Annotated in this window: 62 protein-coding genes and 2 tRNA genes; 10 read left to right on the top strand and 54 right to left on the bottom strand. The window is 48.1% G+C overall.

Features of this window, described 5'->3' with window-relative positions:
* Window positions 1–47: 47 nt before the first annotated feature.
* From nadA to B3850_RS07535, 16 genes are all read right to left on the bottom strand, one after another.
* On the bottom strand, window positions 48–1,088 hold the full coding sequence (gene nadA / locus B3850_RS07610) for a quinolinate synthase NadA (protein ID WP_286871569.1): 1,041 nt from the start codon (window positions 1,086–1,088) through the stop codon (window positions 48–50).
* 96 nt (window positions 1,089–1,184) lie between these two features.
* Window positions 1,185–1,260 (bottom strand) — tRNA-Lys (locus B3850_RS07605).
* A gap of 29 nt (window positions 1,261–1,289) precedes the next feature.
* Window positions 1,290–1,365, bottom strand: a tRNA-Lys gene (locus B3850_RS07600).
* Between the two features lie 134 nt (window positions 1,366–1,499).
* Window positions 1,500–2,258 (bottom strand): tol-pal system protein YbgF, encoded by a 759-nt coding sequence (gene ybgF / locus B3850_RS07595; protein WP_058579478.1) that lies wholly within the window; start codon window positions 2,256–2,258, stop codon window positions 1,500–1,502.
* A 23-nt stretch (window positions 2,259–2,281) separates the two neighbouring features.
* The gene (pal, locus tag B3850_RS07590; protein ID WP_286871566.1) at window positions 2,282–2,818 is read right to left on the bottom strand and encodes a peptidoglycan-associated lipoprotein Pal; all 537 of its coding nucleotides are present in this window, start codon (window positions 2,816–2,818) and stop codon (window positions 2,282–2,284) included.
* Window positions 2,819–2,865: 47 nt separating this feature from the next.
* Window positions 2,866–4,215, bottom strand: a complete 1,350-nt coding sequence (gene tolB / locus B3850_RS07585) for a Tol-Pal system beta propeller repeat protein TolB (RefSeq protein WP_058579480.1) — start codon at window positions 4,213–4,215, stop codon at window positions 2,866–2,868.
* Between the two features lie 12 nt (window positions 4,216–4,227).
* Window positions 4,228–5,124, bottom strand: a complete 897-nt coding sequence (tolA, locus tag B3850_RS07580) for a cell envelope integrity protein TolA (RefSeq protein WP_273268193.1) — start codon at window positions 5,122–5,124, stop codon at window positions 4,228–4,230.
* 2 nt (window positions 5,125–5,126) lie between these two features.
* Window positions 5,127–5,555 (bottom strand): protein TolR, encoded by a 429-nt coding sequence (gene tolR / locus B3850_RS07575; protein WP_053952916.1) that lies wholly within the window; start codon window positions 5,553–5,555, stop codon window positions 5,127–5,129.
* Window positions 5,552–6,262: a protein TolQ gene (gene tolQ / locus B3850_RS07570; RefSeq protein ID WP_053952917.1), complete on the bottom strand. Its 711-nt coding sequence runs from the start codon at window positions 6,260–6,262 to the stop codon at window positions 5,552–5,554. Before tolQ ends, tolR begins: the two co-directional genes overlap by 4 nt.
* Before the next feature lie 3 nt (window positions 6,263–6,265).
* Window positions 6,266–6,676, bottom strand: a complete 411-nt coding sequence (gene ybgC / locus B3850_RS07565) for a tol-pal system-associated acyl-CoA thioesterase (protein WP_053952918.1) — start codon at window positions 6,674–6,676, stop codon at window positions 6,266–6,268.
* A 398-nt stretch (window positions 6,677–7,074) separates the two neighbouring features.
* A complete protein-coding gene (gene ruvB, locus B3850_RS07560; RefSeq protein ID WP_126752719.1) occupies window positions 7,075–8,094 on the bottom strand; it encodes a Holliday junction branch migration DNA helicase RuvB in 1,020 nt (339 codons plus the stop codon).
* A gap of 9 nt (window positions 8,095–8,103) precedes the next feature.
* Window positions 8,104–8,721 (bottom strand): Holliday junction branch migration protein RuvA, encoded by a 618-nt coding sequence (gene ruvA / locus B3850_RS07555; RefSeq protein ID WP_286871551.1) that lies wholly within the window; start codon window positions 8,719–8,721, stop codon window positions 8,104–8,106.
* Window positions 8,722–8,742: 21 nt separating this feature from the next.
* A complete protein-coding gene (gene ruvC, locus B3850_RS07550) occupies window positions 8,743–9,279 on the bottom strand; it encodes a crossover junction endodeoxyribonuclease RuvC (protein WP_053952921.1) in 537 nt (178 codons plus the stop codon).
* A 6-nt stretch (window positions 9,280–9,285) separates the two neighbouring features.
* Complete coding sequence (locus B3850_RS07545) at window positions 9,286–10,035, bottom strand: YebC/PmpR family DNA-binding transcriptional regulator (protein ID WP_286871547.1); 750 nt, start codon at window positions 10,033–10,035, stop codon at window positions 9,286–9,288.
* A 34-nt stretch (window positions 10,036–10,069) separates the two neighbouring features.
* The gene (gene aspS / locus B3850_RS07540; protein ID WP_286871545.1) at window positions 10,070–11,839 is read right to left on the bottom strand and encodes an aspartate--tRNA ligase; all 1,770 of its coding nucleotides are present in this window, start codon (window positions 11,837–11,839) and stop codon (window positions 10,070–10,072) included.
* A gap of 69 nt (window positions 11,840–11,908) precedes the next feature.
* The gene (locus B3850_RS07535; RefSeq protein WP_286911595.1) at window positions 11,909–13,306 is read right to left on the bottom strand and encodes a diguanylate cyclase domain-containing protein; all 1,398 of its coding nucleotides are present in this window, start codon (window positions 13,304–13,306) and stop codon (window positions 11,909–11,911) included.
* A 166-nt stretch (window positions 13,307–13,472) separates the two neighbouring features.
* On the opposite strand from B3850_RS07535, the gene cmoA reads away from it, so the two are divergent.
* Window positions 13,473–14,204 carry a carboxy-S-adenosyl-L-methionine synthase CmoA gene (gene cmoA / locus B3850_RS07530; protein WP_286871539.1) on the top strand — a complete coding sequence of 244 codons (732 nt, stop codon included), beginning with the start codon at window positions 13,473–13,475 and terminating at the stop codon, window positions 14,202–14,204.
* Window positions 14,205–14,221: 17 nt separating this feature from the next.
* The gene (gene cmoB / locus B3850_RS07525; protein ID WP_286871536.1) at window positions 14,222–15,193 is read left to right on the top strand and encodes a tRNA 5-methoxyuridine(34)/uridine 5-oxyacetic acid(34) synthase CmoB; all 972 of its coding nucleotides are present in this window, start codon (window positions 14,222–14,224) and stop codon (window positions 15,191–15,193) included.
* Window positions 15,194–15,206: 13 nt separating this feature from the next.
* Here the strand turns inward: cmoB and galU are convergent, their stop codons facing one another.
* On the bottom strand, window positions 15,207–16,097 hold the full coding sequence (galU, locus tag B3850_RS07520) for a UTP--glucose-1-phosphate uridylyltransferase GalU (RefSeq protein ID WP_286871533.1): 891 nt from the start codon (window positions 16,095–16,097) through the stop codon (window positions 15,207–15,209).
* A 68-nt stretch (window positions 16,098–16,165) separates the two neighbouring features.
* Between galU and B3850_RS07515 the strand changes: the two genes are divergently transcribed.
* A complete protein-coding gene (locus B3850_RS07515; RefSeq protein WP_286871531.1) occupies window positions 16,166–16,513 on the top strand; it encodes a DUF6170 family protein in 348 nt (115 codons plus the stop codon).
* Here B3850_RS07515 and B3850_RS07510 read toward each other — a convergent pair.
* From B3850_RS07510 to ccmA, 11 genes are read right to left on the bottom strand one after another with little or no spacing between them, the layout of a single operon-like run.
* Window positions 16,482–17,471, bottom strand: a complete 990-nt coding sequence (locus B3850_RS07510) for a response regulator (RefSeq protein ID WP_286871528.1) — start codon at window positions 17,469–17,471, stop codon at window positions 16,482–16,484. The genes B3850_RS07515 and B3850_RS07510 overlap by 32 nt on opposite strands.
* Window positions 17,472–17,526: 55 nt before the next feature.
* Entirely contained in the window at window positions 17,527–18,276 is a 750-nt protein-coding gene (locus B3850_RS07505) for an MlaA family lipoprotein (RefSeq protein ID WP_273268180.1), read from the bottom strand.
* Window positions 18,273–19,481, bottom strand: a complete 1,209-nt coding sequence (ccmI, locus tag B3850_RS07500) for a c-type cytochrome biogenesis protein CcmI (protein WP_286871523.1) — start codon at window positions 19,479–19,481, stop codon at window positions 18,273–18,275. The genes B3850_RS07505 and ccmI overlap by 4 nt, the downstream gene beginning before the upstream one ends.
* Window positions 19,474–19,932: a cytochrome c-type biogenesis protein gene (locus tag B3850_RS07495; RefSeq protein WP_286871521.1), complete on the bottom strand. Its 459-nt coding sequence runs from the start codon at window positions 19,930–19,932 to the stop codon at window positions 19,474–19,476. The genes ccmI and B3850_RS07495 overlap by 8 nt, the downstream gene beginning before the upstream one ends.
* A complete protein-coding gene (locus B3850_RS07490; RefSeq protein WP_286871519.1) occupies window positions 19,929–20,480 on the bottom strand; it encodes a DsbE family thiol:disulfide interchange protein in 552 nt (183 codons plus the stop codon). The genes B3850_RS07495 and B3850_RS07490 overlap by 4 nt, the downstream gene beginning before the upstream one ends.
* Window positions 20,473–22,425: a heme lyase CcmF/NrfE family subunit gene (locus B3850_RS07485; protein WP_286911594.1), complete on the bottom strand. Its 1,953-nt coding sequence runs from the start codon at window positions 22,423–22,425 to the stop codon at window positions 20,473–20,475. Before B3850_RS07485 ends, B3850_RS07490 begins: the two co-directional genes overlap by 8 nt.
* Window positions 22,422–22,904, bottom strand: a complete 483-nt coding sequence (ccmE, locus tag B3850_RS07480; RefSeq protein ID WP_058579494.1) for a cytochrome c maturation protein CcmE — start codon at window positions 22,902–22,904, stop codon at window positions 22,422–22,424. Before ccmE ends, B3850_RS07485 begins: the two co-directional genes overlap by 4 nt.
* Before the next feature lie 9 nt (window positions 22,905–22,913).
* On the bottom strand, window positions 22,914–23,117 hold the full coding sequence (ccmD, locus tag B3850_RS07475; protein WP_058579495.1) for a heme exporter protein CcmD: 204 nt from the start codon (window positions 23,115–23,117) through the stop codon (window positions 22,914–22,916).
* Window positions 23,117–23,854: a heme ABC transporter permease gene (locus B3850_RS07470; RefSeq protein WP_286874519.1), complete on the bottom strand. Its 738-nt coding sequence runs from the start codon at window positions 23,852–23,854 to the stop codon at window positions 23,117–23,119. The genes ccmD and B3850_RS07470 overlap by 1 nt, the downstream gene beginning before the upstream one ends.
* Before the next feature lies 1 nt (window position 23,855).
* Window positions 23,856–24,539, bottom strand: a complete 684-nt coding sequence (ccmB, locus tag B3850_RS07465) for a heme exporter protein CcmB (RefSeq protein WP_053952935.1) — start codon at window positions 24,537–24,539, stop codon at window positions 23,856–23,858.
* The gene (gene ccmA / locus B3850_RS07460) at window positions 24,532–25,206 is read right to left on the bottom strand and encodes a cytochrome c biogenesis heme-transporting ATPase CcmA (protein ID WP_286874517.1); all 675 of its coding nucleotides are present in this window, start codon (window positions 25,204–25,206) and stop codon (window positions 24,532–24,534) included. Before ccmA ends, ccmB begins: the two co-directional genes overlap by 8 nt.
* 78 nt (window positions 25,207–25,284) lie before the next feature.
* Between ccmA and B3850_RS07455 the strand changes: the two genes are divergently transcribed.
* Together B3850_RS07455 and B3850_RS07450 are read left to right on the top strand one after the other, a co-directional pair.
* A complete protein-coding gene (locus tag B3850_RS07455) occupies window positions 25,285–27,063 on the top strand; it encodes a flagellar hook-length control protein FliK (protein WP_286874515.1) in 1,779 nt (592 codons plus the stop codon).
* The gene (locus B3850_RS07450; protein ID WP_058579500.1) at window positions 27,060–27,341 is read left to right on the top strand and encodes an EscU/YscU/HrcU family type III secretion system export apparatus switch protein; all 282 of its coding nucleotides are present in this window, start codon (window positions 27,060–27,062) and stop codon (window positions 27,339–27,341) included. Before B3850_RS07455 ends, B3850_RS07450 begins: the two co-directional genes overlap by 4 nt.
* Here B3850_RS07450 and B3850_RS07445 read toward each other — a convergent pair.
* The 12 genes from B3850_RS07445 to flhA are packed head-to-tail and all read right to left on the bottom strand — an operon-like array spanning window position 27,338 to window position 39,699.
* Entirely contained in the window at window positions 27,338–27,775 is a 438-nt protein-coding gene (locus tag B3850_RS07445; RefSeq protein ID WP_286874513.1) for a DUF2802 domain-containing protein, read from the bottom strand. The genes B3850_RS07450 and B3850_RS07445 overlap by 4 nt on opposite strands.
* A gap of 21 nt (window positions 27,776–27,796) precedes the next feature.
* Window positions 27,797–28,300: a chemotaxis protein CheW gene (locus B3850_RS07440; RefSeq protein ID WP_053952940.1), complete on the bottom strand. Its 504-nt coding sequence runs from the start codon at window positions 28,298–28,300 to the stop codon at window positions 27,797–27,799.
* A gap of 22 nt (window positions 28,301–28,322) precedes the next feature.
* The gene (locus tag B3850_RS07435; RefSeq protein ID WP_286874511.1) at window positions 28,323–29,195 is read right to left on the bottom strand and encodes a chemotaxis protein CheW; all 873 of its coding nucleotides are present in this window, start codon (window positions 29,193–29,195) and stop codon (window positions 28,323–28,325) included.
* Between the two features lie 3 nt (window positions 29,196–29,198).
* Complete coding sequence (locus tag B3850_RS07430; protein WP_286874509.1) at window positions 29,199–29,975, bottom strand: ParA family protein; 777 nt, start codon at window positions 29,973–29,975, stop codon at window positions 29,199–29,201.
* Window positions 29,976–29,987: 12 nt separating this feature from the next.
* Complete coding sequence (locus B3850_RS07425; RefSeq protein ID WP_286911593.1) at window positions 29,988–31,154, bottom strand: protein-glutamate methylesterase/protein-glutamine glutaminase; 1,167 nt, start codon at window positions 31,152–31,154, stop codon at window positions 29,988–29,990.
* A 15-nt stretch (window positions 31,155–31,169) separates the two neighbouring features.
* Window positions 31,170–33,341, bottom strand: coding sequence for a chemotaxis protein CheA (locus B3850_RS07420; protein ID WP_286874505.1), 2,172 nt, complete (start codon window positions 33,339–33,341; stop codon window positions 31,170–31,172).
* Window positions 33,342–33,354: 13 nt separating this feature from the next.
* The gene (locus B3850_RS07415; RefSeq protein WP_286874503.1) at window positions 33,355–34,104 is read right to left on the bottom strand and encodes a protein phosphatase CheZ; all 750 of its coding nucleotides are present in this window, start codon (window positions 34,102–34,104) and stop codon (window positions 33,355–33,357) included.
* 13 nt (window positions 34,105–34,117) lie between these two features.
* The gene (gene cheY / locus B3850_RS07410; RefSeq protein WP_053953012.1) at window positions 34,118–34,501 is read right to left on the bottom strand and encodes a chemotaxis response regulator CheY; all 384 of its coding nucleotides are present in this window, start codon (window positions 34,499–34,501) and stop codon (window positions 34,118–34,120) included.
* Window positions 34,502–34,537: 36 nt separating this feature from the next.
* The gene (locus B3850_RS07405) at window positions 34,538–35,263 is read right to left on the bottom strand and encodes an RNA polymerase sigma factor FliA (protein WP_053952946.1); all 726 of its coding nucleotides are present in this window, start codon (window positions 35,261–35,263) and stop codon (window positions 34,538–34,540) included.
* The gene (locus B3850_RS07400; protein ID WP_286911592.1) at window positions 35,256–36,128 is read right to left on the bottom strand and encodes a MinD/ParA family protein; all 873 of its coding nucleotides are present in this window, start codon (window positions 36,126–36,128) and stop codon (window positions 35,256–35,258) included. Before B3850_RS07400 ends, B3850_RS07405 begins: the two co-directional genes overlap by 8 nt.
* Before the next feature lie 56 nt (window positions 36,129–36,184).
* The gene (gene flhF / locus B3850_RS07395; RefSeq protein WP_286911591.1) at window positions 36,185–37,534 is read right to left on the bottom strand and encodes a flagellar biosynthesis protein FlhF; all 1,350 of its coding nucleotides are present in this window, start codon (window positions 37,532–37,534) and stop codon (window positions 36,185–36,187) included.
* Between the two features lie 17 nt (window positions 37,535–37,551).
* Window positions 37,552–39,699 (bottom strand): flagellar biosynthesis protein FlhA, encoded by a 2,148-nt coding sequence (gene flhA, locus B3850_RS07390; RefSeq protein ID WP_126752699.1) that lies wholly within the window; start codon window positions 39,697–39,699, stop codon window positions 37,552–37,554.
* Between the two features lie 157 nt (window positions 39,700–39,856).
* Here flhA and B3850_RS07385 point away from each other — a divergent pair, with 157 nt between their 5' ends.
* From B3850_RS07385 to B3850_RS07370, 4 genes are read left to right on the top strand one after another with little or no spacing between them, the layout of a single operon-like run.
* The gene (locus B3850_RS07385; RefSeq protein WP_286875071.1) at window positions 39,857–40,273 is read left to right on the top strand and encodes a prepilin-type N-terminal cleavage/methylation domain-containing protein; all 417 of its coding nucleotides are present in this window, start codon (window positions 39,857–39,859) and stop codon (window positions 40,271–40,273) included.
* Window positions 40,267–40,791, top strand: coding sequence for a PulJ/GspJ family protein (locus B3850_RS07380; protein ID WP_286875069.1), 525 nt, complete (start codon window positions 40,267–40,269; stop codon window positions 40,789–40,791). Before B3850_RS07385 ends, B3850_RS07380 begins: the two co-directional genes overlap by 7 nt.
* 18 nt (window positions 40,792–40,809) lie before the next feature.
* Entirely contained in the window at window positions 40,810–41,004 is a 195-nt protein-coding gene (locus B3850_RS07375) for a Type II secretion pathway-like protein (protein WP_286875066.1), read from the top strand.
* Complete coding sequence (locus B3850_RS07370; RefSeq protein ID WP_286875064.1) at window positions 40,985–41,329, top strand: PulJ/GspJ family protein; 345 nt, start codon at window positions 40,985–40,987, stop codon at window positions 41,327–41,329. Before B3850_RS07375 ends, B3850_RS07370 begins: the two co-directional genes overlap by 20 nt.
* A 1-nt stretch (window position 41,330) precedes the next feature.
* Here B3850_RS07370 and ispH read toward each other — a convergent pair whose 3' ends face one another.
* From ispH to murJ, 6 genes are all read right to left on the bottom strand, one after another.
* Window positions 41,331–42,275, bottom strand: coding sequence for a 4-hydroxy-3-methylbut-2-enyl diphosphate reductase (gene ispH / locus B3850_RS07365; RefSeq protein WP_286875061.1), 945 nt, complete (start codon window positions 42,273–42,275; stop codon window positions 41,331–41,333).
* Between the two features lie 31 nt (window positions 42,276–42,306).
* On the bottom strand, window positions 42,307–42,747 hold the full coding sequence (gene fkpB / locus B3850_RS07360) for an FKBP-type peptidyl-prolyl cis-trans isomerase (RefSeq protein ID WP_286875059.1): 441 nt from the start codon (window positions 42,745–42,747) through the stop codon (window positions 42,307–42,309).
* Between the two features lie 9 nt (window positions 42,748–42,756).
* Entirely contained in the window at window positions 42,757–43,281 is a 525-nt protein-coding gene (lspA, locus tag B3850_RS07355; protein ID WP_286875057.1) for a signal peptidase II, read from the bottom strand.
* Window positions 43,274–46,108 carry an isoleucine--tRNA ligase gene (gene ileS / locus B3850_RS07350; RefSeq protein WP_286911590.1) on the bottom strand — a complete coding sequence of 945 codons (2,835 nt, stop codon included), beginning with the start codon at window positions 46,106–46,108 and terminating at the stop codon, window positions 43,274–43,276. The genes lspA and ileS overlap by 8 nt, the downstream gene beginning before the upstream one ends.
* A 26-nt stretch (window positions 46,109–46,134) precedes the next feature.
* On the bottom strand, window positions 46,135–47,073 hold the full coding sequence (gene ribF, locus B3850_RS07345; RefSeq protein ID WP_286875049.1) for a bifunctional riboflavin kinase/FAD synthetase: 939 nt from the start codon (window positions 47,071–47,073) through the stop codon (window positions 46,135–46,137).
* A gap of 61 nt (window positions 47,074–47,134) precedes the next feature.
* Complete coding sequence (gene murJ, locus B3850_RS07340; RefSeq protein ID WP_414654237.1) at window positions 47,135–48,655, bottom strand: murein biosynthesis integral membrane protein MurJ; 1,521 nt, start codon at window positions 48,653–48,655, stop codon at window positions 47,135–47,137.
* A 233-nt stretch (window positions 48,656–48,888) separates the two neighbouring features.
* Here murJ and rpsT point away from each other — a divergent pair, with 233 nt between their 5' ends.
* Complete coding sequence (gene rpsT / locus B3850_RS07335; protein WP_053952959.1) at window positions 48,889–49,149, top strand: 30S ribosomal protein S20; 261 nt, start codon at window positions 48,889–48,891, stop codon at window positions 49,147–49,149.
* A gap of 79 nt (window positions 49,150–49,228) precedes the next feature.
* On the opposite strand, the gene B3850_RS07330 is transcribed toward rpsT, so the two are convergent.
* The 8 genes from B3850_RS07330 to B3850_RS07295 all read right to left on the bottom strand — a co-directional run.
* Window positions 49,229–49,765, bottom strand: coding sequence for a helix-turn-helix transcriptional regulator (locus B3850_RS07330; protein ID WP_286875043.1), 537 nt, complete (start codon window positions 49,763–49,765; stop codon window positions 49,229–49,231).
* Window positions 49,762–49,995, bottom strand: a complete 234-nt coding sequence (locus B3850_RS07325; RefSeq protein ID WP_286911589.1) for a hypothetical protein — start codon at window positions 49,993–49,995, stop codon at window positions 49,762–49,764. The genes B3850_RS07330 and B3850_RS07325 overlap by 4 nt, the downstream gene beginning before the upstream one ends.
* Before the next feature lie 105 nt (window positions 49,996–50,100).
* Window positions 50,101–50,397 carry a hypothetical protein gene (locus tag B3850_RS07320; RefSeq protein ID WP_286875041.1) on the bottom strand — a complete coding sequence of 99 codons (297 nt, stop codon included), beginning with the start codon at window positions 50,395–50,397 and terminating at the stop codon, window positions 50,101–50,103.
* Window position 50,398: 1 nt separating this feature from the next.
* Window positions 50,399–50,821 (bottom strand): flagellar export chaperone FliS, encoded by a 423-nt coding sequence (fliS, locus tag B3850_RS07315; protein WP_286911588.1) that lies wholly within the window; start codon window positions 50,819–50,821, stop codon window positions 50,399–50,401.
* Between the two features lie 16 nt (window positions 50,822–50,837).
* On the bottom strand, window positions 50,838–52,226 hold the full coding sequence (gene fliD / locus B3850_RS07310) for a flagellar filament capping protein FliD (protein ID WP_286875036.1): 1,389 nt from the start codon (window positions 52,224–52,226) through the stop codon (window positions 50,838–50,840).
* 13 nt (window positions 52,227–52,239) lie between these two features.
* Window positions 52,240–52,641, bottom strand: coding sequence for a flagellar protein FlaG (locus B3850_RS07305; RefSeq protein ID WP_286875033.1), 402 nt, complete (start codon window positions 52,639–52,641; stop codon window positions 52,240–52,242).
* Between the two features lie 207 nt (window positions 52,642–52,848).
* Window positions 52,849–54,285: a flagellin gene (locus B3850_RS07300; RefSeq protein ID WP_286911587.1), complete on the bottom strand. Its 1,437-nt coding sequence runs from the start codon at window positions 54,283–54,285 to the stop codon at window positions 52,849–52,851.
* A gap of 487 nt (window positions 54,286–54,772) precedes the next feature.
* A partial coding sequence (locus tag B3850_RS07295; protein WP_286911586.1) for an IS110 family transposase occupies window positions 54,773–55,394 on the bottom strand: 622 nt, incomplete at its 5' end.

The raw sequence follows: 55,394 nt of genomic DNA, 5'->3' as shown, positions 1-55,394 counted from the left end.
GCTTCGCTGGGCAAACAAAAAAAGGCCTCGGATTGAGGCCTTTGGGGTTATTTCAGCGTGGTGGCAAAGGCCAGCATTCTATCAAGAGGCACCATAGCTTGCTTACCGAGTTCCGGGTCAACATGAATTTCATGCTCTTTGCCACCGGTTTCTAGCGCTTGCTCTATGGCTTTAAGGCCGTTCATTGCCATCCAGGGACAATGTGCGCAGCTTCGACAGGTTGCACCATTACCAGCGGTAGGTGCTTCAATAAACGTCTTATTCGGCTGCAACTGCTGCATTTTATAAAAAATGCCTTTGTCGGTAGCCACAATAAAGGTGTCGTTCGGAAGCTCCTGGCTGGCTTTTATGAGCTGCGAGGTTGAACCGACAGCATCGGCCATTGCAACAATGTTTTCAGGCGACTCTGGGTGAACCAGAATGGCTGCGTCAGGGTGTAACGCTTTCATGTCGTTTAGAGCTTTCGCTTTAAACTCGTCGTGTACAACACAAGCGCCCTGCCATAACAGCATGTCTGCACCTGTTTCACGGGCAATATAACCGCCTAAATGTTTATCGGGTGCCCATAGTATTTTTTCGCCTTTCGCATCGAGATGATCAACCAGCTCTAGTGCCATACTGGATGTTACTACCCAGTCAGCACGTGCTTTAACCGCTGCTGAGGTATTTGCATAAACCACAACGGTCCGGTCAGGGTGTTGGTCACAAAACTCCGCAAACTTATCTGGAGGACAACCTAAATCCAAAGAGCATTCGGCATCGAGGGTCGGCATTAACACCTGTTTATTAGGCGTGAGTATTTTTGCTGTCTCTCCCATGAAGCGAACACCGGCAACAATTAGCTTCTTCGCCGGATGGTCACGACCAAAGCGCGCCATTTCCAAAGAGTCAGCAACACAGCCGCCTGTTTCTTCAGCCAGAGCCTGAATGTCAGGGTCAGTATAGTAGTGAGCCACTAACACTGCGTCTTTCTCTTTTAAGAGCTCTTTTATACGCGCGACAGTTTCCTGCTTTTCTTCAGGCGTCAAAGGCTTAGGTTTTGGCGGAAACCGGTAATCAAGGGTATCCAGCGTTTGAATCTCAGTCATGGTATTACAGCTTATGTCCAAGTGTTCTGTATAACGTGGCGGCTAGTATAATCGAATTCAAGAGGGGGTTGTAGTTAAGTTATCAGAAAGAGGAAATGGTGGGTTGTGCAGGATTCGAACCTGCGACCAATTGATTAAAAGTCAACTGCTCTACCAACTGAGCTAACAACCCATATTTCTGATTTTCTTAGCGTTAGCGAGTGGTGGGTTGTGCAGGATTCGAACCTGCGACCAATTGATTAAAAGTCAACTGCTCTACCAACTGAGCTAACAACCCAACGCTAACTATTCGTTACCAGTTCTGCTTGGCAACGGCGGCATAGTTTACTGAAATAACGCGCTTATGCAACTTAAAATTGAAAAAAACTGTCTGACTGATTAATTCACGAACACATGTTGCGCTCGTGTTAGTTAATTCAGTCTCTGCTTGGCTAAATTTGCTTCAGTACTGTCTGGATACTCGCTAATAACTTTTTCGTAATAGCGCTTAGCATCAGCAGTATTACCTTGGTCATTTGCGATAGCACCAAGCTTCAATAAACAGTCGCCACGCTTATTACTATCCGGATAGTCTTCAACTACCGTCATGAACTGCTGTTCGGCCTTATCATACTCTTGCTGAGCAAAATAAAGCTGTCCCAGCCAGTAATGGGCGTTTGGCACGTAAGTAGAGTTAGGAAAGCTCTCCAGGAAGGACTGGAAAGCCGGAATGGCAGCGTCATAACGCTTGTCTTCCAAAACCAAAGCAATGGCTTTGTCATAGGCGTCATTTTCGCTCAAGCTCGCTGAATAACTGCTGCTATCAGTTTGCGTTGGTACCTGCTGCATATCGGAATAACCCGAGCCAGCATTATTACTCTGGCTATTGTTGTCCTTTAGCTGGCTAAAGCGACGATCAATTTCCTGATACAGCTCGCGCTGGCGTTGTAAAAGTTGTTCCAATTGGTAGGCGTGCTCTTCAGTTATACCTCTTAATTCTGCAACGTCTTGTTGCACAGAATTAAGTTGATCCATCATGTTAAGTTGCGCACTAGAACGAGCTTCGAGCATACGCTCAATTTGTTCTAGGCGTTTCTCAACATCACCTGAAGAAGACAAACCTGAAACAGGCGCCTGGGCTAATGCAAGCCCAGGCACTAACAAACTGACAGCTAACAGCGTTTTTTTCATGAACTACCCGTTTAAGTCTGGGATTAGTACACTAAAACCGCACGACGGTTCTTCGCGTATGCACTTTCAGTTGACGCATCAACTAAAGGCTTCTCTTCACCGTAAGATACGGTAGAAGTCTGAGAGTCCTGAACACCTAAGTTGTGCAGGTAGTCTTCAACCGCTTGTGCACGGCGCTCGCCAAGTGCAATGTTGTATTCAGGTGTACCGCGCTCATCAGCATGGCCTTCGATAACAACCTTCACTGACGGGTTTTTAACTAAGTAATCAGCATGTGCTGCTAATAGCTCAGCGTACTCAGATTGTACGTTTGATTTATCGAAAGCAAAGTAAACAATGTGTTCTTTGCGCAATGCTTCCATTTTTTCTTGACGCTGTTCTTCAAGAGTTTTTTGACGCTCTGCTGCACCAACCTCAACACCAGAGTCTTGCTCTGCTTGTTGATTCGTTTCCTGACCTGCGCCCGCACCTGAATCGGTTTCCTGGTTTGAGCTACAAGCGGCCAGAGTTGCCATTGGTACAACGATTGCCAGAGCTTTAAAAAGTTTATTAAGCTGCATCCTTTTCGTCCTTATCGTTTAATCGAACATTCAACCATTCAGGCTATTTACATAAATGGCGACCAAGAGGGAGATTTCACTTCCCCATCAGAAGCCGGTAACCTTGCTTTAAAACGTCCATCGGTAGAGACCAATGCCAGTACTTGCTTGTTATTATGCGTTGTACTGTATATCACCATACTGCCATTCGGCGCGATACTTGGTGACTCATCCAAAGACGTTTTTGTTAAAACCTGCATTGTTCCTCGTGGGAACTCCTGCTTAGCTATATGATAGTTCCCTCTGGTACGGTTTACCAGAATCATGTTTTCACCAGACGGTGCTACCGTACCACCTAAGTTCTGTTCACCTTCGAACGTTAAACGCCGAACCTGACCAGAAGACAGCTCTACACTGTAAAGCTGAGGTCTGCCACCACGTTCAGACGTAAATACTAGCGACTTTCCGTCTGGTGTCCAACTCGGTTCTGTATCAATCGTACGATTCCGCGTAACTCGTTGCAAGCTTTTCGTTTTTATATCGAAAACATAGAGTTCCGGGTTGCCATCTTTTGAGAGCACCATCGCTAATTTTGAACCATCCGGTGAAAACACCGGGTTACCATTTATGCCCGGGAATGACGTTAGCTTTTCACGGCGCGTCGTATAAATATCCTGCATGAAGATCTCTGCAGTTTTATTTTCAAAACTCACGTAAGCCAACTTGTTACCGTCTGGTGACCAAGACGGAGACATCAGCGGCTCAGGACTGCGCAGCAAGATCTTTTCATTAGCGCCGTCGTAATCAGCTACGGCAAGTTTATAGGGGTAACGGTCGTCATGGTTCACCGTCACATAAGCAATCTTGGTCATGAACGCGCCTTTTTCACCGGTCAGTGCTTCATAAACAACATCGGAGATACGGTGAGAGTAGCTACGGAACTGATCCCCATCTATGACACTTGAACGTGAATCCAGTACGTGGTCATTACTCTGCACTAATTCACCATCGCGCAACATTTGAGCGTTACCACCGGTAATTTGCCCGCGCAATACATCAACCAACTCAAACTTAACCATATAACGGTCAACAGAGTACGGTTCTACGGACCCGACCAACACCGCTTCAACGCCCATCTTCGCCCAGGCAGAGTAGTCAATATCGCCGTCTTTAGTCGGACGTTGGGGCATTGCTGTTGTCGGAATCGGGTTAAATCGGCCGCTTCGTCTTAAGTCGGCAGCAATAACCTCAGTTAAATTTCCTGGTGGCTGCCCTTCTCCTTTCCACTCAAAAGGAACCACAGCAATAGGTCGTGCGGTATCGATACCTTCGGTAATGACAATTTCTAACACACCTGCACGGGCAGAGCTCATCACAACAAATAGCAGAGCCAGGGCTTGAAATACGATTTTTCTCATTGGTCACCTTAATTACAACTGTGGCTTAACAGTCAATTTGATTGTACTCATCTGCTGGTAAATTTCCGGATCTTCCGACACCGGTAGCGTATTTGCTTTTAAAACAGCATTACGCGCTGAGCGACACACACTGGCATCACCGTTACCGGTATCTACCGATTTAACAAATCCACTTGGCGCAACGCTAATGGTTAACTCACATGACTTTCCTTGCATGGAGTCGTCAACTGTCCAGTTACGTTGAATGGTCTGCCGTATTAATGCCTGATACTTTTCAACTTCACTCAACACTTGTTGACGTCTTGCTGCCTGACGGCGAGCTCGCTCTTCTTCCATTTCTTTTTTCAATTGTGCTTCTCGCTCAGCTGCCCGGCGCTCAGCTTCTTCGCGTTTACGTCTCTCTTCTGCGGCTCTGCGTTCAGCTTCTTCCGCTTCTTTCTTGCGACGCTCAGCCTCTTTAGCCGCCGCTTCAGCCTTAGCTCTCTCTTCGGCTAAACGCTGCGCTTCTTTCTTTGCCTGCTCAGCTTCTTTACGCGCTTGAGCCGCTTCCTGGCGTTCAATTTCTTGCTGACGTTCAATCTCTTTTTGACGTTGCTCTTCGCGCTCTCGAGCTTTACGTGCTTCCTCAGCTCGGCGCTCTAAACGTTCAATTCGGCGCTGCTCAGCAGCCTCTGCTTCGGCTTTTTGTCGCTTCATTCTATCGACTTGTTCCTGCACCTTAGCTTTATCAACGGAAACTGCACTGACAATTTCTTCCGCAGGTTCAATGTCGCTTTGGTTCAAGTTAACTTCCATCGCTTCTGGTGTTGATGGCGTAAACTCAAAACTAATAAGCAATACACCCGCTATAACAGCGTGTATTGCTATAGAATATATGAGCGGTAACGTTAAGCTCTCCGATTTATCCACAACTACTCTTCCGACGAATCTGTCATTAACCCAACCGATGGTACACCAGCTCTTTGCAATAGCACCATCAATTGAACAATTTGGTTATAAGATACCGCACCATCACCGTTCACCATAACGGGCGTATCAGGCTCGACTTGCAAATGCGCCGCCACTAAAGTCGCAAGCTCATCCGCCTGCATTGGCGTGTCTTGGCTATCACCCTGGTTCAGGTAATAGCGGCCTTCGGCATCAACAGAGGCAACCAACGGGGGCTTACTGTCTTCAGACAATGGCTCTGCCGTCGCTTTTGGTAAGTCTACCTTTACCCCTTGAGTAATTAATGGCGCCGTTACCATAAAAATAATAAGAAGAACGAGCATCACATCGATGTATGGCACCACGTTTATCTCAGCAACCGGCTTACGCCGTTTGCGCGGCATGACCATCATAGTGACTCACCTTCCACTTTTTCTTTAGATGACTTCGCCAGTGCCTGACGCTGTAAGATAGAAGTAAATTCGTCAATAAAGTTCATGTATTGACCATCAATTTTCTCCGCGCGGGTCGTAAAACGGTTAAACGCAATAACCGCCGGTATCGCAGCAAATAAGCCCAGCGCGGTTGCGATAAGTGCTTCGGCGATACCCGGAGCGACCATCGCCAGTGTCGCCTGCTGCACGGCCCCTAACGCGATAAACGCATTCATAATACCCCATACGGTACCGAAAAGGCCGATATAAGGGCTAATAGAACCAATGGTTGCCAGCGTACCCAAATGGCTATCTAGCTTCTCCATTTCACGGGCGTGAGCAACACGCATCGCACGGAACGCCCCTTCAAGCATTGATTGGTTGCTCCCGGCGGACTGGTTACGAAGCCTTGCAAACTCTTTAAATCCAGCATGAAACATTAACTCCATGCCACGAGCATTTTTTGCACGCGCAGATATCTCCTGATAAAGACGGGCTAAATCCACACCCGACCAAAAGCGATCTTCAAACTTTAACGCGTCTTTTTGCGCTTGGTTAAGTACTTTCCGACGTTGGAATATCAGTACCCAGCCCCAAACAGACATAGCGAGAAGGATGATCATAACCAGCTTTACCAATAAGCTGGCCTGCAAAAATAAATCAATAAACGATAGCTCTGCTTGCACGCTCTAAACCTCTGTCTCAATACGCGATAAAATAGATGCCGGAATAGCAACAGGTTTCATTACTGAGTTATCAACACATGCAGCAGTAACAACTGCCGAGCAATGAACACTGCCATCTTTTCCCAAAACATTCTGTTCAAACATTAACGACGCCTTTTTCTTTTTTATAACGTCGACAGTTACTGTTAGCTCTTCGTTGAATCGGGCTGCCTTTTTTAAATCAAGCTCAACCTTACGTACAACAAAGGCTATATTGTGAGCCAACCAAGTGTCCTGTTCAATCCCTAATGAGCGTAACCACTCCGTCCTGGCCCGCTCAAGGAATTTGAGATAATTGGCGTAATAAACAATACCACCTGCATCTGTATCCTCGTAGTACACGCGGATAGGCCATTCAAACTGATAGTGAGACATTAGCACCTCGGGTAAAGTTCTGAAAAGTTACCGTAATGTAATAATTTGTAAAGAGACCGCCAAAAGTATCGCTGGTTAAATTATCAGCAGAGTTTTTTTTATGACAGAACTGAAACATAAAAACAAAAACTCTTTGTTTTAATTGCTCTTTTTGTTTTTGTTATAATTTTGTTGAGCTTTTTTTGAACAACTTCACCTTATAACGGATTAGTTTTTCTTATGCGAGAAAGCAATTTTTCTTGTTTGATCAAGCGCATATTATACTTATAATACCCCACATATCAGAGACGAAGAGATTGGTTGTCACTTCTTCTTAGATTGTTTGAAGATTGTTCCCTGGATTTAACTTCCTTCTTGTTGTTCTATTTGCCCGTACTTTTGTGCGGGCTTTTTTTTGCCTATTTCTCAGGTTTTAATCCAAAGTGCTGATACGCTCTTGGAGTGGCTAAACGGCCTCTCGGTGTTCTTTGCAAAAAGCCCTGCTGAATAAGGTAAGGCTCAAGCACATCTTCAATGGTGTCTTTTTCTTCGCCAATAGCCGCTGCAAGGTTATCAAGCCCCACAGGACCGCCCATAAACTTCTCCATAATGGCTAATAAAAGCTTACGGTCCATGTAGTCAAAGCCGGCATGATCAACATCGACCATAGTTAATGCTGCATTTGCGGTTTCCTGATCGATTTCGCCGTTACCTTTAACTTCTGCATAGTCTCTTACCCGACGTAACAAGCGATTTGCAATACGCGGCGTTCCTCGCGAGCGTCGTGCAATTTCTTTGGCGCCGCCCTCTTTCATTGTCACGTTCATAAAATGAGCGGAACGCGACACAATATCGGTTAACTCTTCTACATCATAAAATTCTAGTCTTTGCACAATGCCAAAACGGTCACGCAATGGAGAGGTTAAGGCTCCGGCGCGGGTGGTTGCCCCAACTAAAGTGAAAGGCGGTAAGTCCAGCTTTATTGAACGCGCAGCCGGCCCTTCTCCTATCATGATATCCAACTGGTAGTCTTCCATGGCCGGATACAAAATCTCTTCAACAACTGGGCTCAAACGATGAATTTCGTCAATAAACAAAACATCGTGCTCATCTAAGTTCGTTAATAGTGCGGCTAAGTCGCCCGCTTTTTCCAGAACCGGCCCTGAAGTGGTTTTAATATTGACGTCCAGCTCATTAGCTACAATATTTGCCAGGGTGGTTTTACCAAGACCCGGAGGACCAAAAATCAGCAGATGATCGAGCGCTTCCTGTCTTTTTCGTGCCGCCTCAATGAAAATCGCCATTTGCTCAACAACATGCTTCTGCCCGGTATACTCATCGAGCTTCTTCGGGCGAATAGCACGATCTATGGCTTCATCGTCGCCCTGCACATCGGCTTCAACAATTCGGTCAGTTGGAATGTGGTCGGCTTCTATCATTGTTTTACCTTAAGACAGCTCTTTTAGCGCTAGTCGTATCAGAACTTCACTGCTATGTTCTGCAGAGTACACTTTCTGAATGGCTTTTTCAGCCTGATTTTCTTTGTACCCAAGTGCAACCAGAGCACTAACGGCATCAGAGCGAGTATCAGCGGGGTGGATACGAGCATCACCGCCTTTATTATCCACCGGCATAGCATCAGTAAACGGCGCTGCTGAGTTCCAGTCTTTCAGTCGGTCGCGCATTTCAATGACTAAACGCTCCGCAGTTTTCTTGCCAACACCTGGCAGTTTCACTAAGCGGCTCACGTCATTCTGATTCACTGCAAACACGAACTCGTCCGCAGACATGCCCGATAAAATACCCAGCGCCAGCTTTGGTCCCACACCTTGAGTTTTAATTAATAATCGGAACAGTGAGCGCTCCGACAATGAGTTAAAGCCATACAAGAGTTGTGCATCTTCACGGACAACAAAGTGCGTTACCAGAGTTACGGGCTGTCCTGTCGCAGGCAAGTCGTAAAAGCAGGTCATGGGTAATTGCACCTCATACCCGACGCCATTCACATCGACCAATACTTCCGGTGGCTGTTTGGCTAACAATGTGCCTTGAATTTGTCCTATCACAACGGCTTTCTCCCTATTAAATTAACGTAGCCTACCGCGAACGGTTTTCCTCGCTGCCCCTGACATTTTCAGCAGGCTTTCTGCGCTTTGCGCGTGGCATAGTGCTACCGCCAACGCGTCAGCTGCATCGGCTTGCGGTGTCTTTTGTAAATTAAGCAGCGCGACGACCATATGTTGTACCTGTTCTTTTTCTGCACCGCCGTTACCGACAACGGCTTGTTTTATCTGGCGCGCCGAATACTCAGCCACTGGCAGCCCGGCTCTTGCCGCAGCTACTATGGCAGCGCCTCGCGCTTGCCCCAGCTTCAAGGCTGAGTCAGGGTTTTTCGCCATAAACACTTGTTCAATAGCAAATTCGGTAGGGCTAAACTGAGTGATTAACTCGCTGACACTGTCATGAATCAGCCGTAGTTTTTCGGCGAGCGACAGTGGTTTTGCCGACGTTCCTGTCGCGCGAATGCAACCACTGCCTAAATAGTGAAATTTACGGCCATGTTTTTGAATAACGCCATATCCGGTTAACCGTGAGCCCGGGTCAATACCTAATATGACGCTCATAATTCCTTAATCGTCCAACTTCGCCAATACGTCATCAGAGATATCAGCATTATGGTAAACGTTCTGAACGTCGTCTAAGTCTTCCAGTGCGTCCAGCAATTTCAAAAATGAACGCGCACTGTCTTCGTCCAAGTCAACTTTGGTGTCTGGCACCTGAGTCACTTCCGCGTTGGACGCTTCCAGTCCTTTGGCGTCTAGGGCATCTTTCACAGGACCAAAGTTTTCCGGTGACGTCATAACATCCAGACCGCTTCCCGGATACTTCACGATGTCCTCAGCACCCGCTTCAAGTGCTGGCTCCATAACGTCTTCTTCGGTAACGTCCGTTCCGTAGCTAATGACACCCATTTTATTGAATAAGTAAGCCACCGAACCATCTGTACCTAAGTTTCCGCCGTGCTTACTGAAGGCATAACGCACTTCAGACACTGTCCGGTTTTTGTTGTCCGTCATGCATTCTAAAAGAATGGCCACGCCATTAGGACCATAACCCTCGTAGGTCAGCTCTTCAACGTTGTCTCCTTCCATCTCACCGGTGCCGCGCTTTATTGCGGTATCGATGGTGTCTCGCTTCATGTTATTGGACAGCGCTTTGTCGATAGCTGCGCGCAGACGCGGATTCGTTTCAGGATCGCCACCGCCTTCACGGGCGGCGACGTTAATTTCGCGAATCAATTTTGTGAAAATTTTGCCGCGCTTAGCATCCTGCGCGGCCTTTCGGTGCTTTATGTTCGACCACTTCGAGTGACCTGCCATGTTTCACCCCACAAAGTTTAATCGTTGAATGTGTTTACTCTTTGTCTTCGACGGTGCTCTTAACGCCAAGTTCATTAAGCGCTTCGGGGTTGGCTAACCCTGGAGCGTCCGTTAGCACGCAAGCTGCGGTGGTGGTTTTCGGGAATGCAATAACGTCACGAATTGAGTTCGCTCCCACCATCAACATCACCAGTCGGTCCAAGCCGAAAGCCAAACCTGCGTGCGGAGGAGTACCGTACTTGAGCGCCTCAAGCAAGAAACCAAACTTCTCTTGTGCTTCTTCTTTACCAATGCCCAGAACTTCAAATACGGCTTGCTGCATTTCGTTTTCGAAAATACGTGTTGAACCACCGCCGACTTCAACACCGTTTAAAACCATATCGTAAGCATTAGACAGTGCCTGAGCCGGGTTAGCGCGTAACTCGTCCGGTGTTACATTAACGGGTGCTGTAAACGGGTGGTGCAAGGCCGCTAGCGAGCCGTCATCGTCTTCTTCGAACATTGGGAAGTCGACAACCCACAACGGTTTCCACTCGTCACTGACAAGACCAAAATCCTCACCCAACTTAAGCCGCAGTGCGCCCATAGCTTCAGCAACAGTGTTGGCTTTGTCTGAGCCAAAGAACAAAATGTCACCAGTAGCGGCTTCTGTACGTTCAAGAATTGCGTTCAATGCATCGTCTGGCAGGAATTTCAAAATTGGCGACTGCAAGCCATCGCGGCCTTGAGCCAAATCGTTCACTTTTATCCAGGCAAGGCCTTTCGCGCCGTAAATACCCACAAAATTGGTGTATTCATCAATCATTTTACGCGACACATTTTCCGCCCGGCCTGGCAGACGAATCACAGCTACACGCCCTTTTTCATCATTCGCCGGACCTGAGAACACTTTAAACTCAACGTCTTTTAATAAGTCCGCGACGTCTACTAACTCTAATGGGTTACGTAAATCTGGCTTGTCTGAACCATAACGCTTCATGGCTTCATGCCAGGTCATGCTCGGGAACTCTCCCAGCTCAATTCCCAGTAACTTGTCGAACAACTCACGAGTCATATTTTCAGTCACTTCCATAACTTGTTCAGCGGTCATGAAAGAGGTTTCGATATCGATTTGAGTAAATTCAGGCTGGCGGTCAGCACGTAAGTCTTCGTCGCGGAAGCATTTTACAATTTGGTAGTAACGGTCAAAACCCGACATCATCAGCAGTTGCTTAAACAATTGCGGGCTTTGTGGTAACGCGAAAAAACGACCTTTATGTGTACGGCTTGGCACTAAATAATCACGCGCTCCTTCCGGAGTGGCACGCGTTAACATTGGAGTTTCTATATCCAGGAAACCGTTGTCGTCCAGAAAGCGTCTTACTGCACTAGTAACTTTAGCGCGGAATTGAAGCTTTTCGTTCATTTGCGGACGGCGCAGGTCCAGATAGCGATAACGCAAACGCGCTTCTTCACTGACCTGGCTGTTAAAGTCGATAGGCAGCGGCTCAGAGCGGCTTAAAATATTAAGTTCAGAAGCCAGCAGCTCAACTTCTCCCGTCTTCATGCTGGCGTTTACCTGGCTTTCAGGGCGACGGTTTACTGTGCCGGTAATTTGTACACAGAATTCCTGACGTAACTTCTCAGCCTGCTCGAACAACGCTTTTTGGTCTGGGTCAAAAACAACCTGAATAAGACCTTCTCTGTCGCGTAAATCGATGAAAATCAGGCCGCCTAAGTCACGACGTTTATTAACCCAGCCACATAAAGTAACTTGTTGCTCTGCGAGTTCTGCGTTTACTTGTCCACAATAATGCGTGCGCATGTACTTTTCCTACTACCGACGAATTCGTTAAAAGTGAAGCGCTACATTATAGCTAACTAGGGCTGAATGTCATCCGTCGGTACTGGCTAAGCGCACATCATTTTTACCCGCTGCTTTAGCGGCGTACATGGCCTTATCGGCGGAGCGCAATAACTTTTGTACATCGGTGCCATGAGCAGGGTACATAGCGACACCAATAGATACGCTCACTTCCAGTTGCTGTTTTTTGACTTTGTAGGGCTTGGCTAGCTGCACTACCAACTTACGGGCTACCGCAAGTGCTGACCCCACGGCCACGGCGGTTGGTAGTATCACCACAAACTCGTCGCCACCGTGACGGCAGACGGTATCGGAGCGGCGCAATAGCGTTTTCATGCGCTGAGACGCTTGAACAAGTAACTCGTCGCCATAATTATGGCCAAAATCGTCATTGATTTGCTTAAAACCATCAAGATCTAAAAACAGTACTGAAAATGGTTTTTGCGTTCTTTCGCTCTGGCGTAACGACTGTTCGAGACGATCCTGCATTAGGTTTCTATTCGGCAACCCCGTCAGTTCGTCGTGGGTGGCAATATGACGAATATGGCGCTCAGCCGCTTTACGGGCTTTAATTTCTTTACGAAGACGGCTGTTCCATATACCAAAGCTAAGAATAACTAAAAGCACAACCGAGCCTATTTTCATTCCCAACTCAAGCAGCTCTTCGTCACTCCACCCCTGCTCTAGTTTATACCCATACCATTTGCGTTTTAACGCGTCTCGCTGCTGTGGTGTTAGTGAATTAATACCTCGGTTCAGTATAGTCACCAGCGGTTGCCAGTCATCGCGCACCGCAAGATATAGGGCGTTACCCTGAGTCGAATCCAGCACCGACAGCTTCGAACCAGGTAACGGATATTCCTGAAGTTCATCCACTAAAATAGGCAGGCTATCGACATAAGAATCGACCATGCGGTTGCGCAACCGGTCAATACCTTCATCAATATCGGACACACTAACCACTTCAATGCGCCCGGTATCAACCAGCTGAGACTCTATGCTGTACCCTTTAACAACAGCAACCCGCTGACCGTGTAGCTCGCTCGTTCTCAAACTACTGCCAGCACGCATGGTAGAGTCCATAGTCAGCGCAGCCCAGGGCATAGACCAGTAACTTTGAGTAAAGTCCATGCTCAGGTTACGCTCAACGGAATAAGAGACACTGGTTAAAACATCAATGTCTTTATTGGAGATAGCGTCTAAACACTCTTGCCACTGTCCGCACGGCTTCCAGACTAACTCGACGTCCATCGTCGCGGTAAATTGCTTAAGTAAGTCGACATCGAGCCCGGCGGCACCGTTTTCTGTCTCGTAAATCAGTGGTTGTAATTGGTTCGGCACACCCACGCGAATGGTTGAATGTTGCTCTAACCATTCGTCTGGAGCATAGGCATAAGTCGGCGCCGGCAATAATGTCAAAAGCGACATAGCCAGACTCATTACCGAACAAAAATACAATGTTTTAGGCCAAATACTTACCAACAACAGGTTCCTCCCAATAAGACGGCGATATATTAATCAAAACGCGGCTGTCCGTCAGCACTAATTATCGGTAAAATACACAATATGTTTACTTTAATTTGTAAGTTGACCCATGAGCCAACACGACACTATTTTTTCTAAACCTCTGCCGAGTGTGTCTGACTTCTGCTTTGACCAGCAAGTTGTTGAAGTGTTTCCCGATATGATTAATCGCTCGGTGCCCGGTTACTCGAGTATTCTGCAAACCTTGCCCCAGTTGGTAAGTCGTTATGCGCAGAATAATACCCAGTTGTTCGACTTAGGGTGTTCGTTAGGTGCTGCGACACTGGCTATGCGCAAGGGCTGCGAAAACTCTGACGGTTGTAAAATTGTCGCGGTTGATAACTCAGAGCCTATGATTGAGCGTGCAGGTTTGCATTTAGGCGGCTTTAAAAGTCAGGTTCCCGTGGAGCTGCGTTGTGAGGACATTACCGACACTGTCATTGAAAACGCATCGGTGGTGGTTTTGAACTTTACCTTACAATTTGTGCCACCAGAAAAACGCGAAGCCATGATTCAGCGTATTTACGACGGATTAACTGACGGTGGAGTGTTGCTCATTGCCGAGAAGTTTCGCCATGCAGATGAAACTATGAACAACATGCTGGTCGATTTACATCACGACTTTAAACGCGCTAACGGTTACAGCGAACTTGAGATTAGCCAAAAGCGCGCAGCTATCGAAAACGTCATGAAAATTGATACCTTAGAGGCACACGAGCAGCGTTTTCAAAAAGTCGGTTTTAAGCATCAGACTGTATGGTTCCAGTGTTTTAATTTCGCAGCCATGCTAGCGGTTAAATAAAGGATTATAACTCAACAATGATTGACTTTAGCAACGACCTGAAAGCGCTAATCGACAGTCCGCACGAACAATGGCTGGATACGTTAGCGCCGCAGCTGACGGCCTTTAACAACAACCCTCACGGCAATTTAAAACGCTGGCAACGGGTAATTGAGCAGTTACCCCACATTCCGACCGAAAACTGCCAGTTGGGCGACACCGTCACCGTAGGCTCTCCGGAAGAAGCATCCGATTCAGATCGCGCTCGCATTACCGGCCTGCTTCAGCAGTTACAGCCCTGGCGTAAAGGGCCGTTTGACCTATTTGGAGTGTTTATTGATACCGAATGGCGCTCAGACTGGAAATGGCAACGTGTAAAACCTCATATCGATGATTTAAAAGGTAAACAGGTGTTAGATGTCGGCTGCGGCAGTGGGTATCATTTATGGCGCATGCTGGAAGCGGGTGCCGAGAGAGTCTGGGGCATAGACCCAGGCGAACTGTTTTTCATGCAATTCCAGGCTATTCGCAACATGATGCCGGCAAAATACCAAAACAAAGCACACTTTTTCCCAGTCGGCATTGAACACATGCCGGAGTTAAAGAGCTTTGATACTGTATTCAGCATGGGCGTTTTGTATCATCGTCGCTCGCCTCTGGCGTTTTTGCAGGAGCTTAAATCGCTCATAAAGCCGGGGGGCCAGCTCGTATTAGAAACCATTGTCGTTGAAGGCGACGAAACAACAGTTATGCTGCCCGGAGAGCGTTATGCTCAAATGCGAAACGTTTGGTTTTTACCTAGTGCAAAGGCCTTGTCGGTATGGCTGGAGCGGTTAGGCTTTAAAGACATTGCAATTGTTGACCACAACACGACATCGCTTGAAGAGCAAAGGCGCACAGACTGGATGACGGGTGAGTCTTTAGCCGACTTTTTAGATGCTAAGAATCCGGAACTAACCGTGGAAGGTTATAAAGCGCCAATTCGGGCCGTATTAACAGCCCGAGTTTAGCGCTTTTTGCAATTTAAGCGCTTTTTAACGACTTAATATACTGCTTCATGTCGCTGCCCAGCTCCGGGTGGCGCATTGCGTGTTCAATAAAGGCTTGTGCATAGCCAAGCTTATTACCACAGTCATGGCTTTTGCCTTTCATGTAGTAAGCATTTACCGACTGCTTTTCAAGCAACATGGCCATTGCATCAGTTAATTGTATTTCATTACCCGCACCAACCGGTGTTTTTTCCAGCAATGGCCATAGGTCAGCCGAGAATACATAACGACCGACTACAGCCAAGTCAGATGGCGCTTCTTCTTTGGACGGTTTCTCAACCAACTGGGTAATTGGAGATTGCTCGCCCGGCTTCAACTCTTCGCCACCAATATCCGCAATACCGTATTTGCTGACATCTTCCTGAGGCACTTTCTCAACCATTACCTGAGAGTGACCCGTTTCATCAAAGTTTCTAACCATTTCCGCTAAGTTGTCACGGTTTAAATTGCAGCTTGCTTCATCCACTAGAACGTCTGGCAATACTACGGCAAACGGCTCGTTACCAACGAGTGGCTGTGCGCACAACACAGCGTGACCCAGACCTTTAGCCTGACCCTGACGCACATGCATAATAGTGGTATTTTCCGGACAAATAGCCTGAACTTCCGCTAGCAATTGTCGCTTAACACGCTGCTCAAGCGTGGTTTCGAGTTCGAAGCTGGTATCAAAATGGTTTTCAATTGAGTTCTTACTCGAATGCGTTACCAAAATAACATCGGTAAGGCCAGCTGCCGCACACTCTTCGACAATGTATTGAATAAGCGGTCTGTCGACCAGTGGTAACATTTCCTTTGGAATGGCTTTGGTTGCCGGTAGCATCCGGGTGCCGAGTCCTGCGACCGGTATTACAACTTTTTTGACCATAGCAGCTGTCCTTACAATAAATTCATTCGAATAAAGAGGGCAAGTTTATACCCGCTAAGCGTGTTACAATGCAAGCCATTGTACAAAATTCAATAAAAAAAATTATGGCGTTATATTTTTCTTCCCGCAAAATACCACAGCTTAACTCATACAGTTTTACTGAGCGTGCGATGATTCTATCAATCGCCCAGGAGAAAATGCCAGTCCCCCGCCGACTTATTTGTAACTTGGCGAAGCTGGTTCCTATCTGCGTTATCTTTTTTTTGGTGGTGGAAGCTGAAGGTTGGTGGAAATTACTCGCGCTACTGGCGGCAGGTATTGGCTATCCGTTATTCACTCAGCCCATTAATATCAATATGTCGATGCCCTATATCGACAAAGCCATTAAGCAATTTGAGGCTCAGCGCTCACAATAAGTTCTTTGCCATAGCAGCGACAGTGCAGGCGGTGCAAGGACTCTAGTTGATGCGTACGATAATTCGCATGTTTCCAAATACCCAGCGCTAAGTCCGGTTTCGCACTGGGTGAAGGCTCTAATTTATCGCCCGCCTGCGCCCATTGCCACTGTCCAGTTTCTGTATCCAGCACACCCGCCAGAATATCGAAGGCAGTTCTAACCTGAGAGTGGCACAGCTCAATATTCAAATGCTCTAATAACGACCCCGGCAGCACCAGCGTGTTATCCATACCGGATAAATACTGTCGTATCACGGGGTCAACCAAGGTTTTAAGCACTAATAATGGCACCAGGCTTTGCTCCGTTGCGTTTTGCGCCGCCGCCATAACCACCAGTGCTTTGCCGTTTCCTAAAGAGCGATAGTCAACCCAGGTAGGCGTTGTATCAGCAGAGTCTGTAACGCAGGAAAAGCTATACGTACCAACCCTGAGAGGGCTTCTGGGCAAAAGCTCCTCTGTCAGCTTACCGGCTATCATATCGTCCTGATAAATGACATCAATATGAGCATCTAGCTCCCAAATATCGTGTAAATAAGAGGTTTCGAGCTCATGACGCTCGAGGCAATGACCTATGGCACTGTCTAATACATCGAGACTTTGTAGGGGTTTAACGAGGTAATCCCAGGCACCGAGGCGCACCGCTTCACGGATATCTGACATTTTTTCAGATGCTGAAATCACAATGATAGGCAGGTGAGCACAGACTTTTAATAGCTTTTCAATGACTTCCAAACCATTAATATCAGGTAGGTTTAAGTCACAAAGAACCACATCGGGGCACTGTTGCTCGCACAGTTCCAGGCCTTGCTTCCCAGCGCCGGCACAGCGCACATCATAGCCATGCTGACTGAGATACTCATTCAGCATGGACTGGAATACTAAGTCATCTTCAATAACCGCAACGTGCGCTTTCGACATGGTTTCATTCTCTTCGCTCACCATGTTTTAAGCATTGTTCAGGAATAGAGATCCGTCAACGTGACTCGTCGTCAAAATCCTCAAAATCATCGTCGAAGTCATCAAAGTCTTCAAAATCGTCTTCTGGTAATGGTGGGTTGCCGTCGTAGACTTGATCTTGCCAACGCTGATAATAAACATCTTTGACGAAAGAGTAAGGGTCCAGGGAGTTTTCCAGAACCTGTTCCTGGTCGCGCAAACGTATGCGCATCTCCAAACCTTTAACGGTATAACGAAGTATATCGACTGGCCAGGTCAATGACGGATACGGAAAATATTGTCTGTCAGCGTAGTCGCCACCGCGATCAACAATCACCGTTGGTCCCAGTAACGGCAGCATTACGTAAGGCCCTTCAGGAACGCCCCAAACAGCTAAAGTCTGCCCAAAGCTTTCTTCCTTTTTTTCAAGACCTATTGGCGTGGCCACATCAAAAAGACCGACAAGCCCAACTGTTGAGTTAATTAAAAAGCGTCCTAACGATATACCGGCATCTCCTAACTTCCACTGCAGGATATTGTTCACAAAAGACGACGGCTCTTCTAAGTTCTCAACAGCATTATACAGTGACGTACGAATTGGCTTTGGTACGTCATCATAAACATTCGCTGCGGGTTGAATAACGACTTCATCCACATCGCGATTAAACTCCCACATGCCGCGGTTAAAATCCTCAAACGGGTCGCGGGGGTCGGCATAAGGGTCTTCCGGAGTCGATGAGCATCCTACTAACAATACTGAGAAAAGTAACAATCCGTATTTTTTCATTCTTGAATCCGTGTTGATAAAGTCACTGTCGCTGTTTGATTCGCCTTAGCTTTAATAGTCACTGTTGGCGCTTCCAGATCACCGGGTTCCGCTTCAATGTTCTCGTCTTGCGAAACACGAGCGCGCACCGTCCACTCACCCAAGTCAGACAGTTTGTGGTCCGGTAACATGGCGTTAGCATTAGATAAGGTATAAGTCACAGGAAAGCCTTCGACCGGCTCACGGATCACCGCTGCTGGCATAGGCGCCTCATTTCCGGTGACATAAACAAATAACGTTGCACCTTCGGGCAAAAATTCCTGAACCGCGTTATCGATGTTCACCGTAACGGTTAATGTCATACCAGCGTTAGTCTGTTGCTGCTTCGCGTCTGCTAACGCATTCTGAACAGCCACGTAGCGCTCCGAGCCTGGCGATAATTGCTCTTGCAACAATGTCCACGCCTGAATCGCTTGCTCCCAGTCCTGTTGTTCATAAGCCACAAAGCCCAGTAGCGAAAGTGCCTCTATATTGGCTGGGTTTAGCTTCAATGCCCGGGCTAACAAATTCGCAGCTTTCGCTTTATTTTGAGCTGAGCCTGACATTAATAAGAAACGACTGTAACTGACCAGAGTGTTAAGCCGCTCAGGCTCTAAATCCAGTGATTTCTGAAAAGCCTCGTCCGCTTCTTCCGGTGCGCCAATATCCACCATTAGCCCCGCATATATCCACCATGCAATGGCATCATTAGGGTCGCTCATAAGCTTCTGGCGAAGCCCCAAAGCGAACAGGTTAAGCTCTTCCGGATCGGCAGCCTGAGTTTGCTCGCTCAGTAACTTTTTGCCAAGTTCTGGTAAACGTTCACGAGCATCTGCCGCTTGCTCCTGCAATTGCCAGCTACCAAAGCTCCAGTACAAAGCAACCGATATAATCACAACAATGACAGCCGGTAATACGACGGGCGCCGGGCGCCATTCTATAGTTTCTTCAATGTCCTTACTGTCATTAACAAAGGTTTTATCGAGCTCCTGCTTTGAATACTCGTATTCTTCATCAGACAACCCGTGCAAAGAGCGCTCTTCTTCTAGCTCCGTTAAACGTTGCTCGTACCAGCGCTTATTTTCATCCTGTCTTTTTAGAATGCGTCGCTGTTTTCCTGTCGCTAACAGAATAAAAACGACAGCAACTAACAGCATCAACAACATTACGATGATTAAACTAGTCATTGTCGTTTTTCCTTAGCTGCTCTAACTGAGCGCGCTCTTCAGGGGTCAAAGCTGTTTGCTCTTTTTTCTTGCGTGTCAGCAAAACAGCAACACCAATACCGATAATCAAAATAACCACAGGACCGAACCACAGTACTGCTGTCGCGGCGGTAAACGGTGGTTTGTAATGCACAAAATTACCGTAACGTTCGACCATAAAGTCGATAATTTCCTGCTTCGACTTACCCGCCTTAAGCATCTCGTAACTTTTATCTCGCATATCTTCCGCAAGCGGGGCATTAGAGTCGGCTATATTTTGATTTTGGCACTTGGGGCAGCGCAATTCTTTAATTAATTGTTGATACGTTTCGCGCTGTTGCTCATTTTCAAACGAACGCGACACCGCCTCTTCCGCTGCGGCACAAAACACAAAAGTACTCAGCAAAAAAAGTAGGGAAATGAACCGGCTCATTGCGCCTCCTGCTTGAGCTGCTCATAAATGGGTTTTAATGTGCTCTGCCAATTACGTGCGTTCACGTCACCAACATGGCGATAACGTATAACACCCTGTTCATCAATAAAGTAAGTTTCCGGGGCTCCGTAAACACCAAACTCAAAGGCAACTTCGCCTTCTGGATCAAACAAGTTAATCGTGTATGGATCACCTAGCGTATTTAGCCAGTTAACCGCTTTCCCACGCGAGTCATCTTTATAATTTAAGCCAACAATAGGGATACCCTCTGACGCTAACTGGTTCAGAAACTCATGTTCTGCACGGCACGTCGGGCACCAAGTTGCCCAGACATTTAGCAGTATAGGTTTGCCTTTTAACACCGATTCGTCATAAACGATACTGGTGTCATAAAGATCGGCAGCCTCAAAGTTTGGTACCGGCTCATTAATTAACGCCGAATCCAGTTTCGTCGGGTCGCTTCCTAGCCCCTTCAACAAAAACACTGCTAGTAGCAGGAATAAAACCAATGGCGCAAATAAAACAAGCCAACGTAGGTTCTTATTCATTTGCCCCTCCGCTTTTCAACTTACGGTAACGTTTATCCGCCATTGCGAACACACCACCTACGGCCATAATAATAGCGCCAAGCCATATCCAGCGAACAAATGGTTTAACATAGAAACGGATTGCCCATGCGCCATCTTCCAGAGGTTCGCCCATGGCAATGTAGATATCTCTTAATAGGCTTGCATCGAGACCGACTTCCGTCATACTGGTTCGCTGCACTCGGTAAAAGCGCTTTTCACTGGTCACCTCAGTAACAAGTTCACCATTTTTTGTGACGGTGAACTCCCCCGCATCGGAATCGTAGTTAGGCCCTTCGCGGTGGTCTAAGGAATCAAAGCTGACGTTGTAGCCGATAATGTCAACTGACTGTCCCGGCGCCAAGGCAATGTCTCTTTCCTGTTCATAATGTGACACCAGAGTGATGCCAATTAAGGTTACTGCAAAGCCTATATGACCCAGCACCATGCCCCAGTGGCTACCCGACAGGCGGGTAATACCATGCCAGCCTTGTTTACGCTGTTTCACTGTCTGCTGTACTTCGGTTACTGTTGCCAGACCAACCCAGAACGCTAAGAACAAGCCTATAACCACCATTGCCGGCAATTCGTCGGCCCAAATTTTTGGTAGCGTATTAGCCAGTACCACGGCAAGGCTAAGTGCCAACGCAATAGGCTTCAGTAGAGGCTTAATTGCCTGTCGACGCCAGCGCAATAGAGGTCCCAGGCCAACCATCAGTGCGAATGGAATGACCAACCAACTGTAGACGCTGTTGAAGAAGGGTTCACCGACTGAAATGCTGCCCAAGCCAATTTCTTTATGCACTAATGGCAGCATAGTACCAAGGAAGACCACAACCATCGCAGCCATCAGCAAGACGTTGTTACCCAGCAGCATGACTTCGCGGGAAAATAGCTCGTATCGGCTGTAGCTCTGCATTTGTCCGGCACGCATGCCGTACAGTATTAAAGACCCACCAATAACCAATGCGAGTAAGACCAAAATAAATAAACCACGGGTTGGGTCTGACGCAAAGGCATGCACCGACACCAAAACCCCCGACCGAACCAGGAAAGTCCCCAATAGGCTCAAACTAAAGGCTGCTATTGCCAGTAATACTGTCCAGGATTTGAAACTGCCCCGCTTTTCAGTAACCGCTAACGAGTGCAGCAAAGCCGTTCCAACCAGCCATGGCATAAAGCTAGCATTTTCGACCGGATCCCAGAACCACCAGCCACCCCAGCCAAGTTCGTAATAGGCCCACCAACTGCCGATTGCGATACCCAGAGTCAGGAAGATCCAGGCCGCTAATGTCCACGGTCGTGACCACCGTGCCCAGGCCGCATCTAGCTTACCCGACATAAGCGCAGCAATGGCAAACGCAAAGGCTACCGAGAACCCGACATACCCCATATACAATAACGGTGGATGGATGATCATGCCCGGGTCTTGTAACAGTGGATTTAAGTCACGCCCGTCGACAGGAATTAACGGTAACGCGCGGTCGAACGGGTTGGACACCGTTAACATAAATAAGTAGAAGCCAATACTGATTAAACCAAGAATGGCTAAAACCCGCGCCACCATGGGCAAAGGCATAGAACGTGAAAACAGCGCAACCGCGGCTATCCAGCCTGCCTGCATCAACATCCATAAAAGAAAAGAACCTTCATGGGAGCCCCATACCGCTGTTACCCGATAGGCAACCGGTAAGTCTGAGTTAGAGTTTGCAGCAACATAGGCAATACTAAAGTCATTACTGACGAATCCCCAAACCAATAGTCCAAAAGCCACAGCGGTGAAGAAAAACTGGCCTAGGGCAAAAGGCCTTGCCAGTGACATCATGCCACCATGGCCTTTGGCTGCGCCCCAAAGGGGGTAGAACGCCAACAAACAAGAGAATGCCAGCGCTATGGCTATAGCGAGGTGGCCTGCTTCAGCAATCATTGATCACCATCCTCATAGGATTTGTTGGGGTTTACGTGCTTAATGCCTTTCATTTTTTCGGCTAACTCCGGCGGCATATATTCTTCGTCGTGTTTAGCCAGCACTTCCGTTGCTTTCAAAACGGTAGGCTCTACCAACTCACCCTGAGCAACAATGCCCTGACCTTCGCGGAATAAGTCCGGCAAAATACCTTGATAAAGCACCGTGATTTCAGGGCCTGTGTCGGTAATATTAAAAGACACTTCCAGGGTTTTCGGGTCGCGTTTAACCGAGCCTTCAACGACCATGCCGCCAACACGCATACGCTGACCAACCTGTGGCTTTTGCTTGTCTTCGCCCTTGCCTTCTACCAACTCGCTAGGTGTATAAAACAAGTCGATACTTTGACTCAATGCGTACAACATTAGTCCTGTCGCTACAGACACGCCGAACACTAAAATAAGCACCCAGGTAAGTCTTTGTTTACGTCTCGGATTCATACTTCTCTCCTACTGCGACACTGACCGTTGTCGCTTGGCTAAGCGCTGCTGACGATTCTGCAACTGCTGGCTTTTCTTCCGCAAGGACTTACGAGCGATAGCCGTTTCCAGCGCAACTAACGCAATAACGACAAAGCTCAAGAAAAAAGACAACCAAACATATAAGCCATAGCCGCCCATAATGATAAAGTCCTGAAAACTGTCGAATGGCATCAGTTTTTCTCCAGTTCCTGCTGCGCCCACGGGCGACCTAATTCATGTCGTAGTATCTCATTTTTTAACCGCATCATCACCAGTAAAATGGTTAAAAATAGGAAGCCTGCCAGGCATATTAATAATGGAATAAGCATACTGGTTGCTATCGACGGTCTCTCAAATTTGGTAATAGTCGCCCCCTGATGCAGGGTGTTCCACCACTCAACGGAGTAATGAATAATAGGCAGGTTAATAACCCCCACAAGCGAGAGTATGGCAGCGGCTTTAGCGCCTGTTCTGGCGTCATCGAAAGCAAAATAAAGCGCCATAACACCAATGTATAAGAATAAAAGAATAAGCTCGGAAGTAAGGCGTGCATCCCAAACCCACCAAGTGCCCCACATGGGCTTACCCCAAATGGCCCCGGTCAACAAGGCGACAACCGTCAACGCAGCTCCGACAGGGGCTATGGCCGGTATCGACCACTCCGCTGTTTTGATTTGCCAAATAAGTGCTATGCCACCCATTATTGCCATACCGGCATACGCGCCCATTGAAAAAATAGCCGCCGGTACATGCAAGAATATAATTCGGTAACTGTCGCCCTGTTGGTAGTCTGCCGGCGCGAATGCCAGCCCCCAAACCACACCGACGGCCAACGAAATAAAGGTTAATGCCGCAAACCACGGAAGTAACTTTTCGACAAGTCGATAGGTTGCTTCAGGCTTCGCGTAAGGGTGTAACCATCGCCACATATTAATTCACACTCATTTTTATGCCCGCAGCTATCGCCAGCGGAGACAATGTTATGGTCAAAACAGAAATAGCCGCAAGAATAGCCAATTGTCCGTGCACTGCAAGCCCCATAGAGGCATTTTCAACAGCGGCGGTGGCAAAAATCAGCAGCGGAATAAACAAAGGAATAAGGATAAGGCTAATTAGCGAGCTGCCGCGCTGAACCTGGAGGGTTAGCGCCGCTCCAATAGCGCCGAGTGCACTCAAAGCTGGTGTGCCAAGCAGCAAACTGAGCGCTAACGCCCACCAACCTTGCATCGGCAAGCTTAGCAGTAGCGCCAGCAGCGGCGACAATATGACTAAGGGCAGCCCCGTTAACAGCCAGTGAGCCATCACTTTGGCGGTTGTAGTGAACGCCAGCGGCTGTGGCAGTAAGCACAACTGCTCCAGCGTGCCGTCCTGAAAGTCATCTTTAAATAAACGCTCGAGTCCTAGCAGGCTGGCTAAAAGAGCAGCCACCCAAATAATGCCGGGTGCTATACGCGCAAGAATATCAGGCCCCGGACCGACGCCCAATGGGAATAGCGTGACCACCATCAGTAAAAACAATAGTGGGTTTAAGGCATCACTGCGTCGACGCGCGGCAATGCGTAAGTCACGTTTCAGTACTGCCAGCCAAACTTGTCGCATGGAAGCGTTAATCATAAGCCGCCTCACAATGAACCTGGACAGCCTGACTTAAATCGATAAGTTTGGGCGATAACTCGGACAAGGTCAGCGACTGATGCGAAGTAAAAATAATACAACCTTCGTCGGCTAAGTGTTCAGCAAAGCGCTTTTGTAGCAGAGCAACCCCTTGCACATCTAACGAAGTAAAGGGTTCATCCAGAATCCACAGCTTTGCCTTATTCGCCCACAACCGGGTTAAAGCGACACGTCGCTGTTGGCCAGCTGATAGGCGGCCTGTGAGCTCATCTTCTAACCCCAGTAAACCGAGCTTTTCCAATAAGTCCCAGCCATCGGTATTAGGGCTTGCGGTAAGCTGCTGTTGCCAATAGAAGTTTTCTAATGCAGTAAGTTCGCCTTTTACAGCGGCTTTATGACCAATAAACAGCAGCTGCTGACAGTAGCTTTGCCAGTTGTCGTGCAAGCTTGTGCCGTTAAACTGAATACGCCCTTCATTAGGCTCTAAAAGCCCGGCCAGCATTCTCAGCAACGTCGACTTGCCCGCCCCATTAGGACCGGTTACCTGCCATAACTCACCAGGGTGTAACTGGAAGCTCAGCTCATCAAACAGTACTCGACCACCACGCGTTGAGCTAAGCTGCTCGGCGTGCAATAGTGGCACTTTGGCGGTAGTTTCTTGTGTCATGCGGATTTTACAACTGAGCCCTTACTGGTAAGCTGACGCAAATGCCACCGAGTCTACCATAAAATTTGAGTAAAGCGCATGGCTGATATCACGCAACTGCTACAACAAATGCTGAACGCTCCAGAGCGCTCTATGGCTCGTATTGATAAGCAAAACGTAGCAACCCTTGCGCGCATTTTAACCAGCCCAAATACCGGTGCTGGAAATACTCCTTCCGGGCCGCGTCAGCCAACGTTACAAATTCCGGCCGCGGTACTTTTGCCGCAAGCCAGTGGAAGCTCCGGCGGTAATACGCAACAAGCCCCCCAAATACAAGGAGCCGGGTGGCAATGGCCCAACCCACCGAAAGCGCTTATGGCACAGTTGCCACCAAAACTTTCCTCAGGAACGCAACTGCAGCTGCAGGTATCGATGACACCGGGGAACAAACCTGTAGTGCAACTGCTGATTACCCAAGTGCCAGGCAAACTGCCGCCCGGAGGCAATACTCAACAGGGTCAGCCGATACCTAAAACTCAGACAGGGCAACCTCAGCCAACCCCACCGCAGGCTGGGGCGCCAAAGACGCAGGTTGCAAAGGTCGATATACCAATAACACAGTTGCCGCCCAAGCTTATTAAAGCGCTAGTTGAAAGTTCTCAAGCGACACAGCTGTTAAAAGCCACCGGTGCAAGTAAAGCGGCTTCTATACAGACACCGCTAGCCAACAGCCTGACGCCACCGACCGACAAAGCGCCAATCAACACTGGAAACCCTGTTCAATTCTCGCGGGGTATTGCTATTAAACAGGCACACCAGTTAAGTCCGCAACAATTTCAGCAAGCTATACAAACACTGGTCGCACAAATAAAAACACAACTTTCCACGCAGCCGGCAGTGCCACCCAATAATGCGGCAAATACTTCATTAAAAATCCCCGAGCTGTCTGCGCTTATCGCCAAAATAAACACCAGTGTAAAAGCAGTGCCAACGCCAAGTTCAATCAGCACAACGTCAGGGACTCAGGCGGCACAGACAGCCGCAACCTTAACTGCGGCATTACGTTCCCCCTCTAATGCCATTGAGCAGTTAGTTAAAGTCGTACTGCAACAACAACCCTCGGGCGAATCCATGCAACGCCCGGAAGCGCTACAACGTTGGGTGAGCGACTGGTTTTCTGCGCGTCCAGTCAGTGTTCAGTCAAGCCAGCAAATGGGCTCGCTTGGTCAAATGTTGATGATGCTGCTGGGGTTGAACTTGCAGCAAAATAGCCAACAAAACAGTACGCAAGCTAATACACAACCTCTTCCTAAACAATTCACTCAAGCGCTGATACAGCAGGTGCTGAATCCGTCACCAGAAGTGGCTGGCGATGTGCGTGAGCGCATTAATCAACTGCTGCTTCAGCTTCCGCAGCAACAATTGCAACGACTATTACAGTTATTCACTGGCGTATTAAATTCAGCACAAAGTGCACAGGCCAGGCTTCAGGACTCGCCAATGCAGCAACCTGAATATTTCATTTTATTACCGACAGATCCGCAAAAAAATGGGCAAAATGAGTTGCTTATTCGTCCGGAGCGCGAGCCTGGCACGCCCGAGCAAGAGGGTCGTACATTGTGGCTCTTCACCTTGCGCTTTGAGCTGGAAGCCACAGGCCCTCTACTGGTAAAAGGCAGATACCACCCGCAAGGCTCGTCAGTCGACTTTTATGCCGAGTCGCCTGCAGCGCAAAAAACCATCGAAAAGCACCTGGAGCAACTGGAAAAGCGACTGGCTGACTTAGAGGTCAATAGTGTGAAGTTCCGAGTTCAGCAAGGGCAAATTCCGGAGAGCTTAGCAACACAACAAAGTGGCATTATTCGGGTGAAGGTATGACAGAAAGAAAAGAAAAACAGGCTATTGGACTGTCTTACGACGGCTTTAACGCCCCTAAAGTTATTGCCCGCGGGTTTGACGAGTTAGCCGAAGAGATTATTGCCGTTGCCAAAGAGCATGGGGTGTTAGTCCATGAAGACCCACTGTTGTCGGACTCACTAGCAAAACTCAACGTGGGCGACGAAATACCGCGCGAACTGTATATCATTATTGCTGAAATTATTGCCTTCGCTTATCTACTGGATGGCAAGTTCCCAAGACAGTGGGAAGAGGGTTAACCTTTACGTTGGTGCAGTGAGACTAGCAGCTCTGCCTCCGCCTGCGGTAATTCACATTCGTGCATGAGCTCTTCAACGGTTGCTCCACTTGCTACCAATTTACTCGCCCGATGGTAGAGTTTTGAGCCGGGATCCTGCTCGGCTAATTCCTGCAGTTTTTCCTGAAGTCGCCGCTGCTCGTCATTAAGTGTTGAGACTTGCTGCTCTAACTGCGCTAACAGTTGTTTTTCAGCAAAGTTAGAATCTTGCTTAGGCTCATTCAATTGCTCTTTTAAAGAAAGTACTTCAGTTGCCGTTTCTGTGAGCATTAATAACCTTTGCTGCTGGCGTTCAATAAGCTCAGCCTGACGCCGCGATGTCATAACAACCGCAACTAACGCAATCAGCGCCAGCCCAAGAGCCAGCGCTGATAAAGCAATAAGCCAAAGCGTCATGGTTAAACCACCTGCCCGCAATTAACCCAGACGAGAAATTTCATCCCACTCGTCATCGGTTAGCATTTTATCCAGATCAACAAGAATCAGCAGTTCGTCATCTCGGTTACTCACGCCCTGAATGAAACGAGCACTCTCGTCTGTACCCACATTTGGCGCGCTGTCAATTTCAGAAGTTTTCAGGTAAACCACTTCGGCGACGCTGTCGACCAAAATGCCAATAACTTGTTTTTCTGATTCAATGATAACAATACGTGTATTGTCGGTTACTTCGGTCGTTTGCAAACCAAAGCGCAGACGAGTATCAATAACGGTGACAACGTTGCCACGCAAATTAATAATACCCAACACATAGTTCGGAGCTCCGGGTACGGGTGCTATTTCGCTGTAGCGAAGCACTTCCTGAACCTGCATGACATTAATGCCATAGGTTTCATCGTCAAGCTGAAACGTCACCCACTGTAGCACTTCGTCGTTACTGTCAGCGTCCGTCTCATTCTTTAGAGCGCGATTATCTTTACTCATGTTTCACTCCGCCATGCGTTATTTAGTCTTGCTGGATATGTCCCAGACCGTTATCCAGAAGTGTAATCAATGCGTTTACATCGAGCAACGCACACATTCTGTCACGAACCACTCCAGCCAACCAGGGACGTTTATTGTTGCCTGCTTTGCGCCATTGAATGGCTTCTGGTTGCAGTGGTTCACTGGTTACCAATTCTTCACATAACAGCCCCCAGGGACTGTCATTTAAAGTTATAAGATACTGATAGTCCAACGACTCTTCCAGCTCTTCCGTGTACTTCTCCGGCATAACCCAGCGAGCAGTATCAACCACCTGTAGCTTATCTTCCCGCTCTGTCATTATGCCTTTAAACCATTTTGGTTTACCCATCAGCGGGTTTATTTTCCCTAACTGATGAATACCACCTAAACTTTTCAGCGGCACAGCCAATGTTAACCCCGCCACCTTAAAGAACAGCGCCTGAAAGTCGTCCTCCATATACTCAGACATAGCGTCTGGCTGAGGCTCTTCTTCCGCTGGAGCCATTTCCTCAACATCTGTATGCGTCGCGACGTCGGTTTCATCGTCAACATCAACGCTCTCTTCAGTTTCTGCGACTTGTTCAGTGTTTACCTTAGGCTCAACCTGAGTATCCGTTTCAACTACGGTCTCAGTCTCAGTAAGCGCTTCTCTAGTATCAGTATCGTCCGCTTTTACAGAAACTAAAGGTAATAAATCTTCATCTCTGTTCAGTGTCACTGACTCTTGCTGAGTCACTTGCTGTATTTTCGGGGCCGCCTGCTCTAGTAACTTCTTAACCGGCTCATTATCGAATTCAACCACTTCATCCTCGAGCAGTAACGCATCAAGGTATTCCGTCATTGCCTGTTCGCTATTGGAATATTTGCTATTCATAACTTAGCCTAACTCCAATTGTTGCAGGTGAATCAATAACGACTGATACGCCAGCACACCACGTGATTTAGGCGCATAAAGCGACGGCGGTGTTTGCTCGTTCGACGCATCCCGGAACTTAGTGTCGATAGGAATCATGCCGTTCCAAACGGATTTACCATAACGACCAACGAGCTTCTTATACGTCTGCAATGACGCATTGGTTCGTTTATCGTACAAGGTTGGAATAATAGTATATGGCCGCTCTTCGCCACGAGACTTTTGAATGAGCATAAGCGTACGCATCATTCTGTCGAGGCCTTTCAACGCCAAAAATTCAGTTTGAACGGGTATGAGCACACGGTTGCAACAGGCTAATGCGTTAACCATTAGTACGCCAAGTACCGGCGGCACATCGATAAGCACGTAGTCGTAGTCATCTTTAACCGATGCTAACCCTCTTTTTAATACCAGTCCCATACCACCCTGTGTGCCCAGCTTTCGGTCAAGCGTGGCTAAAGCCATGGTTGCCGGCATAACACTCAGATTGTCAAATTCGGTGGGCAGTATGCACTCACGCATGAGCTCGCGGTTAACATTTTTACCCGCACTGAATACATCGAAAACGCTGTGAGTCAGCTCTTCAGAGTCGAAGCCAAAATAATACGTCAGTGAGGCATGAGGGTCAGTGTCAATACATAACACCCGCTTACCCTGCTCGGCCAATAGCCCTGCCAGAGCGACTGTTGTGGTGGTCTTTCCCACGCCGCCTTTCTGGTTAGCTACCGTCCAAACAATCATATAAGCACCTTATTAAACGCCGCTGTAACCGACTTCTTTCATGATTGAGCGCGCCATATTATCCAAACTAATACTTTTCGTTGAAATACCCGCTGAAGCAACCGCCTGAGGCATTCCATAAACAACACAGCTGTCCTGATCCTGAGCCCAGATAGTAGCGCCCTGTTGCTTTAACATACGAGAACCTTCCCGTCCGTCAGCGCCCATGCCGGTTAAAATAACGCCCAGAACTTTACCCATATAGACTTTCGACAAGCTGGCAAAGGTTAAATCGACACTCGGCTTGTATGTGACTCGCCCACTGGTGTCCTCTTTAACCCGCAGCCTGGCACTGCCTGAGCGGCCTTCTACGACTAACTGCTTACCGCCCGGAGCCAAGTAAGCGGTGCCGGGCTTCAGCACATCACCGTCTTCGGCTTCTTTCACACGCACCTTACACAAGCCATCTAAACGTTGTGAAAAGGCCTTAGTGAAAGCCGCAGGCATATGTTGCACCATAACAATGGGGTACGGAAAATTACCCGGTAATTGCGTTAGTATTTTCTGCAAGGCAACGGGGCCACCGGTTGAAGTGCCAATCGCCAAAATTTGATACGCACGATTAATGCTTAAAGAACCGGCTGCATCCGCTAGCCGCGACGATGCTTCACGCTGACTCTGACGCTCTTCATTGCGTTGACGAATACGCTCGAGCGCTGAGGTCGGCTCTTTCGGCTTGGTGGGCTGTGACGTTCTGCTTGAAGGCGGCGGAGTGCGGGTAATTGTTGGGGTTCGCGCTGCAGGCTGATTAGCAATAGCCAAAACTCGATCTTGCAGCGTTTTTACGGCTTCGTCGCGGTTACGGGCAATATCTTCAAATTTCTTAGGTAAGAAATCAGCAGCGCCGGCCTCTAACGCATTTAACGTTGCTGTCGCGCCTTCGTGAGTCAGTGACGAGAACATTAAAATGGGGCAAGGGTTGCTGCCCATGATGGTTTTCACCGCATCAATGCCGTTCATCACCGGCATTTCAATGTCCATAGTAATAACGTCAGGTCTTAAGGCTTTTGCCTGCGCCACAGCTTCTTCGCCGTTATTAGCGGAGCCAATAACTTGTATATTTGAGTGTGCTTCCAGAATCTCGGTAACTCGGCGTCTAAAAAACGCCGAGTCGTCCACTACGAGAACTTTAACTGTCATGAACGGTGTGTCCCGTTATCGTTTAGCGTAATACTTCAGCATGCTTGGTACGTCGACAATCAGCGCAATACCACCATCACTAGTGATAGTTGCCCCCGCCATACCCGGCGTGCCCTGTAACAGTTTATCCAATGGTTTAATGACCACTTCTTCCTGACCAATAAGGGCATCAACGACAAAGCCAACTTGTTGGTTACCTATTTGAACGACCACAACATGACCATTCTCATTTCGGCTTGAGCGGTCTGGGTTTCTCACCAGCCAGTGCTCAAGGAAGAACAGCGGTATCGCGCGCTCACGAACAATAAGCGTTAACTGACCATCGACGGTGTTGGTGCGCTTCATGTCCAGATCAATGATTTCGCTGACAACCGCTAGTGGTAATGCAAAGGTTTGATCTTTTACAGCCACCATTAAGGTCGGCAAAATAGCCAAAGTGAGCGGCACTTTTATCAATAGTTCGGTACCTTTACCCAGTTCTGACTGAATTTTGACACTACCGTTTAATTGGCTGATTTTAGTTTTTACGACATCCATGCCGACACCACGGCCGGAGATATCAGACACTTCTTCTTTGGTCGAAAAGCCAGCCGCAAAAATCAGGTTATAGGCATCTTCGTCACTCAAACGCGCCGCTGCATCGGTATCCAAAATACCTTTACTAATGGCTATACCTTTCAGCTTTTCAGCATCCATACCCGCGCCGTCGTCTTTTATCGACAGCATAATATGGTCGCCTTCCTGAGAGGCTGATAAGGTGACCGTACCTGCCCGTGGTTTACCTTTTGCTTCACGGTCGTCTGGCATTTCAATACCATGGTCGACAGAGTTTCGAACCAAGTGAACTAACGGATCGGCCAAAGCTTCGACAAGGTTTTTATCCAAGTCGGTATCTTCTCCGAACATTTCTAAATTAATTTCTTTCTTCAGGCTACGCGCCAAATCACGAACCACCCGTGGGAAGCGGCCAAACACTTTCTTAATTGGCTGCATACGGGTTTTCATGACAGCGCCTTGTAAGTCACCTGTCACCACATCCAGGTTAGAAATGGCTTTACCCATTTCATCGCTGTCAGCGTCGTCTGAATTACTCAAACTCAATAAGCGGTTACGCACCAGGACTAGCTCACCAACCATGTTCATTATGTCATCGAGACGCTTGGTATCGACCCGAACAGTGGTTTCTGCGGCTGGTTGCTGCGGTGCTGCAGGTTTCTTGTCAGCCGGCTTATCCGCCGCTTTCGGTTTATCGTCTTTAGCGGCTGGTTTAGCTGCAGGCTTGGCTTTTGGCTCAGGTTTAGGCTCTGGCTTAGCTTCAGCTTTTTTCTCTGACTTAGGTTTATCTTTCGACTTGTCTTCTTTGCCGTTATCTACACTCTTTGTCGGTGCCTTACCGGAACCGTGCAGCTCATCGAGCAACGACTCAAACTCATCATCGGTTATTTCGTCACTATCAGCGGGCTTCTCTTGTTTCTTCTCGGCACTTTGCGGTGCTTTACCCGAGCCATGTAGTTCATCTAACAGAGATTCAAACTCGTCGTCGGTAATTTCATCGCTGTCACTCTGGGTGGAATCAGCAGACGCTTTTGGCTTTTCTGACGCCTGTTCCGATTTACCGGCGCCAGGGCCTTTCCCCTCGCCGTGTAACTCGTCCAACAACGCTTCAAATTCATCGTCCTGAATCTCATCGATACCGCCGTCGCCTGAGCTTTCAGTTGCTTCCTCTTTAGGTGCTTCCGATTCAGGCTCTGGCTCAGCTTCTTCAGCCTGTGCTTCGATAGGCGCCTCGTCTTCAGACTCTGGCTGGCTAAGCTTATGCAATAACTCAAGTAATTTGTCATCGGCAGGACTAATATCTTCACGAGCTTGCACTTGAGCAAACTGAGCATTGATAGTGTCCAACGCTTGCAGAATCACGTCCATTAAATCGGACGTAACCGTGCGCTGACCATTACGCAAAGTATCAAACACGTTTTCTGCACCGTGGCAGGTATCCACTAATGCGGTTAGCGACAGAAAGCCTGCACCACCCTTCACGGTATGGAAACCACGGAAAATCGCGTTTAATAAATCTTTGTTTTCTGGGTCGTTTTCTAGCTCAACTAACTGCTCAGACAACTGCTCGAGGATTTCTCCCGCCTCGATCAAAAAGTCCTGCAGTATGTCTTCATCCATATCAAAGCTCATGCGACTGATGCTCCTAGAAACCTAAACTGGACAATAAATCGTCCACTTCGTCTTGCCCACCAACAACGTCATCACGTTTATCGGCATCAATAATTGGGCCTTCTGCCTCACTGGCACTTTTCTGCTTTGAAGACTCGGCCTTTTCCGCTTCTCTGCGTGCTTCTTCTTTGCCAAATATTTTTAACAGTTCAATGAGGTTTTTTTCGACGTCTTCAACCAGTTGAATGACCCGTCGAATGACCTGCCCGGTAATGTCTTGATAATCCTGAGCCATAAGTACTTCGGTCATAAGCCCATGCACTTGTGGCATATTTTCACCACAGCGCTTAAGTACATCATCGACCTCATGACACAAAGACTTGAATTCATTTAACTGAATATCGTTGCTCATCAGTCGATTCCAGACCGGCATTACGCTCTCAACGCGCTGATGCATGTCGTCAGCCATCGGCAAACAAGCCTCTACCGCGTCCATTGTCCTATTAGCGGCGTCTTCTGTTTTTTGAATGACGTACTGTAAACGGTTTTGCGCGTCAGGAAGATCATCTTCTGTCATTTGCACAATGCGAGGATCCAGCTGGAAATCCTGCAGAGCTTCGTGGAGGTCACGCGTCAACTGACCCACTGAAGTAAACAGTTTGTCGTTGCTACGGTTATAAACGTCTTCCAAAAGTTGATTGGCTTGTTGCTGCTTCCCCTCTTCGAGCAAAGACACGAGCTCTTTAGCCTGCTCGAGGGAAATATCGTGGGCTTTATCAGACATGGTCATAGCCCTTTTAGCTAATGCGTTCGAAAATCTTGTCGAGCTTTTCTTTTAACGTCACAGCTGTGAACGGTTTAACGATATAGCCGTTAACCCCTGCTTGCGCAGCAGCGATGATTTGTTCGCGTTTAGCTTCCGCCGTTACCATGAGTACCGGCAAGTGCGACAGATTATCGTCCTTACGAATTTCTTTCAGTAGATCGATACCTTGCATGCCCGGCATGTTCCAGTCGGTCACGACAAAGTCAAAATCGCCGTTTTGCAACATAGGCAGAGCCGTGTTGCCGTCATCGGCTTCCTGAATATTCGTAAAACCAAGGTCACGAAGTAAGTTCTTAATGATTCGTCTCATTGTAGAAAAGTCATCCACAACAAGAATTTTCATATTTTTATCCAAAGCACCCTCCACTGAGGCTCTCGATTACCACCAAAATTATTCAACCCAATTCTGCATTCGCGACTTGAGCCGCACCATTGCCTGACTGTGAATTTGGCTGACGCGAGATTCACTCACACTCAGCACTTCACCTATCTCTTTCAAATTCAATTCTTCATCATAATACAATGAAAGCACTAAAGCTTCACGCTCTGGTAACGAAGAAATTGTCGATACCAAGGCTTTATGAAACGCTGCGTTTTCGACATCGCGCTGCGGTTCGTATGCTGAGCCTGTCACTTGCTCGGGCATTAACGCATCTTCTGAAACGCCTAAGTCTTCAATACCTATAATGCGCCCCGAACTCACATCTCTTAAAATGGCATGATATTCATCCAGGCTCATGCCCAGCTTACTGGCCACTTCAGTGTCTTTTGCATCACGACCGGTGTCATTCTCTACCTGCCGTATGGCCTCTAGTACGCGACGATGATTTCTGTGAACTGAGCGCGGCGCCCAGTCGCCACGTCGAATTTCATCCAACATAGCGCCACGAATACGTATTCCGGCAAAGGTTTCAAAACTGGCTCCTTTGCTGTTATCAAAATTCCGCGCCGCTTCTAATAAGCCTATCATGCCCGCTTGAATTAAGTCATCGACTTGCACACTCGCTGGCAACCTCGCCATCATGTGGTGTGCAATTCGCTTAACCAGCCCCGTATGCTGCTCAATAATGGCGTTACGGTTGTCGGCTGTTGCGGCATAAGCGGCGGCTTTATTCATTGGCAACATCCCGCTTACTCCCGTTATCGGCAGAAGTTATCAATTGCTCAAGGAAAAATTCTAAATGCCCTCCTGCCTGAGCAGGAATTGGCCAATCCAGAGCTTTCTTCGCTAATGCTTTAAACGCCAGTGACGCCGGAGATTTAGGATACGCCAACACCATCGGTTGTTGCTTCCTAACCGCCAAGCGCAAGTTTTCATCGTGAGGAACAATTGCCGCTAACTCAAGCACTACGTCAAGAAAGCGATCGGTGACCTTAGTCAATTTATTGAACAGTACTTGCCCTTCGCGCATATTGCGCACCATATTGGCAACCACTTTGAACTTGAAGAGTCCCTGCTCGCGACTTAACACTTTTATCAGTGCGTAAGCATCGGTAATTGAGGTAGGTTCATCGCAGACAACCACAAGGACATCCTGCGAAGCGCGGGCAAAGCTGACGACGGTGTTACCGATACCGGCAGCCGTATCGACAATAAGAGTGTCATAATTTCCCTGCAATTGACTAAACGCGCGGATAAGTCCGGCATGCTCTGACTCGCTTAAGTCAACCATCGAGCGAGTACCCGATGTCGCGGGAACGATTTTTATGCCGCCAGGGCCTTCAATTAAAATATCTTCCAGTTCGCATTGGCCGCTCAGTACATGGGACAAATTGCGTTCGACACGCAAGCCCAGCATGACATCAACATTGGCCAGGCCAAGGTCGGCATCAAGTACCAGTACTCGTTTCCCTTGCTTCGCCATAGCAATGGCCATATTCAGTGACACGTTGGTTTTACCCACGCCACCCTTACCACCTGTGACAGCTATGACTTTTACTTTTGACTGTTTCATTCTTCGCAGACCGCTTGCTTGATCCATCGGGCGTATCTCTTATTTTACTTCTTCGACAACAGCGTCATTTTATAACGGCTCACTCAGCGAGAAAACGCCGCATTCCAGTACGATTTTGGCACGTCTGATACCGAGGAACAAATGCTTTTGTCCATTAATCGCTCGGCTTCAGACACCAGATAATTTGCGTCGGCAACTTTAATGTCTTCAGGCACTTGCTGACCATTGGTCACATAACCAACGGGCAGGCCGTTTTCAATTGCCACACTGATACTTTCTCCTAAACTTAAGCATTCGTCCAGTTTGGTAAAAATGCAACCCGACAAAGGTAGTGTTTTGAACTGCTTAACCGCGTCATCTAACACTTGGTTTTGTGAGGTTGCTGACAATACCAGATAAGGTCTAATTCTCAGGCGTGTATTCTGGATAAGCTGCCCCAGTTGCTCGCTTAAGCGTTTATCGCGCTGACCCATACCCGCTGTATCAATTAAAATTAGGCTCTTATCGCGCAGCGACAACAAAGAGTCAGCTAATTCTTTCGCGTCTTTTGCTACTTTCACCGGACAGCCAATAATACGCCCGTAGGTCTGTAATTGTTCACTGGCACCAATTCTGAAGGTGTCAGTAGTAATCAATGCGACTTTATCCGCGCCGTGACGCTGTGCATAACGCGCCGCCAACTTAGCAATGGTGGTGGTTTTACCCACGCCGGTAGGACCGACAAGAGCAACAGCCCCGCCGCGTGTCAAAATATCGTCGTTGGTGGTATTCAGCTGACCTTCCAACAAATGCATGGTTTGCTCCCAGGCATCCTCGTCTGAGCTGCTTTCAGGAATAAAGCAGGCAATTTGGTCAGCAATACGTTCGCTAAGGCCCATTGTCATGAGTCGCTGCATTAACATGGCACGCACCGGCTCTTCGCGCTCCATTTCCTGCTTCATGAGGCCGCTTAACTGATGCTCTAACAACTGACGAATACCGTTAACCTGTGAGCGCAGCTCTGCTATCGCTTCCGAGTCGTTACTGTCAGGTGTATTCATTTGCTCAGGAAAAATATCTGCTTGTGGTTGCTTCGGTTGAGCTGACGCAGCTTGGTGCGCCATTTGTTGATAACCGCTATGGTCTTCTTGAGTCGCTGCTTGCGGCTCGGACTGCTGAGGCGCAGACGCAGACGTCGAATTTTGGCGCTGCAACAACTCAGACAGAGACTGAGCCGGCGCTTCCGATTCCTGCTGTGCCTGCGGTGCCTGAGTATTTGCGGACGTTTCTGGAGCCGCTTCCGGCGCACGCGCGTCAGGGTCAACAGCCGCCACTAGCTCGATACCACCGTTAACCTTTTTGTTTGAAAGAATGATTGCATCAGCACCTAAGGTTTCTTTAACCTGCTGTAAGCCCCGACGCATATCCTCTGCAAAAAAGCGTTTAATTTTCACAAGCGACTCCCGTTGTATTAGGTAGCGGTTTGTTCACCACTGTTTTGTTGTCCACCAATTGAGCTGACAATGCGAATTTGTTTGTCATCCGGAATTTCCTGATACGACAACACACGCATACCGTCGGTAGCGTGGCGCGCAAATCGCGCCATGGTTGAGCGTAGTAGCCCGGATGTCAGCAATACTGACGGTTCCCCGTTCATTTCCTGCTGCTGATGCGTTTCGCGTAACGACTGTTGCAAGCGTTCGGCTAAACCTGGTTCAATACCTGCGCCTTGCTGATTTCCGTCGTTACCAGCCATCTGTAGTGACTGATGCAACATCTGTTCCAACTCTGGCGCCAAAGTTATGACAGGCAGTTCTGTTTCACCTTCAGAGATATCCTGAACAATCAGTCGGCGCAGAGAAATTCGCACAGCGGCCGTTAATACGTCAGGGTCCTGACTGCGGCCGGCATACTCAACCAGCGTTTGCACAATGGTGCGCATATCGCGAATGGCAATGCCCTCATCCAGTAAGTTCTGTAACACTTTCACGAAGTTGCCCAGGGACAATAAGTCAGGAATAAGTCCTTCCACCAATTTCGGATGCGTGCGACCCAGTCTATCAAGCAGCTCTTGAGCTTCTTCATGACCCAGCAGTTGCGACGCATGGTTAGTAACAATTTGACTTAAGTGAGTGGCCACTACCGTCGCAGCATCCACTACGGTGTAACCCAGAGTTTGGGCGTGCTCTTTTTGCTCTGGGCGGATCCACACTGCGTCCAGACCGAAAGCAGGGTCAGTGGTTTTTTCGCCTTCAAGTTCCCCGAAGACCTGACCCGGATTAATAGCAAGCTCCCAATCGTGGCGAATTTCCGCTTCACCCATGGTCACACCCATTAATGTAATACGGTAGCTGTTAGGCCCTAAGTCGAGGTTATCCCGAATATGCACCGCGGGTACCAGGAAGCCGAATTCCTGCGACTGCTTCTTACGCACACCTTTAATACGGGAGAGAAGCTCACCGCCTTGTTGCTTGTCTACCAGCGGAATAAGGCGGTAGCCAACTTCCAAACCAATGGTGTCAACATGTCGAACATCGTCCCAGGACAGTTCTTTTTGCTGTGCCTGCTGAACTTGCTGCTCTTGTTCTTTTTCAACCAGCTCGCCTTGCTCGGTCTTGTTCTTCTTAAGTTTGAAGTATGCAGCGCCCGCAAGAACCGCCGACATGCTTAGAAACGCTAAATGCGGCATGCCCGGAATAACACCCATAGCGAACAATACTGAACTGGAAATAACCAATACTTTCGGGTTGTCGAGCAACTGCAGAACGACTGCGTCACCCATGTCTTTGCTGTCATTTTCGCGGGTAATAATAATTGCAGTCGCAACAGACAGTAACAGCGCTGGAATTTGGGCGACCAAGCCGTCACCAATGGTCAGTAGCGTGTAGACTTCTACCGCTTCACCGAAGGTCAGTCCGTACTGGATCATACCAATGAGCAGACCACCAACAATGTTGATAAGCAGAATAAGAATACCGGCGATGGCGTCGCCTTTAACAAATTTACTGGCACCGTCCATCGAGCCGTAGAAGTCAGCTTCCCGAGTGACGTCACTGCGTCGCTGTTTAGCTTCTTCCTGGTTAATGAGACCTGCGTTCAAATCCGCATCAATGGCCATTTGTTTACCGGGCATGGCGTCCAACGTAAAGCGAGCGGTTACTTCGGAGATACGCCCCGCACCCTTAGTAATAACCACGAAGTTAATAATAACGAGAATGGCGAAGACCACTAAACCAACGGTGTAGTTACCGCCGATGACAACACTACCAAAGGCTTCAATGACGCTACCTGCTGCGCCCGGCCCATTGTGGCCCTCGAGTAAAACGATACGTGTCGATGCCACGTTTAAGCTAAGCCGCAGTACTGTGGCGATAAGCAGAACTGTCGGAAAGGCAGCGAAATCCAGTGGTCGTTGGGTATAAACCGCAACCAGCATAACCACTAGCGATAGTGTAATAGAGAACGAAAACAGAATATCCAGCACCATTGCCGGAATAGGCAGCACCACCATCGCCAAAATGGCCATAATGGCTAAAGGTGTACCAAAGCCTTTAATTAAATGGGCATTGTTTTGCGTGAAATTTCTTAAACTTACTAACTTTTCGGCACCGCTCGCCATACGTCTTCCTGTTGCGTCAAAAAGTTGAACCTGCGGTGTTTTATTCAAGAATCGAGCCAGCTTTTTAAATACTTGCTGACAATACATTGCGAACTAGCTTACAGACATTTTTCTGCTTACGGCTAAACTATCTTCACTTCGAATAACAGGGGGCTCTGTGCGCGGTTACTCCTTAATTGAATTGCTGATTGCATTGGCTATAACGGCTGGGTTAGGTGCCTTGTCGATGCCTTTGTTCAAACAGCAGACTGAAAGTTTATTACTGCAGCAGGCGAGCTCTCGGTGGCTGTCGTATTTATACCAAGTCAAAGCAAAAGCACAACGAGCGGAGGACAATATAATGGCGGATCTCGTGCCTCTCGAAGGGCCTTCATATGTGTTTGAGCTGGCAACGGAGTCGACTTATAGCTCAACAAGCCCGTTAATATTCTACGGTGTTTCTGGCGGTGCTGCGCCCGGGCATATTCGTATCACGAACGAAAGTAATACCGTGAAAGTCATTATTAGCAGCAAGGGTCGAATACGCGCCTGTGTCAGTCATGGTCCAGTTTTGCCTGGTTTGTCCTTATGCTAGTCAGAAAGCACGCTCAAAAAAGTAATGGATACAGCTTAATTGAAGTGCTTGTTGCTGCGTCACTGGGAGCCGTTATTGTCATGACTGCACAACAGCTATTGCAATGGCAGAAAGGCGCTCAACATAGCTCCGTTTCAAAGGCACGGTTTACGTTGAGCGGGCAAGCGGTTGCAGAGGAGTTTTTTAGCAGTTTAAGCAATTCGATGGTTGAAGGCGTGCAAAACCCAGAGCGTGGTTGCTATATCTTTCCGACACAAAACGGAGGCTCTGTCGGTTTTAGGGTTAGAGGTTATCAATTACAACATAACCCGATGACGCTGGACTGCGCGGGTTATGGTTGGCAGTCGTTAACCGATAGAGCGCAATTTTACGTTCAGGAATTACAGGTTGAGGCTGATGCCTCCTTAAATTCAGAAAACAGCTCAAAGTTGTTTATTACATTGTTGATTTCGCGAGAGACAACCCAAGGCGTTCAGGAACAACAATTTAATCGGACAATTACGGTTTTCCCTCAGTAACAGAAATGGATGTTCATTATGAAAGCGAAAGGATTCGCGTTGATATTAACTTTAGTCACACTCATAAGCCTTAGCTCCGCGAGCTTGGCTGCTCTGTTGTTTTATGCGCAAATGCTGGAAGCTCAGCAAGCTCATCAGTGGGAAGTGCTTTCTGAACAACTTGCGGCTGACTTTAACCAACAAAAAGCGCTTTATGAGTTATCGCAGCAGTAAAGGCTTTTCGCTGGTTGAGACATTAGTGGCTTCCGCACTTGTTGCTATGTGGGCTGTAAGCAGCCAGCAACTGCTTCAGATAGGATTAACTGCTATTGAGAGAGCTGAGCGCAAAGCTCAGGCTGTTGAGGTTTTAAATAGTTATATACAGGACTCTCACCTTGCTTGGGAAAATGGCTCTCCCCCACCTGCCCAAACTACTGAGAACGGGTTCACCATTATCTCCAATGTGAATTCATTAGACGAGGACAATGCCACGGTCGACATCAAGATAAGTCGAGGAGAAAGGCGTTTGTACTCATTGGAAATCTGGTTATCTCGATAAATTACGCTGCTGGATGAGGTCTTAACTCTGGTGGAATAGAGAAAGTGATGTTTTCTTCGCGGCCACTGAGTTCTACAGCCGTTTTTCCACCCCAGGACTGAAGCTTGGCAATAACTTCCTGCACCAATACTTCAGGTGCTGAAGCGCCGGCTGTGACAGCGACTTTCTTTTTGCCTTCAAGCCATGACTTATCAATACAGCTGGCATCATCAATCAAGTAGGCCGGTGTGCCCATCTTTTCTGACAGCTCACGCAAACGGTTTGAGTTTGAGCTATTGCGCGCTCCGACAACCAACATTATATCCGCGTCACTAGCCAATTCACGCACTGCGTCCTGACGGTTTTGGGTGGCATAGCAAATATCGTCTTTTCGTGGGCCGTTAATATCTGGGAATTTCTGACGCAGGGCTTCAATAACGTCGGCAGTGTCATCAACCGACAACGTTGTTTGGCTCATGTAATGAAGATTTTTCGGATCTTTCACTTCCAGGTTTTCAACGTCTTCCGGCGACTCAACCAGATAAATGCCGCCCTCTTCGTTTTTATACTGGCCCATTGTGCCTTCAACTTCCGGATGGCCGGCATGACCAATGAGCACACACTCGTGTCCTTTGCGGCTGGCACGGGTGACTTCCATATGTACTTTGGTTACCAGAGGACACGTGGCATCAAACACTTTTAAACCGCGATCTTTGGCTTCCTGACGCACCGCCTGAGAAACGCCGTGAGCACTGAAAATCACGATATGATCGTCTGGCACTTCATGTAGTTCTTCAACAAAAATGGCGCCTGCGTCACGTAGTTTATTGACGACGTATTTGTTGTGAACCACCTCATGACGCACATAAATTGGCGGCTCAAAAATCTCTAGAGCACGCTCAACAATGGTTATGGCTCTATCAACACCTGCACAAAAGCCACGTGGGTTCGCCAACAAAATCTGCATATGTCCTCCTGCGTTCAACCGACTCCGTCAGTTACGGCTCAACGCTGATAATTTCTACTTCAAAAATCACCGTCTGGCCTGCCAGCGGGTGATTAAAATCGATAGTCACTGTTGGACCTTCAATTTTTCGAACAATTCCCGGTAAATCCGTTCCATCCGGCTGGGTAAAGGCTAAAATAGCGCCAACCTCTGGCTTAGTGTCATCACTAAACTTAGCCGAATCAAGGTAGTAATAGTTGTCCGGGTTGGGCTCTCCAAAAGCGTCCTTAGGCTCCAACGTGAATTCACGCTCAGCGCCTTCACGAAGCCCTACTAAACAGGCTTCAAAATTCTCCGTTAAGCTACCGTCGCCCATACGGAACTTGGCCGGTTTACCCGACATTTTCGTACTGTCTGCAACCGACCCGTCGGTCAGCTTAATGGTAAAGTGCATGACCACTTCGCGGCCATGCTCAATTGGTAAACGACTCAAAACGTACCCCTACGACTTGTCACCGCCGTCTAATTTGTCACGACGGTTATCAAAAAAGGCTTCCAGCAGCATCAAAGCAGCGCCTATCGTTATAGCCATATCAGCAACGTTAAACGCAGGCCAGTGCCACCCTTGATAATGCACATCGAAAAAGTCGATGACATAACCGTACATCAAGCGATCAGCAACGTTGCCTATCGCTCCGGCTAGAATGAGCGCAAAAGCCAGGTTTTGGCGCCACAATCCAACTGGGTTACGGCGCATCCAAATAAGCAAGACCACACTAATGGCAATCGCGATAGCCGTAAACAGCCAACGCTGCCAGCCGCCACTGTCACTTAAAAAGCTAAATGCAGCACCGTAGTTATGGACATAGGTGAAGTTGAACAAGCCCTCTATGACCACGCGACTTTCATACAGCTCGAACTCACCAGCCACCCAAATTTTGGTGACTTGGTCGATCACGAACAGCAACAGCGTCAGCCACAAAAAGCGTAAGCCAGTGGCTCTTTTTGAGAGTGCAAAATCAGGCAAAACGACGCTCCTCACCTTCACCATCAATATTAGTCACACAGCGCTGACACAAATCGTCGTGCTCTGGCAAAGTGCCTACTTCTTCACGATGATGCCAGCAGCGCTCACATTTTTTATAAGCACTCTGCTTCACTTCCACCGCAAGCGCCAGCTTCTCCGCTTTTACAGCATTAGCTGGAGCGTTATCCAATGCATCAACACGAGCTTCAGAGGTCAGCAGTGCAAAACGCAGCTCTTCACCTAAACGCTCTAACGATTTCGCTAAACCGCTATCGGCATATAAAGTTACTTCAGCTTGCAAAGAACCGCCAATTACATCGTCACGACGCGACTGCTCCAGCGCTTGGTTAACGGTGTCACGTACGTCCAGCAGCTGCATCCAAAATTCGTTTTCGGTGTCACTCACACCGGCAAACTCGCTAAAGCCTTCATACCAACTTTCGGTAAAGACATACTCGCCACGCTCGCCCGGCAATAAGCCCCAAATTTCCTGAGCCGTAAAGCTACAAATTGGGGCCATCCAGCGAACCAACGCTTCGGCGATATGATGCAGTGCGGTCTGACATGAACGACGCGCCAATCCATCAGACTTAGCCGTATACTGGCGGTCTTTAATGATATCCAGATAGAAACTGCCCAACTCAATTGAACAGAAGTGCATTAATTTTTGCACTACGCTGTGGAACTGGTAACTGTCATAAGCTTCCAGTAATTGTTTCTGTAAATCTGCAGCCCGACCGACAATCCAGCGATCCAGCTCGACCATGTCGTCCATTGCAACGGTATCTTTTTTCGGGTCGAAGCCACTTAAGTTCGCCAGCAAAAAGCGCGACGTGTTACGAATACGGCGGTACGCATCAGCAGAGCGCTTCAAAATTTCATCCGATACCGTCATTTCACCCGAGTAGTCAGCCGAGGCGACCCACAGGCGCAGAATATCGCCACCCAGCTTGTTCATCACGTCCTGAGGCGCAACCACGTTGCCCACTGACTTCGACATCTTGCGGCCTTGCGCATCAACGGTAAAGCCGTGTGTCAGAACTTGATGGTATGGCGCTTCGTCATACATGGCGACGCCTGTGACCAGCGAGCTCTGGAACCAGCCACGGTGCTGATCCGATCCTTCCAGGTACAAATCCGCCGGCCATTGCAAGCCATCAAACTCGCGGAGTACGCAGTGGTGCGTGACGCCTGAGTCGAACCAAACGTCCAACGTGTCAGTAACTTTACGGTATTGATCCGCTTCATCGCCTAACAACGTCTCTGGCTCTAAATCGAACCACGCCTGAACGCCCTCTTTTTCAATCAGCTGTGCGACTTTTTCCATCAGCTCCAGCGTATTCGGATGCAGTTCATCAGTCTCACGGTTGACGAATACGGCAATTGGGTTACCCCAGGTACGCTGACGCGAAATACACCAGTCCGGACGGCCTTCAACCATTGACTCAATGCGACTTTGTCCCCACTCGGGGAACCAACCCACTTTCTTAATTTGTTCCAAAGCGCCGGCACGCAAGCCTTTCTTGTCCATGCTAATAAACCACTGCGGCGTCGCGCGGAAAATAATCGGCGTTTTGTGGCGCCAGCAATGCGGGTACGAGTGGTTGTAACTCTCTGCATGCATCAGGTTGCCAACTTCGCGCAGCTTATCCACGATAGGCTCGTTCGCTTTGAAGACATGCTGACCAGCAAATAATGGCGTATCGTCTTTATACACACCGTTATCGCCCACCGGATTGTACACTTCCAGTCCGTATCTCTGACCCACTAAAAAGTCATCAACACCGTGACCCGGTGCGGTGTGTACACAGCCTGTACCACTTTCAGTTGTAACGTGATCGCCTAAAATCACCGGCACTTGCAGGTCAAACAATGGGTGCTGTAGCTGCAGCCCTTCTAAGTCTTTGCCCTTGCAGAAGCCAAGCTTATGGTAATGCGCAATGTTCCAGCGCTCCATGCAGTCCGTGACCAGGTCGTCAGCTAAAATGACGCGCTCTGCCGGCTGTTCGCCGTCGGCTTCAATTTGCACTAGCGTGTACTCAAGGCCTTCGGCCAGGGTTACCGCGCGGTTTGCTGGAATGGTCCACGGCGTGGTCGTCCAGATAACCATGCTGACATCGCCTTCACCCACATGCCCCTCTGGCGTGCTAAAGCGATCAACGGTTTCAGCTGTTGCCGCAGCTGGCATGCGAACATCAATGGCTGGTGAGTTCTTGTCTTTGTACTCAACTTCCGCTTCAGCCAATGCTGAACCACAATCTGTACACCAATGCACCGGCTTAAAGCCTTGATGCAAATGGCCTTTATCAATAATTTTGGCCAATGCACGTACACTGTCCGCTTCCTGCTTAAAGTTCATGGTCAGGTACGGCTTGTCCCAGTCACCTAGTACGCCCAGACGTTTGAAGTCAGTACGCTGTTGGTCAATCTGGGTTTGCGCGTATTCACGGCATTTTTCACGAAACTGAGCTAAGTCGAGCTTTTTACCCGGTTTACCGTGCTTTTTCTCAACCTGTAGTTCAATAGGTAATCCGTGGCAGTCCCAGCCAGGCACATACGGCGCGTCAAAGTCGCTTAATGTTTTCGCTTTAACAATAACGTCTTTCAGAATTTTGTTTACGGCGTGACCAATGTGAATTTGCCCGTTTGCGTACGGAGGACCATCGTGCAAAATAAATTTCGGCTTGCCGCTCTTGGTTTCACGAATTTGACCGTAGAGGTCATCTTCATACCATTGCTCCAGCATTTTCGGCTCACGCTGAGCCAAGTTGCCGCGCATTGGAAACGCTGTTTCCGGCAAGTTTAAGGTGTGTTTGTAATCACTCATTAGTCACTGTTTCCATTTCCGCATAGTTACTGACTCCGGCACGCTAAAGCATCGCGTGCGCGGGCGGCATCTTTTTCAATTTGTTCTTGTAAGTGCTGTAACGACGCAAAGCGTTGCTCGTTACGCAGTTTAGCCACCGGAGTGACTGTTAAATTCTGACCGTACAGATTGCCTGAAAACTCAAACAAATGCACCTCTAGCTGCACTTCGTCGCCATTTAATGTGGGTCGAGTGCCCAAATTGGCGACACCCGAATAGGTTTCTCCGCTTTGCTGATGTGCAGCCGTTACGGCAAACACCCCATGCAACGGGCTTTTAAGACGCTTTAATGGCACATTGGCGGTAGGAAAGCCAATCGTCCGGCCGTTCTTGCGACCATGAACCACTTTTCCCATCATTTGATACGGTCGGCCCAGCATTTGTTCGGCAAGCTCAAAGTCACCGTTATCCAGCGCCTGGCGAATAGCCGTGCTACTAACACGCTGTTGTTGTTGACGATAACTGCGCGTGTCGACCACTTCAAAGCCCAGCTTGTCGCCTTCTTTTTTCAGGAGCTCAAAGTCGCCCTCTCGCTTATAGCCAAAACGAAAGTCGTCTCCCACTACCAGGAATTTTACGCCCAGCTTGTTAACCAGCGTTTGCTCAATGAATTCCTGAGCCGGCTGACTGGCAAACTTTTTGTTAAACTCAATGACGATATGACGGTCAATATTCTGCGCTTTTAACGCTGTATACTTCTCGCGCCAGTTGGTTAAACGCGCCGGGGCTTGTTCAGGCTGAAACAACTCCTGCGGCTGCGGCTCGAAGGTCATCACTGCAGACGGAACACCAAGCTGTTTTGCTTTCTCACGAACCTGAGCCAATACCGCCTGATGGCCTAAATGCACGCCATCGAAATTACCGATGGTCAGCACACAGCCATTGTGTTCATCTCGTAAGTTGTGAGTACCGCGAATCAGTTCCATGCCCGAACCGTCTTAAGGTCGTTTGAGAAAGTCGCGATTATAACCGATAACCGCATGATAATCAGTACTCGCGAGCACGGAAATGTCGTGGTCGCATGCCGCTGACCAGCAACGTCGCTAAATAGGCAGCCACGCCAGCACCTATCATTTGTGCCAAGAGCCACGGCCGTTCAACCAAACTGCTTTGCTGCCATGCGTTAGCATCCGGGTTCAACCATAGAATAACGCCTATCATGACTGCCGTTGCCAAAATAACCTGAACAATGAAACGCCATGTGCCTGGCTGCGCTTTTAAAACGCCTTCTTTATATAGAGTAAAGCCTAACAGGCCGGCGTTAATAGCCGCGGACGCCGCCGTTGCCATTGCCAAGCCTACATAGCTGAAGGGAATGGCCAGCGCGACGTTAAACACCATATTCGAAACCATGGCAATAATGCCAAATTTTACCGGGCGTTTGGTGTCCTGCCGCGAGTAAAAGCCCGTTGCCAGTACTTTTACCAACATAAAGCTAACTAAGCCAGTCGCATACGCCATTAAGCTATAAGACGCCATGCGCGCGTCTTCCGGGCTAAATGCGCCGTGCATAAAGAGCACCATCAGCATAGGTTCGGCAAGCACAAACAGCCCCGCCATAGCCGGTACACCTAATAGCAGCACCATACGAACCCCCCAGTCCAAAGTGGAGCTGAAGTTTTGTGTGGACTTATCAACATGGCGCGAAGAAAGCGCAGGCAGTATGACCGTTGCTATGGCGATACCGAAGAGCCCTAGCGGGAATTCGAGTAGACGATCGGAGTAATAGAGCCAACTGATAGAGCCGGTCATTAAGAAACTGGCTATGAGTGTATCGAGTAACAGATTAATTTGGCTCACCGAAACCCCAAAAATGGCTGGCAACATGAGCTTGCGAATTTTCGTGACGCCTGGATCTTTCCAACCCCATTTAGGCTTCACTAAAAGACCCGCTTTTTTAAGGAACGGAATTTGGAAAAGCAACTGAATTAAGCCACCAAAGAACACACCCCACGCAAGTCCGTATTCAGGTTGCTCCATATTGGGTGCCAGCCAGATGGCGGCAGAGATAATCGCGATGTTTAAAAACACCGGGGTAAATGCCGCTACCGCAAACTTGCCCAATGTATTGAGAATGGCGCCCGCCATAGCAGTAAAGGTAATGAACCATAAATAAGGGAAGGTAATGCGCAGCAAATCGCTGGCCAGTACAAACTTATGACCCTGCGGCCCGTCGTGCCACCAATCCAGGAACCAGCCCATACCAAACAACGCCGTGACAATAGGCGAAGCTATAACGCCGAACAAGGTCACCACGGTAATAATAGTGCCCAGCGTCCCCGACACTCGCGCTATTAGGAGTTGTTGCTCAGACAGCTCTTTGCCTTGTTTGTATTCTGTGAGTACCGGCACAAACGCCTGCGCAAACGCGCCTTCGGCAAATAAGCGCCGGAGGAAGTTAGGGATTTTATTGGCAAAGAAGAAAACATCCGCCGCCGCACCCGCACCCATTAGGTTGGCAATGACTACATCGCGCACTAAGCCCAACACCCGCGAAATGAGGGTCATGAAACTTACGATGAAACCGGAGCGGAGCAAGGCTTTCGACACGTTTTTCGTCCCTGAGTTATTGAGTTAACATTGCAGCTGAGTAAGGATTGTACGTCGACAATGAAAGCTTGTCAGCAAAGAGTCCGAAAAGCTATTTTTTCTTGCCTCAGCTGTTGACTTTTGCGGCAAAAACGGCATAATCGCCAACCTTTATAAGAGAAGCGTTCTGTTAATGAATTTAGGAGTTCACCTTGGCTAACATTAAGTCTGCTAAAAAGCGTGCGATTCAGGCCGAGAAAAATCGCCGCCACAATGCAAGCCGTCGTTCAATGATGCGTACATACCTTAAACGTGTAAACGCAGCCATTGAAAGCAAAGATAAAGAAGCAGCAAACGCTGCAATGAAAGACGTAACCCCAATGCTGGATCGTTACGCAACTAAAGGTCTTATCAGCAAAAACAAAGCGGCACGTCATAAGAGCCGTTTGAACGCTAAGATCCAAGCACTGTAAAGAAATTTACTGACCTAGGCTTTTAGCGTAGGGAAAGAAAAGCCGACCATGATTCGTTCATTGGTCGGTTTTTTTATGTCTAGTGTTTATTAGGTAAAGCTTCCATTAGCTCACCTACCTGTGCTCGCACCTTTTTGTCTCTTAACTGCAACGCTAGGTTCAGATTATTCACAAGCTCGGCATGCTCCGCTAAGTGTTTTGGAATTTTCTCATAACTAGCTAACCACTCAGCCACTTCACTCCATTGCCATAAAGGCTGTTTTCCCGTTAACCGATACAAAGGAGACGGAAAGTTACCATTCCCCCTTTTACCCTCTTTTAACAAAGATATAGACTGCTTAGTTAAACCAGTTCGCTCTGCAATGTCGCTAATACCGACGTAGCCCCCTGCATCAACAGCGATTACTCGGCAACCTTTCAGTGACTCTACCTGTTGAATAGCAGAAAGCACTGCCTGCTGAAAATTTGCAGCTTCCCTGTCGAACTGTAAGTAAACCGTTGAACCATAAAAGCAAACCAATGCGTCATCACAACCTGCGTTATAAAGCTTGTCTTCCAATAAGGGAGTTCGGTTAGAAATACCGCCCAGGACAATAGAAAAGTTGTAGGTGTTCATCTCGTTAACTCCTCGCAGGCAATGACTTGTCGAACTATTTGCTTGGCGTGGTTATATCGGTTTCGTGGCGTTGACCAGACACTAATTTGGTGTTGCCGATGCCCCTTCCCACACTTTAAGCGTCCAAAAGCATGACCTTTACTCAGCTTAAACGTCCAGCCATAGACTAAAGCGAAGTCAATGGCTGCCTGAATTTCCTTATTCGGGTGTTTTTTGATACCAGACTCCATATTAACCAACCGTTGACAGGTGTCAACATCTAAAAGCAGTTAATAGTTTAGTTCACATTCAAGGAGTCGGGAGTAAATTGTGAAATGGCTTACGTCTATATGGGACTACTTGGTATACGCTCGGACGCCTTTTTTGCTTTTACCTATTTTGGTAACAGCTGCGCTGGTTTCTTCGAGGACTTTTTCTAGCTCTGGTTGTACTTCATTGAGGTAGCTATCAACTTCAGCAACTACTGTCACCCATTCGCGGGACTCTGTCCAGCCATCAGGTAACTGCTCTAGAAAGGAAAGTATTTTAGGGAGAGTATCAGCAGCAGACTCGTATTCTGAGTCTGCTACTTGTTGTTTTAGCTGCTCATGGAGCGCACTTAACTGTTTAGGTGAGCGTGTCTCTTCAGACAAGTTAAGCTCCAGCTGCCTGCTGCATTTGGTTCATAGCAACGTCACGCTGGTCGGCAGGAATTTGGTCCCATGCGCCTTTAATATCAATCATTAAGCGTGCTACTTCGTCAATCGCATCAATATCCATATCAATAGAGGCGTCGGCAATACGTGTGCTCATATACATATACAGCTCGCGTAAATTACCGGTAGCTTCAGCGCCCGCAGTGTCATCCAGGCTGTAACGCAGAGAATCAACAATAGCCTGCGCTTTACTTAAGTAATGGCTCTTTTTTTCAAGGTCTTTACGCTGAATCGCTCCTTTGGCGTAATTCAGGTTCTCTAACACACCCGCCATCAGCATTTGTACCAACTGATAGGGGTCTGCACCCGCAACACGAGTTTCTAGTGAGCCTTTAGTGTAGCCTTTAAGCTTCATATTCATACGTAATTACCTCGAATTAATCATTGTCCCGAGTAAAACCCGGAAGGTTTGCAAGCTGGGCACTAACGGCATTCCCACGACTTTGTAGTTGACCGACTAAAGAGTCCAGTGCTTGATATTTTGAGTTCAATGTTTCGCGCAGTGATTCCATGCGCAATTCCAGCGACTCTCGGCTCTCTTCTACACGGTCCAGGCTCTCATTGATAGAGTCTCGACGCAATTGCAAAGAACCACCGGCACTCACATAGCCGTCTAGTAGAGTTTCCATGCGTGCTGCCATACCGTTTTCGCCGCCAATCACATTTTGCAATGCCGATGGATCAGCCGCTAAAACATCCTTAACGTTAGTGACCGGGTTTTCCTGTTGTAAGCGCCCATCGTTGTCTAAACCGAAACCTAAATCAAACAAGGTTTGCCCTTCACCAAAAGTACTGGTCAGCACATTATTCAATTGGCTTTTCAAACTACGAACTGTGGCATCGCCCTGCATCATGCTGTTTTCACCGCCAATTTCACTGAGCAAATCAACCGTGCTGTTATAGGCTTTTACAAAGCTGTCTATGGACTTTTGAACGCCCGCATCGTCACGTGCTATCGACAACTGCGCCTTTTCAGTGCCTTCCGATTCTTTCAGCGCCGTAATGGTTGAGCCTTGAATAACATCGGTAAAGGTATTGGTGTCGTTGGTAGCCTGAATACCATCAATTTCAATAATGGCGTCTGTGGCCTGGTCTTTAACGGCTATCGTCATGCCGCCAGCTCCACCGGCGTTTGCTTGAGTTGAAATCGCATCAAATTCAGCGTTGTCGTTAGTAACGGTTAAATCATTACCTGCGCCACTGACACTTGAACGAAAAACTAACTTCGCTTCTGTACCAGTATTGATAATATCCGCTGTAACGCCAAAGTTATCTTCAGATGAGTTGACCGCATTGCGAATATCTTCCAGCGTTGAGCCCGCTTCAATATTTAGCGTAAAGCTCTCATCTCCAGCGCCAAAAGTTAACGAACCCGCGTTGGTATTAACCTCGTCATCCGCACTGGCAAAAGCGCCATCAGCAGACACAGCTCGGCTGCCTTTAGCAAGCTGCTGAACAAATAGTTCAAAATCACCCGCACTGGCATCCTCAGAGCTTTCAACACTGACAACATCGCCCGAGTCAGGCTGGGTGACTGACGCTTTCATAGCACTAAATAAGCTACCGTCGGTCAGCTTCTCAGCACTCTCCTGAAGCTTTGATAATGCCGAACGCATTTCACCAACAGCCGATAGCTCCACTGTTAAGCGGCCTTCCTGTTGGTCCAAGCGGTTTTTCTTAGGAACACGCTCGGCCTGTAATGTCGCATCGATGATGCCCTGCAGGTCTAACCCTGAGCGCGCACCTGTTGATGAAATTAATGGCATATCAACACCTCACTTAAATCTGGTTGTCGAATAAAAATCCCATCCGACTGTTCTCGTTATCGGCCATTTCCTCAATAGCTTTAGATAACTTCACAACCAATTCTGACGGAATTTGACGAATCATTTCACCGTTGTCGGTATCAATAACCTTAACCACTGGTGGCTCGTCTCTTTCATCGAATACAAACTGCAAACTGGTATTACGAATAGTCGATGACTGATTCATTTCCTCTACCGTGTCTGCAATACTCTCACTACTTGCCTGCTTTTCCACTTTATCAGCGGTGCGTTCCTGAACTTGGCTGACCGCGTCCATGACCTTTTGGTCCTGCGGCCGCTCCGCCTTGTTCGATGACCCACCCGCTGCACTACTTAAGGGACTTAACGCGCGGCTTTCAACTGACATGTCTGCCATAATACTCACCTTTACCTTAGTTACTGTGCAGTTTAGCACTAAAACAATTATCCATGTATGTTATCGGTGAGACCTGCTGAAAACTTTAGCGTTTAATTGAAGTTTTTTTAAGCGGTATCGATTTTATTGTTAAACCTTTGAATTAAAGGCATAAAAAAACCGGAGCAAAAGCTCCGGTTTTTCGTAACGCTTGAGTTAGTTGAGCAATTAGCCCAGTAACTGCAGTGCCGCCTGTGGACGCTGGTTGGCCTGCGCCAGGATAGTCTGTGAAGCCTGCTGCAGGATCTGAGCCTGAGTCAGTTTCGCAGTTTCTGCCGCAAAGTCAGCATCTTTGATTCGAGACTTCGCACCTTCCAGGTTTTCAGCGATGTTCGATTGGTTACGAATAGTCGCCTGGAAACGGTTCTGGACCGCACCTAAATCTGCGCGTTGCGAGTCAATCTTAGCGATCGCCCCGTCAATAACGGCGAGAGCATTTTGTGCACCCGCATAACTACTAATATCGATACTATTCACATCGTCAAGGGCGCCGCCTACATCAGTGGCTGTTTCAGCAGAATCAAAAATAGCAGCAACACCACCACCTACTGAAGCTTCACTAATCGAAAATGTGTCTTTCGAATTAAGCACTAGTTGCGCATTAGCTACTGAGTCTGTGCCCGCTGTTTGATTATTAAGTTGAACCGTATCACCAGCAGCACCAGCCTCTAAAATAACCCCATCAACATCTGTCGCATTAATGGTTAACTCATCTCCAGAATCGTTAACCGTAGCGCTATAACCAGCTTTACCAATATCCTCAGCTAGTTTCTCCAGATCACCACCGTACTCAGCCAGATCAAAATCGCTAGTGTTTCCAGTGCCCGCATTGCCTATTTTTAAAGTTCCAGTATCAGTTGCCGCAAAATTTGTAATTTTTGCTTCAACTTCAGTGCTTGCTGAAACCCCAGTTCCCGATGAGTTAAACTTAGAAGCGAGATCAGTAACAGTGTCGGTTGCCGCTGCCGCGACTGTAGCAACACCGTCAGGACCTTGGACACGAAAATCATATAAGGTCGCCCCATTGACGGCAAATGCACTAGCATCATCGTTCACACCAAATGTGCTTCCTGCCTCCCCACCGTAAGAGTAGTTGCCGATAGCATCACCAGAAACATCACCAATAGTTACACCAATGGTTTCGTTTGCGTTAGCACCAACTTGGTATTGCTGAGTCCCGAAACTTCCATCAAGCAGCTTTTTACCACCAAAGCTTGTGGTTTCAGCGATACGAGTTAATTCTGACTGAAGGTTAGAGATTTCTTTCTGCAAAGCACCACGGTCTTCATCAGAGTTAGAGCCGTTAGCTGACTGAATAGACAAGGTACGCATACGTTGTAGGATGTTAGTTGACTCATCCAATGCACCTTCAGCAGTTTGCGCCATAGAGATAGCGTCATTTGCGTTACGGTTACCTTGGTTCAAACCGTTAATTTGCGAGCTCAAACGGTTTGAAATTTGTAAGCCTGCTGCGTCGTCTGCAGCGCTGTTGATACGGAAGCCTGACGACAAACGTTGAAATGCTTGGTCAAGCTGGTTTCCTGAGCCCATCAGCTGACGCTGTGCGTTCAGTGAGCTGACGTTAGTGTTTACATAAAGTGCCATAATAATGCTCCTCAGTTTCTAGCCTAAGCTTGGATTCAATCGTTGTTGCCAAGCTGGAGGAAGTGTTCGGCTTCGTGTTTCGCCTGGTTAAATTTTCCTCTCACAAAGGGTATCGGCAGGGGTTTGGGGAGCTTTAGGTTTTTTTTGAAAAAATTTGAAGTTTTTATGAGACTCAAGATTTATGTAGCTTGGGGCATCGCACCTGAGGTAAATAACCTCATATATGGTCCCCTCCCGTTTTTGCAACGTGAGCCTGTGGTAAATGTCGGGGCGCTCGCATATATACGGCCTGTTTATGGTGCGCTTTGCGCACCTGGCCTGGATGAACTCCGCACGGCAACTGGCTTATCAGGCTAACGTACTGAGTGTACTGAGGCTATCCAGTCTCAGTTGCCGTCGGTTTACCCTATTTTACCATCCTGCTTACGTTTGCAACTCCCGGAAGGAATGAACCTTCGCTTTGCTCTTTTACTGAACGCTGTTGCTGTTAAGCAGCAGTCATTCGGTAATCTTCTTGATTCTTTAACATCGCCCAGATTATCCGGGCATGTTTGTTAGCCAGTGCCACTGCGGCAACGTTGTTGCCTCTGCGTTTAGCGACATTCTGTGCCCAGAGGCTCAGTCGGTCATCACGTTGTTGCGCTACCCGCAGCGCAGAGCGCGCTCCGTGCACCAGCAGTGTCCTGAGCTTGGTATTGCCTTTTTTGGTAATACCACCTAAACGGTCTTTGCCGCCGCTGCTGTTTTGCCGTGGTACCAGCCCCAGATATTCCGACAGGTTACGGCCGCGCTTAAATTCATTCACATCGCCTATCAGAGCCAACAACGATGTTGCTGTTATCGGGCCGATGCCCGGTATCGTCATCAGCCTGCGGCTGTCTTCGTTGTTATCAGCCTGTGCCGCTAAGCGCTTATCCAGTGCTTTTACTTCTTCATCGACCGCTCGCAGCATCTGATACAACCGGTTGATTAAGTCCCGGGACTGAAGCGTCAGCGCATTGCTGTCGTCTTCCAGTATCTCCGGCACTCTCTGCAGTATGGTACTCACCCGCTTGGGTAAAATAATGCCGTACTCAGCCAACTGACCTCTTAGCCGGTTCGAGAACTGC

Source organism: Idiomarina sp. UBA4520, from assembly GCF_002388365.1.
In the GTDB taxonomy this organism is placed as follows: domain Bacteria; phylum Pseudomonadota; class Gammaproteobacteria; order Enterobacterales; family Alteromonadaceae; genus Idiomarina; species Idiomarina zobellii.
The sequence above is the reverse complement of the archived record's forward strand: the minus strand, read 5'-3'. Positions and strand labels throughout refer to the sequence as shown.

Bases quoted from the DNA above. Each gene is read 5' to 3' on its own strand.
- B3850_RS07425 (WP_286911593.1), bottom strand. From the start codon at position 31,154: ATGACAGTTAAAGTTCTCGTAGTGGACGACTCGGCGTTTTTTAGACGC.
- ispH (WP_286875061.1), bottom strand. From the start codon at position 42,275: ATGCAGATTTTGTTGGCGAACCCACGTGGCTTTTGTGCAGGTGTTGAT.
- ccmE (WP_058579494.1), bottom strand. From the start codon at position 22,904: ATGAATCCGAGACGTAAACAAAGACTTACCTGGGTGCTTATTTTAGTG.
- ruvB (WP_126752719.1), bottom strand. From the start codon at position 8,094: ATGATAGAAGCCGACCACATTCCAACTGACCGAATTGTTGAAGCCGAT.
- murJ (WP_414654237.1), bottom strand. From the start codon at position 48,655: ATGACCCTCATTTCGCGGGTGTTGGGCTTAGTGCGCGATGTAGTCATT.
- ruvC (WP_053952921.1), bottom strand. From the start codon at position 9,279: ATGAGCGTCATATTAGGTATTGACCCGGGCTCACGGTTAACCGGATAT.
- B3850_RS07300 (WP_286911587.1), bottom strand. From the start codon at position 54,285: ATGGCACTTTATGTAAACACTAACGTCAGCTCACTGAACGCACAGCGT.
- ccmB (WP_053952935.1), bottom strand. From the start codon at position 24,539: ATGATTAACGCTTCCATGCGACAAGTTTGGCTGGCAGTACTGAAACGT.
- B3850_RS07420 (WP_286874505.1), bottom strand. From the start codon at position 33,341: ATGAGCTTTGATATGGATGAAGACATACTGCAGGACTTTTTGATCGAG.
- B3850_RS07375 (WP_286875066.1), top strand. From the start codon at position 40,810: ATGAAAGCGAAAGGATTCGCGTTGATATTAACTTTAGTCACACTCATA.
- B3850_RS07490 (WP_286871519.1), bottom strand. From the start codon at position 20,480: ATGAATAAGAACCTACGTTGGCTTGTTTTATTTGCGCCATTGGTTTTA.
- B3850_RS07430 (WP_286874509.1), bottom strand. From the start codon at position 29,975: ATGATTGTTTGGACGGTAGCTAACCAGAAAGGCGGCGTGGGAAAGACC.
- cmoA (WP_286871539.1), top strand. From the start codon at position 13,473: ATGAGCCAACACGACACTATTTTTTCTAAACCTCTGCCGAGTGTGTCT.
- B3850_RS07470 (WP_286874519.1), bottom strand. From the start codon at position 23,854: ATGTGGCGATGGTTACACCCTTACGCGAAGCCTGAAGCAACCTATCGA.
- B3850_RS07515 (WP_286871531.1), top strand. From the start codon at position 16,166: ATGCAAGCCATTGTACAAAATTCAATAAAAAAAATTATGGCGTTATAT.
- ileS (WP_286911590.1), bottom strand. From the start codon at position 46,108: ATGAGTGATTACAAACACACCTTAAACTTGCCGGAAACAGCGTTTCCA.
- ybgC (WP_053952918.1), bottom strand. From the start codon at position 6,676: ATGTCTCACTATCAGTTTGAATGGCCTATCCGCGTGTACTACGAGGAT.
- B3850_RS07435 (WP_286874511.1), bottom strand. From the start codon at position 29,195: ATGAATAGCAAATATTCCAATAGCGAACAGGCAATGACGGAATACCTT.
- B3850_RS07485 (WP_286911594.1), bottom strand. From the start codon at position 22,425: ATGATTGCTGAAGCAGGCCACCTCGCTATAGCCATAGCGCTGGCATTC.
- B3850_RS07405 (WP_053952946.1), bottom strand. From the start codon at position 35,263: ATGAATAAAGCCGCCGCTTATGCCGCAACAGCCGACAACCGTAACGCC.
- B3850_RS07495 (WP_286871521.1), bottom strand. From the start codon at position 19,932: ATGAGCCGGTTCATTTCCCTACTTTTTTTGCTGAGTACTTTTGTGTTT.
- ccmI (WP_286871523.1), bottom strand. From the start codon at position 19,481: ATGACTAGTTTAATCATCGTAATGTTGTTGATGCTGTTAGTTGCTGTC.
- B3850_RS07535 (WP_286911595.1), bottom strand. From the start codon at position 13,306: ATGTCGCTTTTGACATTATTGCCGGCGCCGACTTATGCCTATGCTCCA.
- cmoB (WP_286871536.1), top strand. From the start codon at position 14,222: ATGATTGACTTTAGCAACGACCTGAAAGCGCTAATCGACAGTCCGCAC.
- aspS (WP_286871545.1), bottom strand. From the start codon at position 11,839: ATGCGCACGCATTATTGTGGACAAGTAAACGCAGAACTCGCAGAGCAA.
- ccmA (WP_286874517.1), bottom strand. From the start codon at position 25,206: ATGACACAAGAAACTACCGCCAAAGTGCCACTATTGCACGCCGAGCAG.
- pal (WP_286871566.1), bottom strand. From the start codon at position 2,818: ATGCAGCTTAATAAACTTTTTAAAGCTCTGGCAATCGTTGTACCAATG.
- B3850_RS07330 (WP_286875043.1), bottom strand. From the start codon at position 49,765: ATGAACACCTACAACTTTTCTATTGTCCTGGGCGGTATTTCTAACCGA.
- B3850_RS07380 (WP_286875069.1), top strand. From the start codon at position 40,267: ATGCTAGTCAGAAAGCACGCTCAAAAAAGTAATGGATACAGCTTAATT.
- ccmD (WP_058579495.1), bottom strand. From the start codon at position 23,117: ATGCCATTCGACAGTTTTCAGGACTTTATCATTATGGGCGGCTATGGC.
- tolR (WP_053952916.1), bottom strand. From the start codon at position 5,555: ATGATGGTCATGCCGCGCAAACGGCGTAAGCCGGTTGCTGAGATAAAC.
- ybgF (WP_058579478.1), bottom strand. From the start codon at position 2,258: ATGAAAAAAACGCTGTTAGCTGTCAGTTTGTTAGTGCCTGGGCTTGCA.
- tolB (WP_058579480.1), bottom strand. From the start codon at position 4,215: ATGAGAAAAATCGTATTTCAAGCCCTGGCTCTGCTATTTGTTGTGATG.
- B3850_RS07415 (WP_286874503.1), bottom strand. From the start codon at position 34,104: ATGTCTGATAAAGCCCACGATATTTCCCTCGAGCAGGCTAAAGAGCTC.
- B3850_RS07450 (WP_058579500.1), top strand. From the start codon at position 27,060: ATGACAGAAAGAAAAGAAAAACAGGCTATTGGACTGTCTTACGACGGC.
- galU (WP_286871533.1), bottom strand. From the start codon at position 16,097: ATGGTCAAAAAAGTTGTAATACCGGTCGCAGGACTCGGCACCCGGATG.
- B3850_RS07510 (WP_286871528.1), bottom strand. From the start codon at position 17,471: ATGTCGAAAGCGCACGTTGCGGTTATTGAAGATGACTTAGTATTCCAG.
- B3850_RS07370 (WP_286875064.1), top strand. From the start codon at position 40,985: ATGAGTTATCGCAGCAGTAAAGGCTTTTCGCTGGTTGAGACATTAGTG.
- B3850_RS07325 (WP_286911589.1), bottom strand. From the start codon at position 49,995: ATGGAGTCTGGTATCAAAAAACACCCGAATAAGGAAATTCAGGCAGCC.
- B3850_RS07445 (WP_286874513.1), bottom strand. From the start codon at position 27,775: ATGACGCTTTGGCTTATTGCTTTATCAGCGCTGGCTCTTGGGCTGGCG.
- B3850_RS07455 (WP_286874515.1), top strand. From the start codon at position 25,285: ATGGCTGATATCACGCAACTGCTACAACAAATGCTGAACGCTCCAGAG.
- ribF (WP_286875049.1), bottom strand. From the start codon at position 47,073: ATGGAACTGATTCGCGGTACTCACAACTTACGAGATGAACACAATGGC.
- B3850_RS07400 (WP_286911592.1), bottom strand. From the start codon at position 36,128: ATGGATCAAGCAAGCGGTCTGCGAAGAATGAAACAGTCAAAAGTAAAA.
- B3850_RS07545 (WP_286871547.1), bottom strand. From the start codon at position 10,035: ATGGCAGGTCACTCGAAGTGGTCGAACATAAAGCACCGAAAGGCCGCG.
- B3850_RS07305 (WP_286875033.1), bottom strand. From the start codon at position 52,641: ATGGCAGACATGTCAGTTGAAAGCCGCGCGTTAAGTCCCTTAAGTAGT.
- fliS (WP_286911588.1), bottom strand. From the start codon at position 50,821: ATGAATATGAAGCTTAAAGGCTACACTAAAGGCTCACTAGAAACTCGT.
- fliD (WP_286875036.1), bottom strand. From the start codon at position 52,226: ATGCCATTAATTTCATCAACAGGTGCGCGCTCAGGGTTAGACCTGCAG.
- flhA (WP_126752699.1), bottom strand. From the start codon at position 39,699: ATGGCGAGCGGTGCCGAAAAGTTAGTAAGTTTAAGAAATTTCACGCAA.
- nadA (WP_286871569.1), bottom strand. From the start codon at position 1,088: ATGACTGAGATTCAAACGCTGGATACCCTTGATTACCGGTTTCCGCCA.
- B3850_RS07440 (WP_053952940.1), bottom strand. From the start codon at position 28,300: ATGAGTAAAGATAATCGCGCTCTAAAGAATGAGACGGACGCTGACAGT.
- B3850_RS07505 (WP_273268180.1), bottom strand. From the start codon at position 18,276: ATGAAAAAATACGGATTGTTACTTTTCTCAGTATTGTTAGTAGGATGC.